We start from the raw sequence: 56857 nt of genomic DNA, 5'->3' as shown, positions 1-56857 counted from the left end.
GAAATGAAAAAGCGGCAGGCAAAAAAAGGACTTGCAACTCTTTGTATCGGTGGCGGTCAAGGTGTTGCAACTGTTGTAGAGCTGGCGTAATTCAATATAGGAAGCAAGTATATAAAGTAAATAAAACGTTCTCAATTGAGAGGGGAGAATGGACATGAAAACGATTTGTACTTCCTTTAATGAAGCAGTGAAAGATATTCATGATGGCGCTGTTTTAATGGTAGGCGGATTCGGACTCTGTGGCATACCAGAAAATCTTATTTTAGCTTTAGTGGAAAAAGGCGTCAAAGATTTAACCGTCATTTCAAATAACTGTGGTGTAGATGATTGGGGCCTTGGCTTGCTTTTAAATAATAAACAGATTAAGAAAATGGTAGGCTCCTATGTTGGAGAAAATAAAGAGTTTGAAAGACAGGTTCTCTCAGGAGAAATTGAAGTCGAACTCCTCCCACAAGGAACGCTTGCAGAAAAAATCCGCGCTGGGGGTGCTGGTATTCCAGCTTTTTACACACCTGCAGGAGTAGGAACCCCCATTGCAGAAGGAAAAGAAACAAAATACTTTAATGGAAAAGAATATTTGCTTGAAGAGGCGTTAATAGCTGATTTCAGTTTAGTGAGGGCTTGGAAAGGCGATAAGATGGGGAATCTCGTCTATCATAAAACGGCTAGAAACTTTAACCCAATGATCGCAGCAGCTGGAAAAGTAACAATTGCTGAAGTCGAAACCCTTTATGAAATCGGAGAGCTTGATCCAAACTTTATTCATACGCCAAGCATTTATGTTCAATCATTAATTCAGGGAAATCAGGAAAAACGCATTGAAAGGCTAACATTAACAAAGTAATTTTAGGAAGGAGACGTTGCCATGAGTAACGATAAAGCAGCTGTTCGCGAAAAAATTGCAAGACGTGCTGAAAAGGAAATTGAAAGTGGCTTCTATGTTAATCTTGGGATTGGTATGCCAACACTTGTAGCTAATTATATTTCAGAAGATAAGCAAGTAGTGCTGCAATCAGAGAATGGCTTGCTTGGCATCGGGCCATATCCTTCAAAAGAAGAAGTGGATCCTGATTTAATCAATGCAGGAAAGGAAACTGTTACAACTATTCCTGGTTCTGCCTATTTTGATAGCGCTGAATCCTTTGCGATGATTCGTGGCGCGCATGTGAATATTGCCATTCTTGGAGGAATGGAAGTCTCTGAAAATGGTGATCTAGCTAACTGGATGATTCCAGGCAAGATGATTAAAGGAATGGGCGGCGCGATGGATCTTGTTCACGGTGCAGGGAAAATCATTGTCATTATGGACCATACGAACAAAAACGGTGACTCAAAAATTCTAAAAAAATGCACACTTCCATTAACAGGAAAATCAGTTGTTAATCGAATCATCACAGAACGAGCTGTTATTGATGTAACCGATTCCGGCCTTAAGCTAGTTGAGGTTGCAAAAGGCTATACCGTAGATGAGGTAGTACAATCAACAGAAGCTGAACTGCTGGTGGACGAGAATGTATTAACAGAAGCCTATTAATTCACTCGAAAAGTACAGTAATCAATACTGTGCTTTTTGCTATTTAAATGAATAAATATAAATTTTTTCGAGTTAGAGACTGTCTAGATCCAAGGAAGGCGCTTTCGCTTTTCTAAGCTAATAGGAAAGTTTAAGTTTGTTAACGTCCTAAAGTAAAGTGTATTATCAATTAAATATCTGCTAATAAGATCGCATAAGAAAAACTAAGGCATTCGCCAAGTTTTTCTAATAAGGGGGACTATATGATGAGTTTTGTTTTTAAAGGAATCGATCATATCCAATTAGCCGCACCAAAAGGCTGTGAGGAGCAGGCAAGAGGTTTTTTCGGTAACATACTCGGTCTTGAGGAAATTCCAAAGCCGGAAAATCTCTTAAAACGCGGGGGCTGTTGGTTTAAATGCGGAAATCAGGAAATACATATCGGAGTTCAAGAAGACTTTCTTCCTGCCAAAAAAGCACATCCTGGATTCGTGGTAGAAAATTTGGCGGTTTTGCGCAACAGCTTGACAGAAAAAGGAGTTCTGATAAAGGAAGAGCCGCCAATCGAAGGCAGAAACCGCTTTTTTGTTGATGATCCGTTTGGAAACCGCATTGAATTTCTCGAGTTTATGAATGAGAAGTGATATAATATTTCACAACATTATTTTATGAGGGGATTTCAATGAAAAAGAAAAAGCAGCTTTCCCAGCCTAAAAAAGAGGATAAACCAATAACACTTGGCGATATGCTAAATCAAGAATTAATGAAAAAGCTAAAAGATACGAAGCAGGAATTAAAAGCTGAAGAAGATAAAAAAAGGGAAGAGGAAGAACAGCGCAAGAAAGAGGAAAGAAGATTGCGTGAAAAGAACAAAAGCTTTGAAGAACTTCTTGGTGAAAGCAATTTGAATTGGAAAGAGTATAAATAGGACAAAAGGGGCTGTAACTAAGTCGATATTGACTTAGTTACAGCCCCTAATTTTTTTGCGACTTCTATATTCATTATCGGTGCTGATCGTACTGATTTGATTTAGAAATTACTTGAATGATAGCTTTCTCATCTTTTGTTAGCGGAGTGGCACGAACTGCCTTTGCGTTTTCTTTTAATTGTTCTACACTGCTGGCACCTGCAATCACGGAAGAAACAGCTGGATCAGCTAAATTATATTGAAGTGCAATTTCTGTTAAGGAGTGTAAATCTGTGAGTTTTTCCCTAAGTTTTGATATAGTATCTTGCAATTCTTCAAAGTTATAATCTTGGTAGCCACTTTTAGCTGATTTCTCAAGCGTTTTGCCGCTTAAAATCCCTTTAGCTAGCGGACCTCTAGTAACGGCACCGATCCCTTTTTCGTGAAGAAGCGGCAGTATTTCTTCCTCTGGTCGGCGGTCTAATAGGCTATATTGCATCATAACAGACACAATGTTCGATTTTTTTATATACTCACGAATAACATTTGGACGGATAGAAGAGATTCCATAATAACGAATCAATCCCTCAGCCTTTAGCTCTTCAAATGCTTCAATTGTATCCTCAATTGGATCCTCAATCGTTCCGCCATGAAGCTGATATAAATCGATATAGTCGGTTCCAAGCCTTTTTAAGCTACCCTTCACTGCTTCTTTTATATATTTTTTAGAGGGATCCCAGCTCCAGCCATTCTTCTGTTCGTTCCAGCGGTTTCCAGCCTTTGTTGCAATTATAACTTGATCTCTAACACCCTTTAAGGCCTGCCCGACAAGCTGCTCATTTTCTCCGAAGTCATATAAATCGGCAGTATCAAAGTAATTAATTCCTTCTTCTAACGCAGCTTCAATAATGGCTGTAGCATTTTTTGCATCTGTGCCAAGCGACATGCATCCAAGCCCAAGCTCACTTACAAATAAATCTGATTTGCCTAACTGTCTTTTTTTCATAAAACAACCTCAATTTCATCCTTTTGTTCTTATTTTAACGAAAGAATGGATCAGATAACAAATAAAGTGAAACTAACCATCAGTGGGGGTTTTTCTTCATCCCCCACTGATGGTTAGTTGAACCAATCACGCTCAAAACGCCACGTCCTGTGGCTTTCGCCTGACTAGGACATCGTGTCCGTCGTCGGGCCTTTACGGGCAGTTGATCCCCCACTTACTCTTCTTTGCATACGAGAATCCTTGAAGTGGGGGTCTTACTGCCCGTTAATCTGCGATAAATTGAATCTTCACGTGTTCAAAACGTGTATGAACAGCGTATATCGGTCACTATATATATATCAGCTACTTTTCATTCTTATATCGGTCACTTAATAAATATACGCTACTTTCACAATATATCCGCTTAATTTGATGAGGGGTATTTTTCAAATCAACCCAATCTTTAAGTAAACGGTAATCCTTCCTGTATTCCTTCAATTTCGCTTGTATCTCCCAAGCTTTTCCTATTAACGTAACACCCTTATCGTGAACATATACTTTCATCCCATACTCCCCCAAATAATGTATGATAATATGTATGAGTACACATAGTCGTAATAGAACAGGAGTGGCATAGGTTATGAGTCGTCTAGAAGAAAAAACGATCAACATAGAAAAAATATTCACGGGTAAAGTGATTAGTCTTCAATTAGAGGATGTAGAATTGCCGAATGGAAATACATCCAAGCGTGAAATTATTAAGCATCCTGGAGCGGTTGCTGTGCTTGCATTAACAGATGACGAAAAAATTGTCATGGTTGAGCAATATCGAAAAGCGCTTGAAAAAACAATTGTTGAAATTCCGGCGGGAAAACTGGAGCCAGGAGAAGATCCGCTTGAATGTGCCAAAAGAGAGTTGGAAGAAGAAACAGGTTATGATTGCAAGGAAATGGACTGGCTTATCTCCTTCTATACATCTCCGGGATTTGCTGATGAAATTGTACACTTATATATTGCGAAAGGGCTTGTACAAAAAGAAAATGCAGCTTCACTTGATGAAGACGAATTTGTCAATTTAATTGAGCTGACACTTGAAGAGGCGGAACAATTTTTAAAAGAAAAGAAAATTTACGATGCAAAAACGGCATATGCGGTACAATATTTGCAATTGCAAAAGGCGCTGAGAAAATAATGAAGGATTATTATTCTGACTTACATATTCATATCGGCCGCACAATGACAGGCAAACCTGTGAAAATAACGGGAGCTAAATCCCTTACATTTACAAATATTATCGAGCACGCAAGAAATGAAAAAGGCTTGAATATGATTGGAATTATCGACTGTCATTCGCCAGAGGTCATTTTGGAAATTGCTCAGCTAATGGAGACTGAGGATGTGACCGAGCACCCGGAAGGAGGATTACAGTTCGGGGACTTAACAATCATTCCAGGATCAGAGCTAGAAATCTATGATGAAAACTGCAATGGTCCAATTCATGTTCTTTGCTATTTTCCGAGCCTAGCAATAATGAGGGAATTTTCAATCTGGCTTTCCAACCATTTGAAAAATATTACACTCAGCTCGCAACGAATTTATGCCTCAGGACGTGAACTGCAAAAGAAAGTGAAGGAACTTGGCGGATTATTTATTCCTGCTCATGTATTTACTCCTTTTAAAAGCTTATTTGGAAAAGGCGTCCAGCAATCGTTGACAGAGGTATTTGATAAAGATATGATCGACGGTATCGAACTTGGTTTAAGTGCAGACACTGCCATGGCTGATCAAATTAAAGAGCTGCATGACTATTCATTTATTACAAATTCAGATGCCCATTCATTAAAGAAAATTGCAAGGGAATATCATGTTCTGCAAATGGCTGAACCAACGTTTAATGAACTGCAAAAGGCATTAAAAGGAATAGATGGACGAAGAATCAAAGGGAATTACGGACTTGATCCGAAGCTTGGGAAATATCATCAAACAGTGTGCTCACAGTGTTTTGCTCCATTTCATCCCGAGAAACAAGAATGCAGTCATTGTGGATGCACTAAATTTGTAAAAGGTGTCGCAGATAGAATATCCGAGTTAAAGACAGCGAGTAATTCTCCAGCAGATCGGCCGCCATATGTCCATCAGGTTCCGCTTGAATTCATTCCAGGCCTAGGACCTAAAATGCTTGAAAAGCTTCTCAATTATTTTGGTACGGAAATGGCGATTTTGCATGAAGTGCCACTAGAAAAATTAAGTGAAATCGTCCCAGCAAAAACGGCTGAACTCATCGTAAAAGCGAGAGAGGGGAAACTAAATCTCACAGCAGGGGGCGGTGGGAAATACGGGAAAATTACAGTTGAATAATTTAAATATATTAACAAATGTTGCGTGTCGGATACAAAATTTTCTACAATTAAAATATTTGGTAGAGCTAGAAACAAATCTTAAATACAATTCTATATTTTCAAGAACTGCCGGCCCCAAAACAGGAGCTGGCTTTTATTGTTCCGAAGGCGCTTACGCTTTTCTATCTGTCTAGCTTCAGCGCCTACCCCCTCGAGGTCACAAGCCAATCCTCCCAGAAAGGTAAAGAACACCTTTCCGAGAGGCTCGTCTTGTGCTTGTCGGGGGTGACCAAGGCGCTTACGCTTTTCTATCTACTTCCTTACTATCGCAAATATACAAGTATCCCGGAGTTCTTTTCCATCAGCGCTTAAATCATCATTGATTAAAATTCCTTCAAGCGTGAATCCTAATTTTTCTGGAATTTTTCTGCTGTTTGTATTTCTTGGATCACATCGGATTTCGATCCGATTGGCATCAAAATGGTTTAAAGCGAATTTCACTAAAGCATCCACTGCTTCTGTCATATATCCGTTTTTCTTATGCCGTGAATCACACCAATATCCAATTTCAAATTTTCGTACATTCCAATTAATTCGATGAAGCCCAGTCGAGCCAACAAAAACATCATCTTCTTTTCTAAAAATATGAATGCGGAAGTCCTCGCGCAGTAAAAACTTTGAATAAGACTCGCGAATATTAGCCTCTCTATCCTCTAAAGTTTGCTCCTTGTTAGCAAAAGGAAGCCAAGGTTTTAAATCATCCACAGATGCTTCAATGGCATCATGAGTGATGATTCCATCTCCAGGTAAACAGATTCGTAAATATAGTCGTTCGGTTTCAATCCTTTCTGGAAAATCTACTAAAATTGGATTCAACGAAAATCCTCCTCCTTAATAATAAAAGACTAATTTTGAATATTATAATGCAAAATTTAAAATATTCAACAATATATTTCCAATCTTTAATTTTCCTAAAAAAATGTCATACGTTAAAAGGACAGGCATACAATTTAATAACTGAATTTGTATCAGGAGGATAGCAAATGAGAAAAAAAATGTACCAGAACGTCGTCGCAAATCATTTTCGCGAGCATTCCTCAATATATTTGTTTGTGGTTGTATTATTTCTAATGGGTGTAATATTTGGTGCCTTTGTTGTCAATAGCTTAAGCTTTACACAGAAAGAGGACTTATTTTACTACCTGTCTCAATTCTTTGGCCAAGTATCAAGTGAAGAAGTAGCGGCATCTCAGGACTTATTTAAACAAAGCCTATTTCATAATTTGAAATTTATTGGTCTAATGTGGTTATTGGGAATATCTATCATTGGTCTTCCAGTCATTTTGATTCTATTATTCATGAAAGGAATGGTAATTGGTTTTACTGTAGGCTTTTTAGTCAATCAAATGGGATGGGATGGTTTTTGGCTCTCGTTTGTATCGGTTCTACCACAAAATATAATCATCATTCCGATTTATATTATATCGGCAACACTTTCGGTTTCCTTCTCATTAAAAATGATCAGCAGACAGTTTATGAAAAAAGTAGGTCCACCGATCATGCCTTTGTTAGGAAGATATATGATCGCGTTAGTATTTGCCATAATTTTCTTATGTGGAGCAGCAGTCATTGAGGCTTTTATCTCACCACTCTTAATGAAATCAGTTATTCATTCTTTTCAGTCATAGAAGATCAATGAGAAAAGGCGGATAAACCGATAAAGGTTTATTCGTCTTTTCTATTTTTAAGCAGGAATGGAAAATAGAAGATCCACAACTATATTTTTTATAATATATATTATATAATATTAATTATAATCATTTGATTGTAATAATTTTATTTTGAAACTATCCCAATATCTGTTATAATGAGAATGTGTTAGTGGGCGAGGAGGACTTCGGAATGGAAAGCAGAATTGATAGAATAAAGAAGCAGTTGCATTCATCCAGCTATAAATTGACGCCTCAGCGTGAAGCGACCGTTCGCGTTTTGTTAGAACATGAAGAGGATCATTTAAGTGCGGAAGATGTCTACCTCCTAGTTAAAGAAAAATCGCCTGAGATAGGCTTAGCAACTGTATATAGAACGCTTGAATTACTGACAGAATTAAAAATTGTAGATAAAATTAATTTTGGTGATGGTGTTTCCCGCTATGATCTCAGACAGGAAGGGGCTGCACATTTTCATCATCATTTAGTTTGTATTGAATGCGGAGCAGTGGATGAGATCCAGGAAGATTTATTAGAGGATGTTGAAGAAGTCGTTGAACGAAGATGGAACTTCAAGATTAAAGACCATCGTCTAACATTCCATGGTATTTGCTATCGCTGTCATGATAAAAACAAAGAAGAAGAAATTGAACAAAGTAACTAATCATAAGTTGGAACCTTTTATAATTCATTAATTTAGTTATAGATTAATGTTGAAGCTGCCTGTTGGGTGTGCGGACAAAAAAATGATCCGTCTTCTGGATCATTTTTTTAACGCATGGACTACAGGCTTTTCTAATTATATTGGAATATTTATTTTTACCTCTTGCACTATTAATTCTTGTTTTATAACAAAGCGAATAAAGTGAAACTTCCATCAGTGGGGTTTTTTCGACGCACAGGATGTGCTAGTGCAGACGTTGCGACAGGACGTCGCGTTCTAAGTCTGCTCATCCCCCACTGATGGTTAGTTGAACCAATCGGGCCTTTACGGGCAGTTGATCCCCCACTTAAGTTTCTTTGATTCTCTCGCAACCTTGAAGTGGGGGTCTTACTGCCCGTTAATCTGCGATAAATTTAGGTAAGGGTTTTCTGAAATTGTTTTTCAGGTGGATTTAGGTATATTTCTTGTCCAAGATGGCATACCTTTTACTATTATGATTTTGTGGGGGATAGTAAAAGATGCGAGCTTGGTTAATGATTGCATTTCAAACGATAAAGGTATTCGTGCTTTTTACTGGATGCACAATCCTTTTTTATTATGGTATTATGTGGTTAAATGAGGAATATCAAGATTATCATCGATACGATGAGCCAAAGGGAGCGGCTGTGAAGGTTTCAGCCAGTGCAAATAGCAGCGAGCCCTTTAACTGGCTAGATCGGTTAATTCTTTTCTATTTAAATGGGGAGTAGAGGAAACAATGGAGGACGAGCTTAAAGATTTCATACATTATTTAATCGTAGAAAAAGGTCTCGCTAAAAATACAATCATGTCATATGAACGAGATTTAAAAAGCTACACAAAATACTTAATAAACATCGAAAATCTGTTATCGCTTAATAGTGTTCAGCGTGCGCAGATTATTCATTTTCTGGGATTCTTAAAAGATCAGGGGAAATCTTCAAAAACATTAGCAAGGCATGTTGCCTCAATAAGGGCATTCCACCAATTTCTTCTCCGTGAGAAATCAGTTGATCATGACCCATCCGTTCATATTGAATCGCCTCAGCTAGAGCGTTCGCTTCCTAAGGTCTTAAATATGCAAGAAGTGGAGACCTTATTAGATTCTCCTAAAAATACGGATCACTACGGTATTCGTGATAAAGCAATGCTTGAGCTTTTATATGCAACCGGAATTCGGGTTAGCGAGTTAATTGGATTGAATATGGGAGATGTCCATTTAACGATGGGATTTGTCAGATGTGTTGGAAAAGGAAATAAAGAGCGCATTATCCCAATAGGAAAAGCAGCTGCACAAGCACTTGATTATTACTTAAAAGAAGGCAGAAGCCAGTTTCTTTCAAAAAAACATCAGGAGGAAGCATTTTTTCTAAACCATCATGGTAATAGACTAACAAGACAAGGCTTTTGGAAAATACTAAAACGGCTGACAAGGGAAGCAGGAATAGAAAAGGAATTGACTCCTCATACATTAAGGCATTCTTTTGCAACTCATTTGCTAGAAAACGGAGCTGACTTACGAGCAGTTCAAGAAATGCTAGGACATGCTGATATTTCTACAACACAAATTTATACACATGTAACAAAGACAAGATTAAAAGATGTGTATACTCAGTTTCACCCTCGCGCTTAAAAAGTCTCATTAGAAAAATAAATTTTTTCGAGTTAGAGAATTGTCTAGCTCCACAAGGAAGGCTGCGGCAGCGTAATCATCGCACGACTAAATGCGGCAGCTTTTAGGAAGAGCGCCTACTCCATCGAGGTCACAGGCCAATACTCCCAGAAAAGTAAAGAACACTTTTCCGTGAGACTTGTCTTGTGCTTGTCGGGGGTGATCAAGGCACTACCGCTTTTCTAACCATAATGCTGCCATGAAAAATGGGCAGCTTTTTCTTTCAATTTTACATAATCTTATGTAAAATAAAGATGTCAGACTTCTGACGTTTTTAGTAGTTTATTAGATTATTCACTGTTGTAACTGGGTAACTTATAATTAAATCTTTATAAGCAGCTGGCAGCTCTATCTTTACGTTGCTACCTGTGTACTTACGTAATTTACTGTAACCGTATTCATAAATTTGGGAGGGAATATCATGACATCATTTGCATATAAAAGGATTTTTGTCATCGTCATGGATTCAGTAGGAATTGGTGAAGCACCTGATGCAAAAAAGTTTGGTGATTTAGGTGCAGATACATTTGGACATATTGCAGAGAGAATGAATGGACTTAATATGCCGAATATGGCGAGTCTTGGACTAAGCAATATCCGTGAAATTAAAGGTGTCGAAAAAGCTGAAAAACCGCTTGCCTTCTACACAAAAATGCAGGAAGCTTCTAATGGCAAGGATACGATGACAGGTCATTGGGAAATCATGGGCCTAAATATTAAGACCCCATTTCAAGTATTTCCTGAAGGCTTTCCAGATGAACTAATTTCAGAGCTAGAAACACGCACTGGAAGAAAAGTGATTGGGAATAAGCCTGCGAGTGGAACGGAAATTATTGTTGAGCTTGGTGAAGAGCATATGAAAACAGGTGCTCTAATAGTTTACACTTCAGCAGATTCCGTTCTTCAAATTGCAGCACATGAGGATATTATTCCAATAGAAGAGCAATATCGAATTTGTAAAATAGCACGTGAGTTGACTTTAGATGAAAAATATATGGTCGGCCGGGTTATTGCAAGACCATTTATAGGAGAACCAGGCAATTTTCAAAGAACATCAAATCGTCATGATTATGCATTAAAGCCATTTGATCGTACAGTGATGTCTGAGTTAAAGGATTCAGGCCTTGATGTCATTGCAATTGGAAAAATCTCTGATATTTTTGATGGTGAAGGTGTGACCAAATCACTACGCACTGTCTCTAATATGGATGGAATGGATAAATTACTGCAATCCCTTGATATGGAATTTACAGGGCTTAGCTTCCTTAACTTGGTTGACTTTGATGCTCTATACGGACATAGAAGAGATCCTATAGGATACGGCAAGGCACTTGAAGAATATGATGCTAGACTTCCTGAAGTATTGGCAAAAATGAAAGAAGATGATTTGTTAATTATTACTGCTGATCATGGGAATGATCCGGTACATCATGGAACAGATCATACGAGAGAATTTGTCCCTCTTCTTGTTTATGCGAAAAATATGCCAGAAGGCAAAGAACTCTCAATTAGGAAAACCTTCGCTGATATTGGAGCAAGTGTGGCAGAAAACTTTAAAGTGAAAATGCCTGCTTACGGTGAGAGCTTCTTAACTGAATTGAAATAAAGGGGATATTTAGAATGGATTATGAAAAAATTCAAAATGCAGCTAATTTTTTAAAGAAAAGGTATCAAGAACAGCCGATTATTGGCTTAATTCTTGGTTCAGGCTTAGGTGTGCTTGGAGATGAAATAGAAGAAGCAGTTAAAATCCCATATAATGAAATCCCAGATTTCCCTGTTTCAACAGTAGAAGGACATGCGGGTCAGCTTGTTTTCGGATTGCTAAATGGGGTACAGGTTGTTGCCATGCAAGGGCGTTTTCATTATTACGAAGGGTATAGCTTTGATAAAGTAACCTTCCCGGTTCGTGTAATGAAAGAGCTAGGAATTCAACAATTAATCGTGACGAATGCAGCTGGTGGAGTGAATGAAAGTTTTTCTCCTGGCGATTTAATGCTAATTACAGATCACATTAATAATATGGGCAGCAATCCATTGATTGGTCCTAATGACTCCCGAATGGGGGTTCGTTTCCCTGATATGTCTGAGGCTTATTCGGCTGATTTAAGAAAGATGGCAAAAGAAATCGCATCTAATTTAAACATGAAGGTGCAAGAAGGTGTTTATGTTGGAAACACAGGGCCAACATATGAAACACCTGCAGAAGTACGCATGATACGTAATTTAGGTGGAGATGCTGTAGGTATGTCTACTGTTCCAGAAGTAATTGTAGCTAGACATACTGGAATGAGTGTATTAGGGATATCCTGTATATCCAATATGGCAGCCGGGATATTAGATCAGCCTCTCAATCACGAGGAAGTTATAGAAACAACAGAAAAAGTGAAAGCAAGTTTTCTTCAATATGTAAAAGCTATAGTAGCAGAACTCGGTTCAAGATAAAAAACTAGAGCGGAGAGGTGATCGATAATGAGAATGGTCGATATCATTGAAAATAAAAGAGACGGAAGAGAATTATCAACGGAAGAAATCCAATTTTTTATTAATGGCTATACAGATGGCTCTATTCCAGACTATCAAGCGAGCGCATTAATGATGGCTATCTTTTTCCAAGGGATGACAGAAAAAGAAAGAGCTGATTTAACCCTAGCAATGGTTCAATCGGGTGATCAGATTGATTTATCCAAAATTGAAGGAATTAAAGTAGATAAGCATTCAACTGGTGGTGTTGGTGATACAACAACTCTTGTATTAGGCCCATTAGTTGCAGCATTAGATGTACCTGTAGCCAAAATGTCCGGTCGAGGGCTAGGGCATACGGGCGGGACAATCGATAAGCTTGAATCAGTTAAAGGCTTCCATGTAGAAATAGAAAATCAAGAGTTTATTGATCTTGTAAATAAAAATAAAGTTGCGGTTATCGGGCAAAGTGGTAATCTTACACCTGCTGATAAAAAGCTTTATGCACTTCGTGATGTAACGGCAACTGTTGATAGTATTCCTCTTATTGCAGCTTCCATAATGAGTAAAAAGATAGCAGCTGGAGCCGATGCAATTGTTCTTGATGTCAAAACAGGTGCAGGTGCATTCATGAAGACGCTAGATGACTCTAGAGAACTTGCCAAAGCGATGGTTCGAATCGGCAATAATGTAGGAAGAAACACAATGGCTGTTATATCTGATATGAGCCAGCCACTTGGATATGCGATTGGAAATGCACTAGAAGTAAAAGAAGCGATTGATACATTAAAAGGGGAAGGCCCAGAGGATTTAACCGAATTATGTTTAACATTGGGAAGTCATATGGTTTATCTTGCTAAAAAAGCAAATACCCTAAAAGAAGCCCGTGAAAAGCTTCAAGGAGTAATAAATGACGGAACCGCTTTAAAAGCTTTTAAAACTTTCTTAAGCTCTCAAGGTGGGGATGCATCTATTGTTGATGATCCTTCAAGGCTGCCACAAGCAAAATATATAGTTGAGCTTGAGGCAAAAGAGGATGGTTATGTATCAGAATTGGTTGCTGATGAAATAGGAACAGCTGCGATGCTTCTCGGTGCTGGCCGGGCAACCAAAGAATCTGTTATTGACCTAGCTGTTGGCCTTGTTCTTCGTAAAAAAATCGGGGATCAAGTGAAAAAAGGTGAGTCACTTGTTACAATTTATAGTAATTTTGAAGATGTTGAAGAAGTAAAAACAAAGCTTTATGAGAATATTACAATATCAAACGAAAAAGTAGCTGCACCAGTTCTAATACATGAGGAAATTACTGAATAAAATAGATAAGATGAAAATATGAAAAAACGCCAGTGGAAATTTTCCCTGGCGTTTTTATTTTTTCTGATATTATCCATTTTTATTTCGATTGTTCAAGTTCACAAATATGCATTTTATTAAGGATTGAATGGTATAAATTATTTCTAATTGGAAAAGATGGAGGCTATAAAGAATGGAGGGTTATGTGATGAAACGTATTGTCTCTTTTATAGTTATCTCCTTTTTAATATCTTCAATGTCAGCTCCTGCTAGTTTAGCAAGAGAAAATGAAGTAGATTTGGCTCAAAATGTAAGATCTGCCATATTAATTGAGCGTGACACAGGAACTGTACTTTATGAAAAAAATAGTAATGAAAAACTTCCGCCTGCTAGCATGACAAAGGTCATGACGATGCTCCTAATAATGGAAGCAATTGATCAAGGCAAGCTTTCAATGGACGAAAAAATTCGTACTAGTGAGTATGCGGCATCAATGGGCGGATCTCAAATATTTCTTGAGCCCGGAGAAGAAATGACAACAAAGCAGATGCTACAAGGAATCGCCATTGCTTCAGGTAATGATGCATCAGTTGCTATGGCAGAAAGGTTAGCAGGTTCGGAAGAGGAATTTGTAAAAATGATGAACAAAAAAGCAAAACAACTTGGATTAATAAATACAGAATTTAAATCTGCTACTGGACTACCAGGCAAGGATGACTTTAGCTCTGCGAATGATATGGCGAAGATGGCAAAAGAACTTCTTAAATATGAAGATATAACAAAATTTACAAGTACATACGAGTCATATCTTCGTGAAGGAACGGATAAAAAGTTTTGGTTAGTCAATACAAATCGTCTTGTCCGCTTTTACCCAGGGGTTGATGGTTTAAAAACTGGATTTACAAACGAGGCAAAATACTGTTTAACAGCAACAGCTGAAAAAGAAGGAATGCGAGTGATTGCTGTTGTTTTTGGAGCACCTACCTCTAAGGAACGGAATGCACAAGTATCAAAAATGCTAGACTATGCATTTAGTCAATATAAAACACACCCAATGTTTAAAAGAAATGTAACCCTGGGAAAAGTAGCGGTTAGCAAAGGTGAAAAGAAAAAAATCGAAGCTCTAACAAGTGAACCAATTTCCTTATTAACAAAAAAAGGAGAAAGTGTTGAAAATATTAAGCAATCTATTGTTTTAGACAAAAATGTAAAGGCGCCAGTGAAAAAAGGTGACAAGATTGGCACCTTGAAACTGATCCAAGATGGAAAAACAATAGTAAAAAGTCCACTTGTTGCAAAAGAATCGAGCAAGGAAGCAAGCTGGTGGACATTGTATAAGCGCGCTTTTGGAATGTTCACAAAAACAGGTGAATAATTTACATTCATTTTTGTCGAATCAACTGACATGTATTCTACTTTTAGCGAATTAGCACTAGTTTTGTAATAACAGAAGGAAATGCGTTATTGAATATCGAATTTGACTCACTATAAAAGGCCAAAAGTGTATTGCTTAATTTAATAGCAAAGGACTTTTATAAGCTTTGTCCTTATGCAAACAATTATTTTAAGTGATATCGGTAGAGCCGATCCTAAAAAACAGTTAAAGTAAATTTGAAATGAAATATGGCTTTAACTGTTGATACTAGATAAGGAGGCTATAGTAGTGAGTCTTACCATTCATTTAGAAGTGAAAAAAGATGTTTTATGTATTCGTCTTAGTGGAGAATTAGATCATCATTCTGCAGATGAGCTTCGTGAAAAAGCTACGAAAGCAATTGAAGATTATGAAATCCATCATATTGTATTAAATCTTGAGAAGCTAACCTTTATGGACAGCTCTGGACTAGGCGTCATTCTTGGCAGATATAAACAAATAAAACAGATCCACGGTGAAATGGTCGTCTGTGCAATTTCTCCAGCCGTTCAAAGATTATTTGAAATGTCGGGTTTATTTAAAATCATTCGTTTAGAGCCGACTGAAGAATTTGCTTTGCAAAAACTGGGGGTTGCGTAATGATGAAAAACGAAATGCATATCCAATTCAGTGCGTTGAGTCAAAATGAATCATTTGCTCGAGTAACAGTTGCCGCTTTTATAACTCAGCTTGATCCAACAATGGATGAATTAACTGAAATTAAAACAGTTGTATCTGAAGCCGTAACAAACGCAATTATTCACGGCTATGAACAGAATCCTAATGGTATGGTTTATATTTCTGTCAAAATGGATGACGGCTTTATTGATATGTCTATTAGAGATGAAGGCTTAGGTATTCTAGATGTTGAAGAAGCTCGTCAGCCGCTATTTACAACAAAGCCTGAACTAGAGAGATCTGGAATGGGTTTTACGATTATGGAAAATTTCATGGATGAAATCGAAATACAATCGCAACCGGGGAAAGGCACAGAGATCCGATTAAGAAAGCATTTATCAAAAAGTAAAATGCTATGTAATTAAGGAGTCTTGCTATGGATGTGGAGGTAAAAACGGAGAAAAACCAGGCGTTTTTGAAGGATCATGAAGTCAAAGAATTAATTAAAAAGAGCCAGGAAGGTGATCAAAGTGCCCGGGATACAATCGTACAAAAAAACATGCGCCTCGTATGGTCTGTAGTCCAGCGCTTTTTAAACAGGGGATATGAACCAGATGATCTCTTCCAGATCGGTTGTATTGGATTATTAAAGTCCGTTGATAAGTTTGATCTTAGTTATGATGTAAAGTTTTCAACATATGCTGTCCCGATGATTATTGGGGAAATTCAGCGCTTTATTCGTGATGATGGCACGGTAAAGGTTAGTCGTTCACTAAAGGAAATGGGAAATAAAATTCGAAAGGCAAAAGATGAATTATCCAAATCACTCGGAAGAATTCCTACTGTCACTGAGCTTTCGGAATTTCTAGACATTTCTCCAGAGGATATCATTCTTGCCCAAGAAGCAGGTCGCACACCTTCGTCGATACATGAAACCGTGTATGAAAATGATGGAGATCCCATTACACTTCTTGATCAAATCGATGATGGCAATGAGGGGAAATGGTTTGATAAAATTGCATTAAAGGAAGCAATTAATGAATTGGATGAGAGAGAAAGATTAATTGTTTATTTGCGATATTACAAAGATCAAACACAATCTGAGGTAGCCTTAAGACTAGGTATTTCCCAAGTTCAAGTTTCAAGGTTGGAAAAAAAGATTCTTCAGCAAATGAAAGACCGTATGGATATATAAATCCGTACGGTCTTTTTTTGCTTCCGCTTTTCTGATTATCCAATTATTGGTCATCATGAAGTAAATATATGTAACTCATACTACTTATACAAGTAAATCAATGTGTGGGAAGTGAACGAAATGGAACAAACGGTATATATTCGGTTGCGACATCGTTTGCAAGTTCGTCCGTACGAATCCATTTTACTAAAGGATATTGCGCAAATAATTGCCGGTGAAAATATTTATGAGCAAATTAGAAATTTAAAGATTTATGAGGTAAGTGAAAAGGATCAAAATATGATTGTTATCGATGTAATGAAGGTGATCAAATCAATAAATAGTATTATTCCAGATGTTGATATTCAAACGATTGGTCCTGCACAGGTTATTGTCGAGGTCGTATTCAAAAAACGGAAGGTATCGTTGCCCCTATTTATTTTAGTTTGGCTATTATTATTTTTTGGTGCGGCGCTTACGATTATGAATTTTCATGAAGATGTAAGCATGCGGGAAGTTCAACAGCGAATTTATACAATTATGACAGGTGAGGTTGATTCAAAACCATTAATTTTCCAAATACCATACTCTATTGGTTTAGGATTGGGAATGATCCTTTTTTTTAATCATCTATTTAAAAAGCGTATTAATGAGGAACCGAGCCCGTTAGAAGTAGAAATTTTTAATTATCAAATGGATCTTGATAACTATATTGCTTTTAATGAAAACAAAGAAAGTATGAAGAATTTTGACGACCATTAATATTGTCTTAGTCACATTTATCGGCCTAGCTGGTGGACTGGCTGTCGGATCGGGTTTCGTTGCATTTTTATCCGTGTTAGGCATTATCCCCAGGCTCATGCAATTGACCAAAACAATGAAAATGATCCGTTTTTATGAATGGGCAGTTATTATGGGTGCGGTCCTTGGTGGGATGTGTACTTTATGGAATCCAATCTTCGTATTCACACCTTCTTTATTAATTCCTATTGGCTTAGCGGCAGGGGTGTTTGTTGGAATGCTTGCTGCAGCATTAACTGAAGTACTAAATGTACTACCGATACTAGCGAAAAGGATAGGGATTGATGGACAGATTGTAATTTTATTAATGGCAATTGTATTTGGGAAAATTTTTGGCTCTCTATATCAATGGATGTATTTTGTTAATAAATAACAAATCAACCTTATAGGAAAGGGATAGTAAAACATGGATGATAGGAGGAGAGTTATTTTAATAACCGATGGCGATGATTATGCAAGAAGATCCGTGGAATTTGTAGCAAAAGAGGTAGGAGGCAGGTGCATCACATTATCGCATGGGAATCCGTCAGTTTTAGATGGTCCAGTGCTTGTTAAACTAATTAAAAAAGCTCCTCATGATCCTGTTTTTGTTATGTTTGATGATAGTGGATTTGTTGGAGAAGGTGCAGGAGAAAAGGCTTTAAAATATGTTGCAAATCATAAAGATATTGAGGTTTTAGGAATTATTGCTGTCGCAGCAAAAACAAGGCAGGCAGAATGGACAAAGGTAAATATTTCTATCGATCGTGATGGTGAATTAACTCCGTACGGGGTAGATAAATATGGTTTGCCTGAACTGGAGATGGGAAGGGTTTATGGAGATACTGTTTATTGTTTAGATGAGCTCAATGTTCCGATCATAGTTGGAATTGGAGATATTGGAAAAATGGCTAAGAAAGATCATTATGAAAATGGTTCGCCAATTACAAGGAAAGCAGTAGATCTTATTTTGGAAAGGAGCGGATATCGTGACAGAGAACAAAACGAAAAATAAAATGCCTATTCCAGAATCGGTAGATAAAATAGAAAAATATATGAAAGAGAAAATTGGGCTCGGAAAGAGCTTCGATTTAGGTGTAAGGAAGTTAAAAATTCTTCGTAAAAATGTTCAAATTTATTATGTTAACGGGTTAACAGATTCTCGAATAATCGTTGAACTCATTGAAGAGCTTGTTGCTATTAACGATCACGAGAAGGTATCAAGCAATCTCTTTGAGATCATTGAAAATAGACTTGTTCATCAATCCATTGTACAAATAAAAACAATGGATGAACTCGTAGATCAAGTATTGTCAGGACTTATCGTTGTTGTAATGGATGGAGAATGCATCGGCTTTGTTGTTGATGTCCGAAGCTACCCGGGAAGAACACCTTCGGAACCAGATACGGAAAGGGTTGTTCGCGGATCACGTGATGGGTTCGTTGAGAATATCATTGTTAATACTGCTTTAACGAGAAGGCGAATTCGCGATGAACGACTCCGTTTTGAAATCACCCGTATCGGTGAAAGGTCTAAAACAGATATTGCCATTGGCTATATTGAGGATATTGCAAATCCTGATTTACTTGATATTGTCAGAAAAGAAATTAAGTCAATTGAAATTGATGGAATTACAATGGCGGACAAAACGGTTGAAGAATTTATTTTTAAACAAGGATTTAATCCTTTTCCACAAGTGCGATACACAGAGCGTGCTGACGTGGCATCAGCACATTTACTAGATGGGCATGTTCTCATTTATGTGGATACATCGCCAAGTGTAATGATTACACCAACTTCATATTTCTACCATTTACAGCATGCAGAGGAATTTAGACAATCTCCAGCAGTAGGGACTTTTGTACGATGGATTCGTTTTCTTGGCGTCATTGCATCACTTTTCCTACTGCCGCTATGGTTTCTATTTGTAATGGAGCCATCCCTATTACCAGAAAAGCTTTCATTTATTGGCCCTAATGAAGAAAATAATATTCCAATAATCCTTCAAATATTTCTTGCGGATTTAGGTGTCGAATTTTTCCGAATGGCAGCTATTCACACTCCTACACCTTTATCAACTGCCATGGGTTTAATTGCGGCAGTATTAATTGGACAAATTGCAATTGATGTTGGCTTATTCACACCCGAAGTAATCCTATATGTTGCTTTATCAGCTATCGGAAATTATACGACCCCAAGCTATGAATTAAGCATCGCAAATAAAATTGTGCGTCTCATCTTTTTGGCAGTTGTTGCTATATTTCATGCACCGGGATTTATAATCGGGGGGACATTATTTATTATCTGGCTTGCAAATAATAAACCACTCAATATTCCTTATTTATGGCCATTCATCCCATTTCATCCTATAGCATTATGGAATGTATTGGTAAGGACGTCTATACCAGGATCAGTAATTCGTCCAAGTATTGTTCATACACTCAACCGGTATAAGCAACCAATAAAATAAATTGGTATTACTCAGATTTCACAATGTAATTGCGATTCAATTCATTTTATGTTAAAGTGTTTTTAATATTTTTAAATTAATTTAATAATTGTAAAATTAAATAATTGAAGATGCGAAATAATAGAATAGACAGATTCCTTATGAAATCTGTCTATTCTTGGCTAGGAAGGTTTGAGTTTATTAACGTGCTAAAGGAAAAATGTTTAAGTCTTTGCTAAAGAGATCACATAAAAAAATCTAAGATTTGCTAGAGGGACTTGGCGAAAGATTCTAAATAAGATTAGTTAGGGAAGAGGGGAAACTATGTATTTACACGGAACTTCTAAAGTGAATGAGAAAGGACATCTTGAGATTGGTGGTATTGATACAGTTGATCTGGCCAATGAATTCGGCACACCCTTATATGTATATGATGTTTCTTTGATACGGGAAAGAGCTAGAGGATTTAAACAAACATTTGAAAACTTAAACATACCTGCACAAGTGGCATATGCAAGCAAAGCATTTTCAACGATTGCAATGGTTCAACTAGCAGATGAGGAAGGACTTTCTCTTGATGTCGTATCAGGTGGTGAATTATACACAGCTTTAGCAGCTGGATTCCCACGAGAACGAATCCATTTTCATGGAAACAATAAAAGTAAAGAAGAGCTTGAAATGGCATTAAAGAACGATATAGGCTGCATTGTAGTTGATAATTTTTATGAACTGGAATTGCTTAGTTCAATTTGTGAATCTATGAGAGTGAATACGAAAATCCTATTAAGAGTTACACCTGGAATTGAAGCTCATACCCATGACTATATTTTAACTGGACAAGCAGATTCAAAATTTGGTTTTGATTTGCAGAATGGGCAGGCAGAAGAAGCATTGGTAAAGGCTCTTAAATTAGAAAGAATTGAAGTACTTGGGCTTCATTGCCATATTGGATCACAAATATTTGAAACGACTGGATTTATTTTAGCTGCCAAGAAATTATTCGAAAAACTTCATGAATGGAAAGATGCATTTGCTTTTGAATCGAAGGTACTAAATTTAGGTGGCGGTTTTGGTATTAGATATACAGCCGAAGATCAGCCCCTCCCAGCTGCTCAATATGTTGCAGAAATTATTGAAGAAGTTAAGAAGCAAGCATCACATTATTCAATGAAAATGCCCGAGATTTGGATTGAGCCAGGACGTTCACTAGTAGGAGATGCTGGAACAACTCTTTACAAAATTGGTTCAAGAAAAGAAGTCCCGAATATAAGAAAATATGTGGCAGTCGACGGAGGAATGACTGATAATATAAGACCTGCACTTTATCAAGCGAAATATGAAGCTGTTCTTGCAAATGCTCCTCTTGAGAAAGCTTGTGAAACAGTTTCTATTGCAGGAAAATGCTGTGAATCTGGCGATATGCTCATTTGGGATCTCCCGCTTCCAAAGTCAGATAGCAATGATCTTTTGGCCGTTTTCTGTACAGGTGCATACGGCTATTCAATGGCAAATAATTATAATCGTTTGCCAAGACCTGCTGTTGTTTTTGTTGAAAATGGAGTAGCAAAGCTTGTTGTTAAACGAGAAACTTATGAGGATTTAATTCGTATGGACATGTCGATTAAAGAAAAGATAAATAATTAAGCTGCCTATTTTAAGGCAGTTTTTTTGAATTTGTTTTTTTAGCTAGGACCATAGAAATAAAAATGGGTTTCGTGTAAAATGAAATTGTCCAAGCTATTTAGATTTGTTAACAGGAGGGCAACTTAGAATTTATGAAGAAAAATAATTGGCTTCTTTTTGTTCTATTTTTAGTGTTTAGCATTTTGTGGGGGCTTTATTATTGGTTTGTGATTATGCCATCATAGTAAAAGACAATGTTAGTTTTAAGGAACAATGAGAGTCTGGATACATATAATATAATCAAGTTTGAAATGAAGAGTTTTTGGGAAAAATAGTAATATTATGGTTGGACCGCAAATAGAAATTATGATAAGTATTTGCGTATTTACGAATCAGAAATGTTAAATTGGACTTTACAAATATACCACATTAGTAAAACGAAGCCATTCAACGAATATCTTGGCAAACGCAAGTTTTTCTAAGCTAATAAGAATGATTATATTAATAAGCTTAATAAATAAAATGTGTGAAATTGATTAAGTTTTTGCTAATACGATCGCATAAGAAAAACTAAGCATTCGCCGAAAAACTTGGCGAACGCAAGTTGAGGGATAATATGTTAATACGATATAAGAAAGCATTTGAAAAGATTGCAATGGGCCTGTTGTCATTTATGCCAAATGAAAAAGATTTAAAAATATTGCAGCAGACAATGAAGCAATATGAAAATGATGATACAAAGCAATTATTTTTATGGAAAGATGGGGACGATATAATTGGTTTAATGGGGGTTTCATTTCAAGATAATACCGCCAAGATTGAACATATTTCTGTCAACCCTTCACATAGGCATCAAGGGATTGGAAAGTCAATGGTGAAAGCGTTCAAAGAAATGTATCCAGCGAAAGAGCTTATAGCAAACGAAAATACTAATTCATTTCTTCAAAAATGCGATTTAGAGGATTTTGGATAGGGGAGCGAATAAATTCTGTTTTTATTGTTGCTTCCTGTATAAAATGTCTAATATAAAAATAGCAATCATGATTTATCGATTGCTATTTTTATTTTTTAATGCAAATAATCGTTCTTTTATGACTTGACTGCGATCTCGAAGTAAATGTCGGTGAATAATCTGTTCATTTTCTAAATTACTAGCAGAACACCATTTTTGGCCGTCATTTTGACATTTATTTTTGCATTGAGAGAGTAATGATTGATCAATAATTGGCAAGTTATAGCTAAAATAGTTACTACCTTTTGAAATATTATTATGAATTAATCCTAAATCTTCCAGAAATTTTTCTTTGTCTAATCCTAACATGGATAGTTGATTCATATTTGCATTAAAAATGCTGATAGACTTGCTCAATGTTCTTTTTGCTCCACTGTAATTTCCTCGCCGATGATGATAATTAGAAACGGCAAATAAAATAAAACCTACCCAGATGGAACTTTTATTACTTGGGTCTACACTTTTCCAATAATCCTCAAGCACCTCGTGACACTCAAAATAATCTCGATCACTATGAAAATGAACTAAAAATTCAATATATTCTTTTGGATACATCATTACACCTCCTTAATAAATTTTACCATAGAAAGCGTGCTTCATACGATGAAGAAATGTTTGGAACGAGGACTTAAAAATAAGATAGGCATAATAAAAACCCGGTATAAACCGGGCAATATTAACGCCTTTAAAAGAGTACTCTCAGACTTTACTTCTTTAGAAGCACCAAGAAGCACCTACAATAATCAATAGAATAAACAATACGACAATTAATGCAAATCCTGTGCCCCCACAACAAAAGCCACCAGACATATTTAATACCTCCTGTTTCTTCTTAATTTATTGTTCAAAATCATCTTATGTAGGCATTTGTGAAATGGTATGGGCGGATTCATTATTTTCACCAATCTTAGTAAGAGTTATTTTTCTATTGGATAACGTGTATGAATAATTTATACTTAATATAGTCTTTATGTGGGAACTAATATTTAGAAATTTTGGTGAGAAAGTATGCATGAAATAAAGCATTATAATGTAAAGATTGATGCTTTTGAAGGGCCGCTCGATCTTCTCCTTCATTTGATTAATCGTCTTGAGATCGATATTTATGATATTCCCGTAGCGGAAATTACGGAGCAATATTTATTATATATCCACACAATGCAAGAGCTTCAGCTTGATATTGCGAGCGAGTATTTAGTGATGGCTGCAACTCTTCTAGCAATCAAAAGTAAAATGCTGCTACCAAAGCATGAAGAGGAATTACTTGAAAATGAATATTCCATTGAAGAAGAAGAGAATCCAATGGAGGAGCTAGTTGAAAGATTAATTGAATACCGAAAATATAAAGAAGCAGCTGTTGAGTTGAAAGAATTAGAGCAGGAGAGGGGCTTAATCTTTACTAAGCCACCGAGTGACCTTACAGATTTTGCAAAAGAAATAAAGCCTGAGAAAACAGATATAAATGTAACTCTTTATGACATGTTAGGCGCGTTTCAGAAGCTTTTACGCAGGCAAAAATTGCAAAAACCTCTTACAACAAAAATTGCCCGTCAGGAAATTCCGATTGAGAAAAGAATGGATGAAATTTTAAACGATTTAAAGGAATTTAAAGGAAGGAAAAGCTTTAACGACCTGTTTCCTATTCCTGATCGAGAGCAAATTGTTGTTACTTTTCTTGCTGTTTTAGAGCTAATAAAACGGAAAGAAATTCATATTGAACAAGATAGAAATTTTTCGGAAATCTTTTTAAGTATTATTTAGCTTCAGCACCATTGATTCAATTTGACACTAGAAGCTAAAAGGCTTCTCACTTTTCGAACAACGAAAGGGGTAGAATTACTTGGAAATCATTAATTGGAAGGGAATAGTAGAAAGTCTTTTATTCGCTGCGGGGGATGAAGGGCTTTCTCTAAAACAAATTACGCTTGTATTAGAAATAAACGAGTTGCAGTCTGAAAATGTGCTTAGAGAGTTGAAGGAAGATTATAAGAAAACCGAACGAGGCATAACAATTGTCGAGATAGCCGGAACCTTTCAGCTAGCTACAAAAAAGGAAAATTCCGATTATCTAAAGAAACTTGTTGTTTCTCCTTCCAACGCCACACTATCTCAGGCAGCACTTGAAACCTTAGCTATTATTGCCTATAAGCAGCCAATTACAAGAGCGGAAATAGAAGAAATTAGAGGTGTAAAAACAGAAAGACCTTTACATACTTTAGCAGCAAAAGCATTAATTAAAGAAGTGGGCAGAGCAGAAGGGACTGGTAGGGCTTATTTATATGGGACAACCAAAGAATTTCTCGATTATTTTGGTTTGAAAAGAATCGAAGAGCTGCCACCGCTTCCCGAAAAAGTTGAAGATGAATTCATTCAGGACGAAGCAGATTTATTCTTTGATAGGTTTCGGGAAACCTTTGATTCTTAAGTGAAGTCATATCATGATAAGTTCAACTAACAATCAGGGGTCACAATAGCAACACTGATTGTTAGTTGAATTTTATCGCAGATTAACGGGCAGTAAGACCCCCACTTCTAGGATTCGCATATGCAAAGAAGAGTAAGTGGTGGATCAACTGCCCGTAAATGCCCGAAGACGGACAGGATGTCCTAGTCAGGCGAAAGCCACAGGACGTGGCGTTTTGAGCGTGATTGGTTTAACTAACCATCAGTGGGGGATGAAGAAAAACCCCCACTGATGGAAGTTTCACTTTATGTTAATATAGATTTGTGCACTAAAACATGTAATTTTTACATATGAGGAATATGTTCTGGGAGGGGTTTTACATGCTTATTAAACAGTGTAAAGGCTATGAACTCGAAAAGGAAAAGTCTAATACATCTGAGGATTTCTTTAACAGAAGTGAAATAACCTTTGAAGAAGATGGACACGAAAAAACATTACATGTATTGTATGTCCGTTATTTTGAAGAATTAGTTAATGAGTATACACCATTCGAATCGAATCCAATTTTTAAAGCGGGTTCAGTTGATGTAGAACTAAAAGATATTGTTGCACTTGTTTGTTTATTGAAAAATCCAGGGTTTCGCCATCGGAAAAGAGTCTATATCAATTCGAAAATCGAATTTGCATCATATTTTCAAGATATAGATTTTTCGAAACTACCGGCTATCTTTGAATCATTAAATAGCCAAAGTAGCTTTAATCTTCGTTCACCATTAGAATATATTGTTCATCCACAAAAATAACTGTCTAAAAGAGCAGCATTCAAGCTGCTCTTTTTTGGCAATATTGTACCGTTTAATCATTAAGCCATTTTGATTATTTAAGTGAAGAGCAACGCAGCAAAATATTGTTTGCTAATTGTTCTGGATCTTCGCTTTCAATTACTACTTTGTCAAATTCATTTTCTTTCAAACTTAAAATTATTACTTTATTGTCTTCATGATAGGTTAAGAAATGTTTTTTTCCATCAATAAGGAAAATCCCAGCTTTATAATCCAATGTTGTAATGCCCGTTCTTTTTATTGATGTCAAGGGAAACTTGAAACTACCCGTCTGTACTTCAACGACTGAATTATAAGGAATCTTTATCTTCCGTTTTAAAGTAGTTATCGATGTCCAGCCTGAAATATCCAATATTAATTCGGTATCTTCCAATACAACTTGAACACTCACTTTTTATCTCCTCCTAGTTATAAATGCATGATCGGTTTATATTAAAACTCACTTTATACAAATGCTTCATCATGGTTGTGGGTATACATTCTAAGTCACATAGAGGGCAACTCTTTTTGGTTTAAATAATACTTTGATAAAAACATGAAAAGTACAATGAGGAATAAAGTTATAGTCACTGTTGTTAAAAGATGAGGTAAAGTATTGCCGGATATCATGATGTTGACTGCATGATTCGTCAAATAAGCGGGATTTAAGATTTGAAATCCAGCACCAAATGCAGTTATGGCTTTCAAAAGTATTAGAACGAAAATGGATAATACAGCGACTGCCGAGGATCTAGATAGTACAGCACCCAACATAAGTGCAAATGTTAATATGAACAGACACCAAATATAATAAACACCAAGCCCTACGAAGACTCTAGCAAAAGACACAGTGTTAAACAAATAGGAGGTATAAAATATTGCCATCAGAATTCCAATTGCTACTGACCCTGCTACAATAACAGCCTGCCCAATCCACTTGCTAAGCAAATACTCGCTTAATCTTGTGTTGCGTGTCAAAATAAACGCAAGCATTCCATTGTTTTTTTCCGATACAATGATCCCCATCATACCAATTACAATAATTATCAAGCCCAATTGGTCAAATTGATTAGTCAAGGTCGAAGCCAGAACATCTTCTGCAGTAAACTTAGGCAATGTAATCTCTATACCTTCAGGCAATCCGCCGGCAATTTGCAATATTTGAGGCAAATAATAGGATGAAAGAGGCTGAATGATTCCCAAAAACATAAATACCACAGGAAACCACAATATTTTGTAACTTCTTCTAGCTTCAAGCCACTCTTTCTTTAATAGAACAAATAGGTGGTTCATGTTTACTTCACCATCCTTAAAAAGATCTCTTCAAGGCTTTCCTGTACTAGTTCGAATTTTTGGACAGGCAGTTTCAAACGGTTAATATTGTCTAATAGCCAAATTCTCCCTTGATCAATATTTTTAACATGGACTTTTGCGGTACTTCCTGTTTGTACAATAGATTCAACGATATCTTCGTTTACAAGTTGTGGAGCCCACTCGTTAACTCTAGGTGCCTGAATAATAAATACTGGTTGTTGATTTTGATTAATTACCTGATTAATGTAGCCATTGACAAGTAATTTACCTTGATTAAGGATAAGTATCTTATCACAAAGCTCTTCCGCATCGTGCAGAAAATGAGTGGAAAATAGGATGGTTGATTTCTGTTTGATGAATTTTAACAATTCCAACATGTCTCTTCGCCCTATTGGATCCAGTGCGGAAACTGGTTCATCCATAATAAGCAACTTGGGTTGATGGATAAGCGCCTGGGCGATGCCTAATCTTTGCTTCATCCCTCCTGAATAGGTTCCGATTTGCTTATTTTCCGCATTACTCAGTCCCACTAAGTCTAGTAATTCATTTATTCGTTGTTCTAAGCTTTCCTTATCTATATTTGAAAGCCCCCCCATAAATACAAGCAATTCCTTTCCGGTCATCCACGAATAGAAAGTGGGATGTTGCGGCAAATATCCTATAAACTGACGCTTTTGGTCATGACACCCTCCTTCGAATAGAATTTGACCGCCTGTAGGTTTTGTTATGTCTAAAAGCATTTTAATAATAGTAGTTTTACCTGCTCCATTTGGACCAAGAAGAGCGACACATTCGCCGTAATCGATTTGAAAGTCAATGTTTTTAATGACCTCATAATCTCCGTAATTCTTTTGAAGATGGCTTACGTGGAGAATGTTCATATTACCTTCTTCTCCTTCCTAAGGTAAAATACAAAATCGGACCAAATATACTAACAAAAACAATAATCGCGATCCAAAGCCATTTATATTCATTGCTAAGATCCCTTTTTAACAAATCCCATAATGCCACAGAAATTAAAATTAATTGTAAAATGAGGATGGGAAGAAGAAGAGGCAGCCAATCCCCGAGTTTTTCTATTCCAATTTCATAGCCATAATGCATTTGCGGTTCCTCCTTATTCTCGTGATTTTTGTGGAATGAACATGCCTGCAAAAATTCGAGTGGTTCGTTCAGGTGTCAGCTTGTTATTTATCGCTTTTTCAATAGATTTATTAATTGACTGGACAAGCTCCTGAAATTCCCCGTCTGTTAGATGAATAGGTGTATACCAATAAGCAAATCCTTCTTGTTCATACTGTTTTGGAGAAGTCTCCGTCAGATAAGTTGTCGCTAACTGAAGCAAATTACCGTGAAATACTGAAAAATGACGTATATGATCTTCCTGTGAAGTAGCTTCTATTTCACTTTCAGGTACCTGTAAGTTCTCTTTCTTGACTGAAAACACTCGTTCTTCCGTTCCTTTTACTTTCTTCGTATCGATTATCTCAATAAGATCTGCATTAATTAAAAGATTAATATGTCGATACAAAGTAGCTTGAGGAACATCACCAAGAACATCTAAAAGTTGCGCAATTGTCAGCGGTTTCCCTAGTAGCAATTGTTGTACAATTCTCATTCGAATTGGATGAAGGAGCAGATCAGCTTTCCTTGTCATTTATTTCCCTCCAAAACCATTATCATTATATAAAATGATAATAGCATTATTTTTATAAAATGTATACAATTTATAGAAAATTTTCCAGAAGGATTGTAGTTAGTTATGTTTCCATTGGTGACTGAGATGATTGTTCCGTATGCGCTTGTGCATTTCTTTGTTTATCGCAGATTAACGGGCAGTAAGACCCCCACTTCAAGGATTCGCGTATACAAAGAAGAGTAAGTGGGGGATCAACTGCCCGTAAATGCCCGACGACGGACACGATGTCCTAGTCAGGCGAAAGCCACAGGACGTGGCGTTTTGAGCGTGATTGGTTCAACTAACCATCAGTGGGGGATGAAGAAAAACCCCCACTGATGGAAGTTTCACTTTATGCAATATTTCCTCCAATCAGTCATACGATAGAAAGGGAATCAGAAAGTTGAAAGGAAAGAGGGGTCAGAATGAGTCGTTTTGAGGGGTATATACAAGATGTAATTATGTGGAATAAAGAGATGCGAGCATTTCTTGAATCAGAGGATGTCAATAAAAATACTGAACTTTGGCATAGAATGGATGTTTTTACCGATATAATGGAAGGAATTAAAGGTCCTTTGAATATTGAAGATTTAACAGAAGTACAAGAACAGGTTGAAGAGCTACATGCTGGGATAGAGAAATATTTTGCCGAAAGACAGGAGGTTGGTGGCGTTTATATGCATGAACGAAGTATAGCTGCTGGTCAGCATACTCTCCCGCCACTTCCATACGCATATAATGCTCTGGAACCGTATATTTCAGAGGAAATTATGAGGCTACATCATGATAAGCACCATAAATCTTATGTTGATGGGTTAAATAAAGCAGAGATAAAGCTTGAGGAAGCAAGGAAAACGGGAGATTATGCACTTGTGAAGCATTGGTCACGTGAGCTAGCTTTCCACGGCTCTGGTCATTACTTGCACACAATATTCTGGAGTAATATGAAGCCAAAGGGTGGCGGAAAACCTGCTGGGAGACTACTCAAGGAAATAGAAACATATTTTGGGAGTTTTGAAGCCTTTAAGAAGCATTTTAATGAAGCTGCCAAGCAAGTTGAAGGTGTAGGATGGGCTATACTTGTTTGGTCACCTAGGTCAAGCCATCTTGAAATTTTACAATCAGAAAAGCATATGAATTTAACACAATGGGATACAATCCCTTTACTTGTATTAGATGTCTGGGAGCATGCTTATTATCTTCAGTACAAAAATAATCGTGGAGACTACGTCAATAATTGGTGGAATCTTGTTAATTGGAAAAATGTTGAGGAGCGCTTTCAAAAAGCTTCTGAGCTTAAATGGAAACCATATTAATTGATTAATAGAGGCTAACTGAAAGTAAGGTGATTTATTCCTTTAATGTCAGTCTCTTTTTATGTTGCTATAATTGAATTTTTTCTTTAAAGACCCATTCAAAATAGCTTTTTTGTCATAACCATACTTGTCCTGCATAAAATTGTACAAACCAAACAGAAAAGCGGAGGCGGCTTGCTCAGGGGCGACAAGCTTAAGACGGGCCGGCAGAAAGGTTGCTCTTTAACCTTTTTGTCGGAACGGCTTAAGACCTCGAGCCCCTAGCCGCTGAAGCTAGACAATAGGAGACGGGGTCTTTATGGAATGATAAATTTAAAAAAGCTTTTCATTTTTCCTTTGATTGCTGCATTGGTCATAGTTCTTATTCCACAGAAAGCAAAGGCTTCTGTAAATGTAAGTGCGCACAGTGCTATTTTAATGGAGCAGGGATCAGGAAGAGTTTTATTTGAAAAGGATGCGTACAAGCCAAGGAGAATTGCAAGTATTACAAAAATAATGACTGCCATTTTGGCTATAGAGTCTGGGAAAATGGATGAAATGGTGAAGGTTAGCGAGAATGCGGTAAGGGCAGAGGGGTCCTCCATTTATTTGAAGCCAGGAGAAAAGATCAAATTAGAAGACTTAGTTTTTGGATTAATGCTCCGTTCTGGGAATGATGCTGCTGTAGCCATTGCAGAGTATGTAGGAGGAAGTCTTGACGGTTTTGTTTATTTAATGAACCAAAAAGCTGAAGAAATTGGCATGGAAAACACATATTTTGCAAATCCACACGGACTAGATGATCATGAAAATCATTACTCAACTGCTTATGATATGGCGCTATTAACACGTTATGCTATGAATAATGAAGAGTATGTGAAAATCTCAGGAACAAAGGTTCATACAGCACCAAATCCAACTGAAAATTGGGATCGGAAATGGACTAATAAAAATCGATTATTAACAGGATTATATGAGTATTGTACGGGGGGGAAAACAGGTTTTACGAAGCGTGCTAAGAGGACACTGGTAACAACCGCAACAAAAAATGAGTTGGATTTAATTGCAGTGACATTGAATGGACCAGATGACTGGAATGATCATATCCAAATGTATGAAAATGGTTTCAACTCATATAAAATAGCTGAGGTTTTGCCAAAAGGCGAGTTAAATGCTATTAAAGATCAATTTTATAAGAAGAAAGTATTTATAAAAAATGGTTTTGAATATCCTATTTCTTCAGATGAGGAAGATCTCTTCCGTATTGAATTTAAAATGAAGAAACCAAATAAAGAGTGGCGAAAGAAAGAGGATGTACCAAAAATTGTTGGAAAAGCGATAGTATATTTTGATAATCGCCCGCTAAAAACGATTCCGATTTATTATAAGCATGATGAAGCTAAAGATAAAGAGACCTTTTTTGGGAATTTCAGGAGCCTATTTACTGCGATAGTTGGAGTAAAAACAGATGATTAACATAATTTGGGTATTGATGACAGTTATCGGAATTGTTTTTGCTATGATCAACGGAACAATGGATCAAGTAAATGAGGCGGTTTTCAAAGGAGCATCTGAAGCAGTTACGTTATGTATCGGATTGATAAGTATTCTCGTATTCTGGTTAGGAATGATGAAAATTGCAGAGGATGCAGGTCTATTAAAAAGATTAGCACTTTTATTTAAACCGATTGTCAAAAGGCTTTTTCCAGAAGTGCCGAGTGAACACCCTGCAATGGGTTATATATTATCAAATATGATGGCGAATATGTTCGGGTTAGGAAATGCTGCCACTCCACTTGGAATTAAAGCAATGGAAGAATTAAAAAATTTAAATGGCGGGAGTAATGAAGCAAGTCGGTCGATGATCACTTTTCTAGCAATAAATACATCAAGTATTACACTTATCCCAACAATGGTTATTGCAATAAGGATGAAATATGAATCTGTCTCTCCAACAGAAATCGTTGGCCCAACATTAATAGCTTCAATCAGTTCTGCATTAGGTGCCATAATAATTGATCGATATTTTTACTATCGAAGAACAAGAAAAGGATGAATTCGCATGCAAATTGTGTCGATGATCTCTTTATGGTTTATTCCAGTTCTGATTGGATTTATTTTAATATATGGTACATTCAAACGGATCCCCACTTATGAGAGCTTTGTAGAAGGTGGTAAGGAGGGGATCAAAATCGCTGTTTCAATCATCCCTTTTCTAGTCGGAATGCTTGTTGCGATCTCGGTTTTTCGAGCTTCTGGAGCACTCGAGTATCTCAACGAGCTGATAAGACCTGCACTTGAAGCAATAGGGGTCCCACCAGAAATTTTTCCGTTATCCATTATACGGCCGATTTCAGGCTCAGCTGCACTTGGTATGACGAGCGACCTCATTGCTACATATGGACCTGATTCCTTTATTGGCCGTCTTGCTTCCGTTCTTCAAGGGAGCACGGATACTACGTTTTATGTGTTAACAGTGTATTTTGGAGCGGTAGGAATTCGTAAAATGGGAGATGCACTAAAAGTTGGTCTCTTAGCCGATTTAGTTGGGATTATTGCTGCCATTGTCGTTGTAACACTTATATTTGGTATATAATATTTCATTTGCCATGAATATCTTGAAAGATATCTTCAAACGAAGGTATCTTTTCTTTTTTTTCTCAAAAGTTACCCAAGCTTTGAAAAATGCTCGATCTATGTCATAATTCATAAGGATAGAAATTGGTATTATCCTTATATTAAAGCAATTATTTGGGGTGACTTAATTGGAAAGATTACAAAAGGTAATTGCACATGCTGGATTTGCTTCACGCAGAAAGGCTGAGCAACTTATTATCGAAGGTCAAGTTAAGGTAAATGGAAAAGTAGTAAAAGAGCTAGGTGTTAAAGTATCATCTACAGATCGGGTCGAAGTGAATGGCATTCCTGTAGAAAGAGAGGAGCCAGTCTATTTTCTTCTTTATAAACCACGAGGGGTTATTTCCAGTGTTCAGGATGACAAAGGTCGGAAGGTAGTCACTGATTTTCTTCTAAATATAGAACAAAGAATTTATCCAATTGGGCGTTTAGATTTTGATACATCAGGGCTTCTCTTATTAACAAATGATGGTGAATTTGCGAATCTTCTCATGCATCCAAAAAGTGAAATTGAAAAGATTTACGTCGCGAAGGTGAAGGGGATACCATCACGTGAAAAAACGAAAAGTCTTGAGAAGGGTGTTAAATTAGAGGATGGAATGACTGCACCGGCAAAAGCAAAGATGCTTTCTATGGATAAGAAGAAGCAAACGGCCATTATTGAACTTTCGATACATGAGGGTCGAAATCGACAGGTAAGAAGAATGTTTGAGGCAATTGGCCATCCTGTCATGAAACTTAAACGGGAAAGATACGGTTTTTTAACTCTTCATGGTCTGAAACCAGGGGATGCTAGGGAATTAACAGCTCATGAAGTAAAGCAATTACGGACACTTGCCCAAGCAAAGTAATTTGTGGCGAAATTTCATAGAAAAGTCACATTTCCTTCATATCGTTAACATTATCATAGTGATAATAAATGATATAATTAAAATCAGACTGTATGGAAAATTAGGTATTCTAGAATGGAAAACAATAATACACGTGTGATATTTTATTGTTGAACTGACTTATACAAAGGAGATAGTTTAATGAAAAAAAAGCGACTAATGATAAGGGCAGTCATCTTACTCTTATTAGGAGCTGCAGTTGCTTACACTTTATACGCTAATTTTACAAAAGATGATGTTCAAAAAGCAGTGGTTGGTGAAAAAGCACCAGACTTTGTATTAGAAGATATGAATGGAGAGAAACATCGTCTTTCAGATTATGAGGGACAAGGAGTCTTTTTAAATTTTTGGGGCACATGGTGTAAACCGTGTGAAAGAGAAATGCCATACATGAATAACCAATATAAACAATTTAAAGACAAAGGTGTTACAATCCTAGCTGTAAATGTAGGGGAATCTGAATTGGCAATACAAAAATTTGCGGATCGGCACGGCTTAGAATTTCCTATTTTAAAGGATCCGGATGGACAGGTAATGACAGCTTATAAGATTGGCCCTCTCCCTGCAACGTATATGATTGACAAGGAAGGGAAAATAGTGAAATACCATACAGGTCAATTGACAGAAGATATGATTAAAGACTTAATGGAACAGGTTAAACCATAAGGTATAGGGAGTTTTTATAATGAAGGATGTAAAATGTGAGTGCGGACATGTGAATCCTCATGGCACAATTCTTTGTGAAGCTTGCGGAAGAATTCTCGAGGAGCATGAGAAGGAAAAGAAGCTTGTCGATATGCGCTATGAAGGAAGTGCACGCCGCTCGCAAACTTACAATAAAACAATAGTGGATAAAATTTGGAATTTTTTCTCATCTGTAAAGGTTGGTGTATGGCTAATCGTCATTACACTAATCGCATCAGCTTTGGGAACTATTTTTCCACAGGAAATGTATATTCCTCCTACGATGCCTGCTGAAGTGTTTTATGAAGATCAGTACGGCTGGCTAGGAAAACTATATTATGAACTTGGCTTCCACAATCTTTATAGTTCTTGGTGGTATTTAGTGTTAGTAGCGTCAATTGGCATTTCGCTTGTCATTTGTAGTTTGGATAGGGTAATTCCTCTTTATCGAGCTTTGAAGGCTCAGCGTGTGACAAGACATGAAGGTTTCCTAAAACGCCAGCGGCTATTTGGAATTTCAGAAGCTGAAAACTTGGAAGAATCATATGAAAAGGTAAAAGAAAAATTAAGAGAAAAAAGGTACCATATTCGTGAAGAGGATGGCAATATTCTTGCTGAAAAAGGCAGATTTTCAAGATGGGGTCCTTATGTAAATCATATTGGATTAATTATTTTCTTGATTGGTGGAATGCTCCGCTTTGTCCCTGGTATGTATGTAGACGAGGTTATGTGGATCCGTGAAGGGGAAACTAAGGTGATTCCAGAAACAGACGGAGAATATTATTTGAACAGTGACCAGTTTATACTGGAAGTTTATGATAAAAATAAAGACAAGGAAGTTTTTAGTGAAGCAATTGAAAATGCTGGGATGGTAGCAAAAAATTATCAGTCCAATGTAACCCTATATAAAAAGAAAGGGGATTCGATTGCTGGAGAAAAACCTGAGCTTGAAAAAGTGAAGGATTATGAGATTCGTGTTAATGATCCTTTGAGATTTGAACGCTTTGCATTGTATCAATCCACATATAAATTAAATGAATTGAACAAAATGACCTTTGCTCTTACTAATAAACAAACAAATAAAGAGTTCGGCACGCTGACTGTGGATTTAAATGACCCTAAGGAAAAATATGATTTAGGGAACGGATATTCAGTTGAAGTAGTAAGCTATTTTCCAGATTTCGAATTTGATGAAAATGGAGAACCGGTTACAAAATCACGAATTCCAAACAATCCAGCTTTCGTCTTTAAAATGCTGACTCCTGATAAGCCTGAAGGGGAAGTAAGTTTTGTAGCTATTCGTCAAACGATTGAGCCTTTCGGAGATAATACATATAAAATGGCATTCAAAGGGATCGACACGAAAAATGTATCCGGTCTCACCGTTCGAAAAGATTTGACGCTTTGGATTATATCTTTAGGTGGATTAATCTTTATGATTGGTGTTGCTCAAGGTTCATATTGGAATCACCGCCGTATTTGGATTCGTCGTGTAAACAATGAAGTTTGGGTTGCAGGCCATACGAATAAAAACTGGCACGGCTTGAAAAGAGAAATTGGTATTATTCTAGAAAATACTGGAATTAACGAGCCGGAAGATCAAGTTCAAAACGAAAATAAGGATTCGGGGAGGGAGCTAAGTGGTAAGTCTTAGTGGAAATTTATTATATGCATCCTTCTTCCTATATTTAGTAGCCACTGTTTTATTTGCTGGCTCTATAAAGGATAAAAAAGGGAAAAGTGCAGAAAAGGGCCCAAATAAGTGGGCGAAATTAGCGATTATTGTTACTATTGTTGGTTTTGCTGCACAATTGGGGTATTTTATTACTCGTTGGATTGCTGCTGGTCATGCTCCAGTAAGTAATTTGTTTGAGTTTACAACTTTCTTTGGAATGTCTCTTGTAGGAGCATTCATTGTCATCTATTTTATATACAAAACTCCAATGCTCGGAGTATTTACACTTCCTGTAGCTATTTTGATGATTGCCTATGCAAGCATGTTCCCGCGTGAGATTTCTCCGCTTATTCCTGCTTTGCAGAGTGATTGGCTACATATCCATGTAACGACAGCTGCTGTTGGGCAAGCAATTTTGGCAATTAGTTTTGCAGCTGGGATTATTTATTTAATAAAAGCAATTGATCAATCCAAGGCAAGTAAAAGGACCTTTTGGTTAGAGGCAATTATGTTTGGTTTAGTTTGTACCCTTGGATTTATTATTGTATCCTCCACTTTTTCAGCAATGGATTATAAAGCTGAATTTAATTGGATCGACAAAACTGACACGGAAGCTAAATTGGAATATCATATGCCAGCATTGGTAGGACCTCATAAAGGTGAATTGCTCACGGCTGAGAAATTCGAACCAATTGTTGATGTACCTGCCATCATTAATGCAAAAAAATTGAATACAGTTATTTGGTCAATAGTATCAGGAATTATACTATATTTACTGATTCGATTAATATTACGTAAACGTATAGGTGCAGCTTTACAACCAATAGTTAAAAATATTAATCTGGATTTAGTAGATGAGATAGGCTATCGCTCTGTTTTAATAGGGTTTCCTATCTTTACACTTGGCGCGTTGATATTTGCTATGATTTGGGCACAAATTGCTTGGACACGTTTTTGGGGATGGGATCCAAAGGAAGTATGGGCGCTCATTACATTCCTTTTCTACGCAGCATTTCTCCATCTCCGACTATCTAAAGGATGGCATGGTGAAAAGTCTGCATGGCTTGCAGTTATAGGATTTGTTATCATTATGTTTAATCTAGTAGCTGTTAACCTTGTTCTAGCTGGTCTTCATTCTTACGCAGGATCTTAAGAGTTAATGAAATAATTAATAATTTTAAAAGCCTTCACCTTTGTGGGGGCTTATTTCAAAATATAAATCATTTTTGGGAACTAAATTGGGGGATAATGGATATGGAAAAGGATGTTAGAATTTTAGTTGTGGATGATGAGGAAAGAATTCGACGTTTATTAAGAATGTACTTAGAGCGTGAAAATTTCATCATTGAAGAAGCGGAGGACGGCAATGAGGCGTTAACAAAGGCTTTTGCTAATGATTTTGACATCATTCTTCTTGATTTAATGATGCCTGGTAAAGATGGAATTGAAGTATGCAGGGAGCTTAGGGAGAAAAAAGCAACTCCGGTTATCATGCTGACAGCTAAAGGCGAAGAAGTAAACAGAGTTCAAGGATTTGAGGCAGGAACGGACGATTATATTGTAAAGCCTTTTAGCCCGAGAGAAGTGGTTCTTCGTGTGAAAGCATTGTTGCGCCGTTCATCTAAAACATCTTTTATTCAAGCAGAAACAACAACAAAAGATGTGATTGTGTTTCCTCACTTAACAATTGATCATGATGCCCATCGTGTATTAGCAGATGGAAGGGAAGTTAGCTTGACTCCGAAAGAGTATGAATTGCTTTATTTTCTTGCGAAATCTCCAGATAAAGTATTTGATCGTGAACAATTACTTAAAGAAGTATGGCATTACGAATTTTTTGGGGATTTACGAACTGTAGACACACATGTAAAGCGCTTACGCGAGAAATTAAATAAAGTCTCTGAGCAAGCAGCAAAAATGATTGTTACAGTATGGGGTGTCGGTTATAAGTTCGAGGTTATAAATGAATGATGCTTTGGCGTAGCGTTGTAGGCAAACTTTGGTTTACAATTCTTTTACTTGTTTCTTTTGTATTATTTATTTTAACGATTATGTTATTAGAGTTTTTTGAAAGCTATCATATTAATGAATTGGAAAGAGGACTAACTAATACAGCGCAGAAAATTGCACGAATATTAGATGAGCATGATCGAGATATCGGGTTGGAGATTTCTTGGGAATTAGTCGATGATGTCACTGGGGTTGTCATAGTGGCAAACCCTGAGGAATATTATTACTCACCAAAAGGAAACAGATCATTCAATTTGCCAATTAATTATTTTACTGAGGATGCTGATCTACAAAAGGTTATCACTGAAGGTAAAACAGTAAAAAAAATGTCTTCATTTAATGAGAATAAAGATAATAGCAAAGATGAATCCAGAATATTAATCATCGGTGTACCTCTAAAAGATACTACAAGTAAAAATGGTGCGGTTTATATTTATCAATCACTAGAAGTTATGCAAGAAACAACTAGTTCGACTACAAAGTTTATTTTTCTTGCTGCAGGTGTTGCAATAATCTTAACTACCATATTTGCTTTTTTCTTATCAACAAGAATTACTGCTCCGTTAAGAAAAATGCGTGAGGCAGCATTTGAGGTTGCTAGAGGAAAATTTGATACGAAGGTACCTTTTCCATCTCAAGATGAAATTGGTGAATTAGCAATTGCGTTTAACCAAATGGGAAAACAGTTGAAGTTTAATATGAATGCACTAAGCCAAGAAAAAGAGCAGCTTGCCAGTATTTTAAGTGGAATGGCAGATGGTGTTATTACTTTTAATAATGATGGGACGATTTTGATTACGAATCCGCCAGCAGAACGTTTTTTGCATAACTGGTACTATGAGCAGGATGTAGGCAACAAGGATACTGCCGCTGTCCCATCTAAAGTTATGGAGCTTTTTCAGCAAGCTGTAAATACTGAAAAGGAGCAAGTGGGCGAGATATCTATACAAGGAAGATTTTGGGTTATGATAGTAAGTCCACTGTATAATAATAAGTACATTCGCGGAGCAGTTGCAGTTATTAGGGATATGACCGAAGAAAGACAGCTTGATAAGCTAAGACAGGATTTTATCGCTAATGTTTCACATGAGCTTAGAACACCTATCGCTATGATGCAAGGTTATAGTGAAGCAATTGTAGATGATATCGCTGGAACAGATGAAGAAAAGAAAGAAATGGCAAGAGTCATATATGATGAATCTTTAAGAATGGGCAGGCTAGTGAATGAACTTCTAGATCTTGCAAGAATGGAAGCAGGACATATACAATTAATAAAAGAAGAAGTTGAGGTTCATCCTTTTCTTCAAAAAATTAACCGGAAGTTTCAAGGACTAGCAAAAGAAAAAGACATTCAGCTTAGTCTTGAGCTTGGTAATAAAGAGGTTTGGTTTTGTTTCGATCCTGATGGAATGGAACAAGTGCTGACAAACTTAATTGATAATGCAATACGTCACACCCCAAATACGGGAGTAGTGACAGTATCTGAGCATACGGACGATCGAGGTTTATATATTGAGGTCATAGATTCGGGATCAGGTATTCCGGAAGAAGACCTTCCTTTTGTTTTCGAACGATTCTATAAAGCCGATAAAGCGAGAACTCGAGGTCGTTCAGGGACAGGACTTGGTCTTGCTATTGTGAAAAATATTGTTCATGCCCATAAGGGACAAATTTCGGTCCAAAGTAAGGTTGGCCATGGTACGACATTTTCTCTATTTATTCCTCGAAATATAGAATAATATAGAAAAAAGTGCCGATTGTTCTTGATTCACAAGAAACATTATAATTGAAAAGCTATCGTAAAAGGGAAGGATTTACAGAAAAATCCTTCCTTTTTTATTAGGAGAAAAAGTATAATAGTTCAAAGAGGAATCTATATTCAAATGTAACTTTTATTTAGTTATATACGACTATTTTATTGAACGGGGAGGGGAACTGATGGACTCCGTTTTTGATGAATTATATAGAAAATATCATCATGATGTTTTTCAATTTCTTTTTTATATGGTCAAAAACAAGGAACTTGCTGAGGATCTAGTTCAGGAGGTATATATTAGAGTTCTTAAATCCTATGAACGTTTTGAAGGAAAAAGCAGTGAGAAAACTTGGCTTTTTTCTATTGCTAGAAATGTTGCGATCGATTCTTTCAGAAAACAAAAAGGATGGAAACAAAGAATATTAGAGAAGTTTGACTGGACGACACAGCAGGTAATGGATGAATATCCAATACCTGAAGAAATTGCTATTCAAAAGGAAGAGATTCAGCTCATTTATCAATGTCTTGACCATTGTACGGTTGATCAAAGATTAGTTATTGTTATGAGATATATGCATGAGCTTACGATTACAGAAACAGCTGAAGCATTAAACTGGACTGAAAGCAAGGTAAAAACGACTCAGCATAGGGCCTTAAAGGTTCTTAAAGGACATATGGAAGATAAAAGAAGAAAGGAGGGGATGGATATTGAGGAAGTCAGAGTGGAGCGATGAGCAGATAGAGGAATTATTAGGCCAACTTCCTAAAATTATAGATGAACGGGATCCGCAGGAAATTTATCAAAACATTTCAATAAAATTAAGCAGGCGAAAGCATAAAGTTTGGATAATGCCAACTGCAGCGACTGCAGCAGCTTTACTCTTATTATTCATACTTGTTCCCAGCCTATTTAATTTTCAGAATACAGAAGAAAAATCAATGGAATCAGCAGATAAATCTTCATCAGGTGCCGAGATAGCAATGGAAAAAAAGAATATAACCCAAGACAAAGAGCAAAATTCTACCAATGATGAAAGTGCAGTACCTTTTGCAGCAAAAGAAAGCAATGATATGAATGAAAATATTGGTTTACGCTCAATAGAGGCCGAGGATCAAAGTACGGCTGTTTATGAAGAGGATATTGCTGGTCGCGAAGTTTTGACTTATGCTATACCCGATGATAATGTCGAATTTATTGTGCCTGTAAGTATTATTGTTTCAAATGAAGAGAATAAAACAAAATTTAAACTTTTTGAAGATAATATGAAAAGGCTTACTGAGAATGACTGGGGTTTGTACGATTATTACCCTTTAATGGCTGAATTAAAATATGAAGAAGATAAAAAAATATTAAATTTTGATGTTCCAGCAAATCAGTCATATAGTTTTTCAGGTTCTACTGAGAATATTTTATCTCAGGTTTTAACCAGTACGATGAAGTCTTTAAATATTAAAGAAACTAATTTTTCAACAGATGGAAATCCTGGAATTGATTTTGGGTATAATGGGACGATTGAGAAATTTGTGCCTGGTGATGATCAGTTTGGAAACCATGCTTATTATTTTTATTATCCTAGCAAGGCAGAATCAAAACCATTTATTGTTCCAAATAGTGAGGAAGTAAGTACAATTGAAGATGCGTTTTCATCAATGAGAAAGGGAACGGGAAATGAGAAATTAATTCCTTCTATTCCTGAAGATATTCAGTTTGAAACAGTAAAGGGTCCTGCAGAAAACAAATTGACGATTCGCTTTAAGAAAGGCTCTACTATTAATGACGACGCCAAAACATTGCATACAATTGAAGCCATTCTGCTAACAGCAAAAGAATTCAATTATGATGCAGTGAAATTGGAAAATGCACAAATAGATAAAATAGGAAAATTTAATTTAGATCATGAAATTAAGGTTCCAGTCGCAGCTAATAAACGAACGATAACCCATTAATTGTTAAGACGATCCATTTGGTTCGTCTTTTTCTATATAGTCAAAATGCATATTTTACTTTATGTGGTTCTAAATAGGATCAAGTCAGCATAGTGTGAATATTGTAATAGAGGTCTAGGATTATGTAATGATGTAGGAGGAAAAAATGCGGGATTATTTAAAACGATTTATTATTGCATGTTTAATGGGGCTTTGTATCAGCTTATTATTTATAGGAGGAAGTATGTACAAGCTCTAGGAATAATGATAATGAAATATCAATTTTAGAAAAATGTTAAATAAACCTAAAAAAGACATTAATAGACATCTGTAAAAATGTAGGATGTCGGTTAATGTCTTCTATTTTTTTATTAAAGGATAATCCGATTTATTGAGACGATAATTTTACAAAACAATAGTTATATGTCAATTCAATTGATTGTGCATATTTAACGTGTAATCGCTTTAATTTAATAAAGTCGTTAGATTGTCATATTTATCACTGATTAAAGTTGACGAGTAAACCTTTTCATTTTTTATGCTTTCAAGTATAATATTATTTGTAAAATACAATACGGTCTATCTTCGGGGCAGGGTGAAATTCCCGACCGGCGGTGATGAGAGGTTTCTCTAAGCCCGCGAGCCTTTTTAAGAGGAGACATTTATCCGATATCAATTTTGGATAATATCTTTGCTTGGGCAGGATTTGGTGTGATTCCAAAGCCGACAGTATAGTCTGGATGGGAGAAGATGGAGGTTCTGCAGACGTTCAAAAATTGCAGGTTATTTGAACGTTTATTTAGTGAGCCTTGGAAAATCTCCCTCAAGTGTCATACTTGGGGTTTTTATTTTGTCTGGGCTTAACTTTGACTGCTGAACCTTTCTTCTTTAGGAGAGATAGTCCTAATTAGGAGAGAGGAACATGAATAGATTTTCAGTTAAAGCTTTAGTTTCAATTGGGATGTTAAGCAGTATAGCTTATGTATTAATGCTGTTGAATTTTCCGATGCCGCCATTTCCGCAATTTCTTATGATTGACTTCAGCGATATCCCTGCATTAATCGCAGCGTTAATCTTTGGACCAGTGGCTGGAATTTTAGTTGAATTGTTTAAAAATATTTTAGATTATTTCATGACAGGTAGTGCTACTGGTGTACCTGTTGGCCATATTTCCAATTTTATTGCGGGTATTTTGTTTGTTCTACCAACTTACTATGTGTATAACAAGCTAAAAACAAAAAAAGGCATGACTTTTGGTTTAGTAGCTGGAACGTTTATAATGGCAATTATGATGAGTGTGTTAAATTATTTTCTCATTTTACCTGCCTATACATTCTTCTTAAATATGCCTGCCATGTCAGCGCCTGAAATGCGTACAATGATTATAAAAGGCATTTTGCCGTTTAATATTATAAAAGGTCTAATCATTACGACCGTATTTATGCTTATTTTTGCAAGGATGAACACTTGGATTAGCAAGCAAAAATCATTAAAAAGTGCAGCTTAATATTGAAATTAAAAAAGCAACGGCCTGCACCGTTGCTTTTTATTATTGATTCTATAAAAAACTCCCTTACATCTTAGAGTAAGGGAGCAATAAATAATTTATATCAAGAAATGACTATTCAAATTTAAGTGGGTTGCCATCAAATGATTCATCAGCAACTTTAATTGAATCTGTTGGGCAGCCTTCGAAAGCATCCATCATGTCATCAATTAATACATCAGGAATTTCAACAATTCCTTGGTTATCATCTAGAGTAACGAATGCAATGCCTTCATCATCGTAATCGTAAATATCAGGTGCAGCTGCTCCGCATGCTCCACATGCAATACATGTTTCTTTGTCAACAATAGTGTACTTTGCCATGAAAAATTACCTCCCAAAATAATAAGCGAATTATTCTTAATTTTGATCTTTTATAAAGATGGAAACGAATTCCTCATCCCTATTGTAAAACTGAATGCTTAACTTTTCAATAGGAAAAGTATTGAGAATGCTTATCACACAAGGTTCTTAGAAAAGTAAGAATTAAAGAGGTTCTCTATTTTCATTCGTGATAGAATAAAAATAGAAGTATTTTTAAACTATACTAAATTGTATTATTAATTCCTTAATAGTATACATATATGGTGATCGAATGAATGACTCTTTAATAAAGATGCTAATATTATTTTGTTTACATCGTATTGATGCTCAGCGAACCATCTATTCAATTTTTCACTTATTGAAGGGGAAAAAGTCTGCTCAAACTATACAAGATGCTCATTTCTTTCAATTAACAAACCTTTTCCATACTTTTACTGACTTAACACGTATTGAATTTGAGGAATTGGTTTTGGAAATGGAAAAACAAGGATTTCTAGAAGGCTTTCCTCAGCAACGCTTTCGATTAACTTCAGATGGATTAAACCAGATGAAATTGTTTTTTGAGAAACAGCCAATTCCTAAGTCGTTAAATGGTTGGAAATTCCATCAAGTAACAGAGCTATTTTGGGAAAGGCTGTCACTAGCGGTACAAGTCGTTTCGCATTTGAAAAGCTGGGATTCAAAGTTTATCCCGATTCAACGAAAAAAAGAAGTTCATTTTTGGCTTAAAGGTTTTATACAAGGTACTGGGTTGAACAGAGAAGAACTCGGCGTTAAACTTTACAAAGAATTAGTAGAGTGCCTTGAAGGATATAGAGAAATTGACCCTTCGTTACTTGTATTAAGATTAACAGGGTATCAGATTATTGGACTTACCTCGAGCCAAGCTGCTGAAAAAATGAACTTGGATAATGATACTTATCAATTCCGGTTTAAAGGACTAATTCATTATATGCTTGAAACTATCCAGGCGAATCCGACTGATTTTCCAATATTGAGATTGTTTGTAACGGAAGATAAAGAAAATGTATCACTAACTCACTCTGCAAAGAAGACTTATGATTTGATCAAAAAAGGCTTCTTTATAGAGGAGATTGCCCGAATTCGAAGACTTAAAAGAAATACAATAGAGGATCATATCGTTGAAATATCATTAAACTGCAGCGGTTTTGATATTTCCTCGTTTGTTTCCACAGAAAAACAAGAATTAATCTTAAATGCAATAATGGCGAGTAATTCAAAACAGTTAAAGCAAATACGACAATTCATACCAGATGCAGATTATTTTGAAATTCGCTTAGTATTGACTCGAGTTGGTGAAAAAGTATGAAGCTTGAAGATGTGCTCCAAAAGCATTTCAATTATTCTTCTTTTAGAATTGGTCAAAAAGAAATAATTTCCTCCATTCTAGATGGGAAACATACAATAGCCATGCTTCCAACTGGTACTGGTAAATCGTTGTGCTACCAATTGCCAGGATATTTATTAAAAGGGAAAATAGTTATTGTTTCTCCTCTTTTGTCCTTGATGCAGGATCAAGTGGAGCAGATGATGATGAATGGTGAAAAGAGAGTGATAGCTTTAAATTCCTTTTTATCACATGAGGAAAAATATCAAGCTCTGCATCAATTGAGTAAATATAAATTTATTTTTTTATCGCCAGAGATGCTTAGATCCGATCAAGTAATGAATAAGCTTAAAGAAATTGGTATTGACTTATTTGTAATTGATGAAGCCCATTGTATTTCACAATGGGGATATGATTTCAGACCAGATTATAATAAGCTTGGAGAGATTAGAGAGAGATTAGGGTCGCCATTAACACTTGCATTGACGGCAACAGCCACCCCTGAAGTTAAAGATGATATTATCACTTCTCTAAAAATAGGGGAATGGGAGGAATTTATTTATTCTGTTGACCGTCCGAATATATCGTTAATAGTGGAAAGCATTAGAACTTATAAAGAGAAAACGGAAAGATTGGTTGAGCTTATTACGAGTTTGGAAGGGCCAGGAATTATATATTTTTCAAGTAAGAAATTGTCTGAACAGATGGTGTCGTTATTTAAAGAAAGAGGATTCAGTAAGGTAGCTGCATACCATGGAGGATTGGAGCAAGAAACTAGAATATTAATTCAGCAACAATTTATCCAAGGTCAACTAGATGTGATTTGTGCGACAAGTGCTTTTGGAATGGGAATAAATAAAGATAATATTCGCTATGTCATTCATTTTCACATGCCACTTCAGCTTGAATCATATTTACAAGAAATTGGGCGTGCTGGAAGAGATGGAAAACAAAGTCTAGCTCTATTACTATATTCCCCTGGGGATGAGCAACTTCCTAATCAGCTCGTTGAAGGAGAGCTGCCAAGTGATGCACAATTAGATTGGTTATATAAATGGCTGATGGAACATCGTGAAGCACTGAATAATTTAAGCCTTTTTGAAAGTGAAATAAAAAGAGTTTCAGGGTTCACAGACAACCAATGGAGAATGGTCGAAGCCTTTTTACAGTGTAATAATGGAGCCCACATAGAAAAAACAATTGATCAATTAAAGAAGTTCATAAACGAGCGCATGCTGATAAAGTTGAACAAGATTCAAGAAATGTATAGATGGACACAATTAACGGAGTGCCGTAGAAAAAAGATCTTGAACTATTTTAATGAAGAAAAGACAATAGAGATGAAGAACTGTTGTGATTGCTGTGGAGTTGATTATAGTGAATTCTATTCCTTTATAACAAAAGAGCCTTCTATTAAAATTGAGTCTTCTTTTCATTGGAAAAATCATTTGGCAGAAATACTTTTAAGTGAGAGAAAAAATGAAGAATAAGTATTCAGAGTTAATTAAAGAGCTTTCAGACAGGGAGCTGCTATTTCATTTATATTTAACGCAAGTAATCCTATTAGCAATATCAGCCATATTAGGCTTAATATTATTTGATCATATCTCAGATTTTCTTAATCTCTTTTTACTACATGATCGGAATATGTGGCTTATAGGTGGAATAGCTGGATTGCTGGTAGTTATGCTTGATATTACTTTAATGAAGTTTTTACCTCATGCTTATTACGATGATGGCGGATTAAATGAAAGGATATTTCGAAATAGAAGTGTCATTCATATCGCATTCATTGCTGCAATTGTTGCTTTTTGTGAGGAGCTATTATTTCGTGGTGTTATTCAAACACATTTTGGACTAGTGGTATCAAGTATTGTATTTGCTGTTGTTCATTATCGTTATATTTTTAATTGGTTTTTGTTTTTAAATGTAATTGTATTAAGCTTTTTAATAGGATATATATTCTTGATAACAGACAATTTATTTGTGACTATATTTATGCATTTTATTATTGATTTTTTACTAGGAATAGTTATAAAATACCGTAAACATATAGGAAGGGATATACCATGAACAAAGAAGGCCCTTATAGAGATCAAGCAGAACGGCTTCGGAAGAAAGTGTATAGGAACATGGAGCCAGAAGACATGACAGCAGAAAAAGCTTCTTTACCACCAAGAAGCAGGCTTCATCGAGAAAAAAGGCAAAAAAGTAAATGGAAGGTTAAATATCCTATTATACGTCTTCTAGCTTTAATGTTTATTCTTCTGCCAATTGCGATATTCAGCATACATTATTCTTTAAATAAGGATAAGCCTGGTAATGCAGAAAAGGTTAGCACAGATCAGCAAGGGTATGAAGCAGTTGGATATGAAAGTGAAAATGAGGATAAAGAGACAAAGATAGAGGAAAGAGAAGAAGTTCCGGATAAAGATGATTCGTCAGTAGATGATTCAGAAAAGAAAGTAGAAGGATCCGTCCCTGTTCCTAAAACGCAAGAAGAGGAGAATTCGGATAATAAAGGGTCAGCAGTTCCTTCAGAAAGTGAACTAAATCAACAGGATAAGGAAGTTCAAGAGGCAGATGATAAAGGTGTAATTTATCATACTGTGAAGCCGAATGAAAACATTTTTCGGATTGCACTTAAATATCAATCAGGAGTCGATATAATAAAAAAAGAAAATAACCTGAAAAGTGATGAAATTCAAGTAGGGCAAGTTTTAGTCATTCCAAAAAAATAGATTCTTATTCTCCCTATCATATAGTGAGGTACAAGCTCATAAACTAGAAAAAAAGGGTATGTGAACAATTATTGTTCGTTTTCTTAATGGGCTATGTAGATGGAGGGGGAACAATGGAGTCATCAATAAAACTGTTAGATGATCGAACTGATCAGGCTACAAGACAAATGCTTCAAAAAGTTGTTGAAAGGAAAAGAAAGTTTGATAAATATAAATTGAGGCATTTAATTATTATGTGGGCAACTGTATTTTTGTCATTTTTCTACTTTTTCTATATTTATCAAACCATAATGAAGCCTTATTCCTATTCATTTGCTTCTATGTTCTCGACATATGTCAACCAGTCTGTTAATTTTTATTATCTAATATTTATTGTTGGTTTGTACGGGCTTATGAATTTATTGCGAGAGAAAAGGGAAAAAGCAGAGAAAGAATATCATGCTTTACGATGTGAAATCATTGACAAAAGTAAAGATCTTTGGAAAAAGGAAGATGAATGGAAAAACAGGCATACCGTTTTTGAAATGATGAAAGCAAATTATGATATTAATTTGTATCATGAAAATAAATAATTTAAGCAGAATCAAAAAAAAATTGCCTGCTTCTTTTCCGAAGGGTATGTCTACTAAAATACCCTCTTTTTCCCTTGTTCATCCTTTAGAATCTCAACAGCTTCTCTGAACCTTTGTGAATGTATGATTTCCCTTTCCCTTAAGAAACGTAAGCTATCATTTAAGTCGGTATCATCACTCATATTGATGATCCATTGATAAGTTGCGCGTGCTTTTTCTTCTGCAGCAATATCCTCGTATAAATCAGCAATTGGATCACCTTTAGCTTGTATATAGGTGGCAGTCCAAGGTGATCCAGCAGCATTCTCATAATAAAGTGCATTATCATGATTAGCATAATGAGCGCCTAGACCAGCTGCTTTCATTTGTTCTGGTGTTGCATCCTTCGTTAGCTTATACACCATTGTGGCAATCATTTCTAAATGAGCAAACTCTTCTGTTCCAATATCTGTGAGAAGTCCGATGACCTTATCTGGAATGGTGTAGCGCTGATTTAGATATCGTAAAGCAGCAGCAAGTTCTCCATCTGCTCCACCGTATTGTTCTATTAAGAATTTTGCGAGCTTTGGGTTACAAGTACCTACACGAACTGGGTATTGCAATTTTTTTTCATAGACCCACATATCTATTCAGCCCCTCCTTCATAAACAACTTCTAAAATTCGTTTTACACTTGCCATGGCCATGGAGTATCAACCCAATTCCATGGTTTTCCTGAATAGCTATGCCCAAATTGCATAAGTGGACCGAATTTGCTTTCAAATGCCCTGCTAATTTTTTTTCTTTCACTTACATAATGGTTAAATTGATTGATAGTATCCTCATCATCATTATGGGTATCTAAATATAAGGTGAGTTCCACTAATACAAAATCAACAGCTTGGAGTTGTTCTAATAATTGATAGTAATCGGCAGGCATTTGTTTCATTGAGACTGCCCCCTTTTGGCTTTTTCATATGGACTATACCAAGGATCATAAAAGGCCTTCCATAGTGTACCAGCTCTTAATGCCTCTGTTGGTGAAAATTGAGGGAGATTTGGAGGCTGAAAACCCATATAGAGATTGGGTGGGGTCGAATACGTTTTTACTGTAATAGGCTTACAAGGATCAAAGGGGCTAATATATGGATGCCAAGCTTTTTGAAGTGTAAACATGTTGTCCCTCCTCTTATGTGACTCATTCAATCTTATGACAAAAATTTATAATTCATGTTAGATATAAAAAGGGATTTTAAATATTATTGTAGAATTATTAAATACGCAACTGTAAATAATACTTTGAGGTGATTGAAATGTTTGTCAAAAGCGTTATGATTCCTAGACATTCTAGTTATACGATTGATCACGAATCATCAATTAAGGAAGCACTCGAAAAATTAGAAGAGCATCATATTGATGGATTACCAGTTTTAGATGGTGATACCTATCTTGGTGTCGTAACAAGGTACAGAATCTATGAAAACTATTTTAATGCTGGACAAACGAAGGAAGATTATTTGCAGAATACAAAAGTGAAGGATATTGCAACCCATAAGGATCAATATCTTAAGGGGAATGAAATTTTCGAGAAAACTTTCCTTAGTTTGAAGGATTTCCCACTTCTTGCAGTTCTTGATGAAAAACAGAAATTTGCAGGGATTGTTACACGATTTGATGTCCTAAATCAATTCCAATCTGCATTTGGAATGAATAAACCAGGTGTACGTATTGCCTTTACTGCATCTGAAACAGAAGGAAGATTGGCGAGGTTGTCAGAAATAGCCCATCAATTCCATGAGCATATTATTTCCATTGTAACCTTTGATGAGACTGATAAGCTAGTTCGCAGAATCGTGATGAAGATTGAAAAGAAGGACAATATACAAAAATTTATAGAAAAACTAGAAGCTTCAGGATTTAGAATTCTTGATGTTCACGAAGATTAAGAAAGGAAGAAGAATCCCTCTCATACAATTTGTATGGGGAGGGATTCTTTTTGAATCGTCATGCATTTTATTGTATCATTAGTTTTTTCTGTGGATTATTGTTTATAGAATGGTTTCCAATTCCAATAATTAATATTACGGAACTTGTGTTTTCATATATATTAAATCCCTTAAATTTTTTTGCAGCTAGCCTTGTTATTATCGTTGGTGTTCTAATCACTGCAGAAATGATCAGAGAAGAAATGATTTTAAAGGCAATTGATTCAATAAAAAATAGGGAATGTAATTTTAATGTTCTAATATGCATTATATTTGTTATTAATTTTATTACCTTAATAAATATTGGGTTTTGGCAAACAGTAGTATTTTTCTGTTTTTCAATTATATATGGTATTATTTCTATAGATTTTTAAGAAGCTATAATTTGTTGAAAACTAGTCGATTGAATACGTGGCAGGAGGCATTATGATTTTTATTATCACATTTGTATTAATTCTCGGAGTAGGACTTCTTATTTATATGTCCAAGGAAGCTTTTGCTGACCGAGTTATTCAAAATGTAGTTACTTTTTCAGACTTTCCAGAAAGCTTTGGGGAAGTCAAGATTTTTTTCATTTCTGATATACATAAGAGAGTTATCTCTGACAAAATTATAGAGGAAGTACTATCAAAAAAGGCCGATTTGGTTATTATAGGGGGAGATTTATTGGAAAAGGGGGTACCCTTTGAAAGAGTAAAACAAAATCTCCAAAATTTAAGAAAGCTGGGCCCAGTATATTTTGTTTGGGGAAATAATGACTACGAAGTGGATTTTCGTGCGTTAGATGCCCTTCTATTAGATTGTGGGATAAAGGTTCTCGCCAATACGGCTGTTTCCTTCGAATCGGTAAAAGGAGATAAGTTAATCCTTTTAGGAATTGATGATATAGGCAGAAAACGCGACAGATTAGATTTAGCATTAGAAGATGCAGATGACACTGGATTTAAAATTTTAGTTAGCCATAATCCACAAATTATCAGCAAAATAAAAAAGGAGCACCAAATACGTTTAGTGTTAAGTGGGCATACCCATGGTGGCCAAATTCATATTTTGGGCTATAGTCCGTATCAAAAAGGTGGTTTAAAGAAGCGAAAAGAAACAGTTTTATTAACTAGTAATGGCTACGGAACAACTGCTTTGCCGTTAAGATTGGGTGCAAAATCAGAAACACATCTTGTGACAATAAAAAAGGGTAACAAATATTAAGAGTGAAGCGGAAAAAAGCGCAAATTGGGTAAAATAACTTACATGACTCACCAATTTTTTTTACTTTCATACACTAAACAAAAGAGTTGGTTCACATCAGGGGGCATATACATGCGCTTAGAACGATTAAATTACAATAAAATTAAAATATTTCTTACCCTAGATGATTTATCGGAAAGAGGGCTTACAAAAGAAGATATTTGGAAGGATTCCATGAAATGGCATCAACTTTTTCATGATATGCTTGACGAAGCGAGTGCAGAATTCGGGGTTGAAATTCAAGGCTCAGTTGCTGTAGAGATTTTCTCTATGCAAGCACAAGGGATGATAATGATCGTTACAATGGAAGAACAGGACGATGAGGAGCTTCTTCAGGATGGCTTTATCGAAATGCAGTTAATAATGGGTGGGGACGAGGAAATCCTTTTTGAATTTAGGGAATTTGAAAATGTGATTCAGCTTGCAAAGCGTCTTAATAATATGAACATTACAAACGGCACCCTTTATGCTTTTAAAGACTCCTATTATTTTTATCTTTCCAATCAAAATGCGAATGATATAAATAGACTTGTCGCGGTTCTAACAGAATACGGAAATCCTTCAATGGTAAGCATTCATATGCTGGAAGAATACGGATCTGTAGTTATGAAGGACAGTGCTATAGAAAAGCTTGTATATTTTTTTAAGTAATGATAGCTAAATATATTTTTGAGGAGGATTTATTCCTCCTCTTTTCATACTTCTTCATTTTTTGTTCTTAACACTTTCTCTAAACGTAATGATTGAGTGGGGTATAGAAACTTCGTACATACTTTATATAAATGAATTGAGAGCGTTTACATAAAATTATCAAAAAATGCGGAAAAAAACTTTTTTCATCTTGCATAAAAAAATCAAAGGTGTATACTAATGTCTGGAAGCGGACAACAAATGAAAGTGATTCTAGGAGGTTTACACAAAATGGTAGCCAATAATGGTACTGAGACAAATAGAGAAGACAAGCTTGACGTGTTAAAGTCAACCCAAACTGTTATTCATAAGGCATTGGAAAAGCTAGGTTATTCTGATGAGGTATTCGAGCTTCTGAAAGAGCCTCTACGAATGATGACAGTTAAAATCCCTATCCGGATGGATGATGGAACAGTGAAAGTCTTCACTGGCTACCGTGCGCAGCATAATGATGCAGTTGGACCAACAAAAGGTGGAATCCGTTTTCATCCAGGAGTAACTGAAAAGGAAGTTAAAGCCCTTTCAATTTGGATGAGCTTAAAGTGTGGAATAGTTGATCTTCCATATGGTGGAGGAAAAGGTGGAATAATTTGTGATCCACGTAATATGTCTTTCCGAGAATTGGAAGCACTAAGCCGTGGATACGTACGTGCAATTAGTCAAATTGTTGGACCGACAAAAGATATTCCAGCACCAGACGTATTTACAAACTCACAAATTATGGCATGGATGATGGATGAGTACAGTAGAATAGATGAGTACAACTCACCAGGATTTATTACTGGAAAGCCATTAGTATTAGGCGGTTCACACGGTCGTGAAACAGCGACTGCTAAAGGTGTAACAATCTGCATTAGAGAAGCTGCTAAGAAGAAAGGCATTGAATTAGAAGGTGCACGAGTTGTAGTGCAGGGTTTTGGAAACGCTGGAAGCTTCTTGTCTAAGTTCCTTCATGATGCTGGGGCAAAAGTTATTGGTATATCCGATGCTTACGGTGCATTACATGATCCAAATGGATTAGATATAGATTATTTACTAGACCGTCGCGACAGCTTTGGAACAGTAACAAATCTATTTAACGATACAATTACAAATAAAGAACTTTTAGAGTTAGATTGCGATATTTTAGTTCCAGCTGCAATCGAAAATCAAATTACAGATGAAAACGCACACAATATTAAAGCGAAAATTGTTGTTGAAGCTGCAAATGGTCCAACAACATTGGAAGCTACTCAAATATTAACTGAACGTGGAATTTTACTTGTACCTGATGTTTTAGCATCAGCTGGTGGAGTAACAGTTTCCTACTTTGAATGGGTACAAAATAACCAAGGTTATTACTGGTCTGAGGATGAGATTGAAGAAAAACTTCAGAAAATCTTAGTGCAATCTTTCAATAATATTTATGAAACAGCGCAATCTCGCCGTGTGGACATGCGTCTTGCTGCTTATATGGTTGGAGTTCGCAAAATGGCTGAAGCTTCAAGATTCCGTGGTTGGGTATAAGAGGAACGACTTTTTTTACGAGCTTATAGTTATTAGTTATGATAAGTTGTTCATTTGATTCTTTATTGGAAATCTCCTATCATATTTGATGGGAGATTTTTATTTTAGCTAATAAGAAAGTTTAAGTTTATTAACGTACTAAAGTGAAGTGTTTTCAAATAATATCTGCTAATAAGATCGCATAAGAAAAACTAAGGCCTTAGTCAAAAAGGACTTGGCAAAGGTCAAGTTTTTCTAATACTGACTAGCGCATGCAGCATCACAGGAACAATCTTTTCTTTCCTTGTTCCGCAGGCGCTTGTGCTTTTCTAAGTTTCGCTTTTCTGAAAGGAGTACACTGAAAAATGAGAAGAGAAGATGCAATAATTATAGGTGGTGGCCCTTGTGGGTTAGCGTCGGCGATTTCGCTTCAAGAAATCGGGTTAAAACCACTTGTTATCGAAAAGGGGAACATAGTTAATGCCATTTATCATTATCCGACACACCAAACTTTTTTTAGTACAAGTGAAAAACTAGAAATTGGCAATATACCTTTTATTACTGTTGAATATAAGCCAAGACGAAATGAAGCGTTATCCTATTACCGTGAAGTGGTAAAAAGAAAAAACATAAATATTAATGCTTATGAAAAGGTCTTAAAGGTTACCAAGCAAGAAAATAAGGAATTTTTAGTTGTAACAAATAAGGGTCAGTATATTTCAAACTATGTCATCATTGCAACAGGTTATTACGATCATCCTAATTACATGAATATTCCTGGGGAAGATTCCCATAAGGTTTACCATTATTTTAAGGAAGCGCATCCATATTTTGATAAGGATGTAGTTGTTGTTGGCGGTAAAAATTCAAGTGTTGATGCGGCGTTAGAATTGGTTAAGGCTGGTGCAAGAGTTACAGTTATTTATCGGGGAAACGAATATTCACCAAGTATAAAGCCTTGGATATTACCTGAATTTGATGCCTTAATTCGTAATGGTGTAATTAAAATGGAATTTAATGCACATTTAAAAGAAATTTTTGATGATAAAGTCATCTATATGAAAAATAATGAGGTTTTTGAGTTGAAAAATGATTTTGTCTTTGCCATGACAGGCTATCATCCAGATCATACATTTTTGAAATCGATAGGTGTCAAGATTGATTCTGAGACAGGAAGACCATTTTTTAATAATGAAACAATGGAAACAAATATTGAAGGCATATTCATTGCTGGTGTTATTGCTGCAGGGAATAATGCAAATGAGATATTCATAGAAAATGGCCGCTTTCATGGTGGGTTAATAGCTGAATTAATAAAAAACAAGAATTAACACGGGGGAGTCTCATAAGTCGAATTTTCGGCTTTGAGACTGCCCCTTAAGCTCAATTTAAGTCATTAAACGTTAAACATATCTTCAATCTCTTTATTATTAGTTGTACTCGCTAAGCCAATAAGTAACTTAATTCGTGCTTTTTGCCCATTTAAGCCATTTGAAAAAATGACTCCTAAATCCTTTAATTGTTTTCCTCCGCCTTCATAACTGTATACGTCTTGAGCAATTCCGTTGAAGCAGCGTGAAACGAGGACAACAGGAATATTTTTTTCGATTAATGCTTTGATTCCTTCAACTGTTGCAGGCGGTAAATTGCCCTGTCCTAACGCTTCTATAACAACTCCATGATAATCTAAATCACGTATAGCATAAAGTAGTGTTGAATCCATTCCGGCATGCGCTTTCATTAAAGCAACTCGCTTTGCAACATTATCAATTTTGTAATATTCGTCATTTGTTGGAAGGTGGTGGAAGAATACACCCCTTTTTGTTACAATACCAATCGGTCCATATTGAGGACTTTGAAAAGTTGATACATTGCTAGTGTGTGTTTTTGTTACATTTTCTGCTGTATGAATCTCATCATTTAATACGACAAGAACTCCTTTGCTCTTGGCTTCTTCGCACGAAGCAACTCTAATTGAAGAAATTAAATTATAAAGACCATCGGCACCAATTTCGTTGCTAGATCGCATTGCTCCTGTTACGACAATTGGTAATGCTGCTTGGATAGTCAAATGAAGGAAATAAGCTGTTTCTTCCAAAGTATCTGTCCCGTGTGTTATGACAACACCCTCAATTTCTTCTTTTCCACAGTGATAATCAATTATTTCCTTAAGTTTAAACATTTCAATAGGTGTAATATGAGGTGAAGGAAGATGAAATGGTTCTTCAATAATAATTTCAGCAAGTGACAGCAATTCTTTAGTTTTTTCGGTTAATGGGTTGATTTCAGTTGGCTTCACAGCACCTGTAGATGCATCCTCACTCATCGAAATTGTTCCACCAGTGTGAATGACGAGAATTTTTTTCTTTTGCATTATGATTCCCTCTACTTTCTAAAAATTCCAAAGTGTAAAAAGTGTGTTTTTGAATAAAACAGCACCAATGGAGTGATGGTACTCTTTTTTATACTATTTATAGAAATTTGATTTTCTTTCTACTCGTATCATGTTACGATTAAGAAGGTAATAATTATTATTGTTTCCTTATATGAAATATTGCTGCAAAATAGAAAAGAGGCTAGTACATGCTTGGTATATTATCTGCGGGTATTGCCCCTGGATTAGCGTTGTTAAGCTATTTTTATTTAAAAGATCAATATGATTCAGAGCCGGTCTATACAGTGTTTAAGACTTTTTTATTTGGTGCGCTCCTTGTATTCCCAATAGCGTTTATTCAGCATGTCCTCGAAACTGAAAATATGATCGAGTCCAGTTTTATTAATGCGTTTCTCTCATCAGCAACGCTAGAGGAATTTTTTAAATGGTTTATTTTATTCTATACGATCTATCAGCATGTTGATTTTGATGAACCATATGATGGAATTGTTTATGGAGCAGCTGTATCATTAGGCTTTGCTACCTTAGAAAATATTTTTTATCTTATTACGTATGGTTTAGAACATGCTATTGGTCGAGCTCTTCTCCCTGTATCAAGTCATGCATTATTTGGAGTTATCATGGGCTATTATATAGGAAAAGGGAAATTTTCAGCAACCTCTAAATATAAATGGATTATTCTTTCATTACTTTTTCCTATCATTCTTCACGGTACTTACGATTTCATTTTAATTACTCAAAAAAATTGGCAATTTGTCATGTTTCCATTTATGACTTTCCTATGGTGGTTAGGATTAAGAAAAGTAAAGAAAGGTAGAGAATTA

At 36.0% G+C, this 56857-nt stretch carries 66 protein-coding genes, 1 pseudogene and 1 riboswitch (2 of these 68 only partly in view); of the genes and pseudogenes, 52 read left to right on the top strand and 15 right to left on the bottom strand.

Annotated elements, in window-relative coordinates; genetic code table 11:
* The 5 genes from FSZ17_RS15405 to FSZ17_RS15385 all read left to right on the top strand — a co-directional run.
* A protein-coding gene (locus FSZ17_RS15405; protein ID WP_057771443.1) for an acetyl-CoA C-acetyltransferase crosses the window boundary here: on the top strand, window positions 1-90 show its final stretch. It extends 1098 nt beyond the left edge of the window; only the last 90 of its 1188 coding nucleotides appear in the window; its start codon lies beyond the left edge, outside the window; the stop codon is at window positions 88-90.
* A 64-nt stretch (window positions 91-154) separates the two neighbouring features.
* Window positions 155-844 (top strand): CoA transferase subunit A, encoded by a 690-nt coding sequence (locus tag FSZ17_RS15400; RefSeq protein ID WP_057771442.1) that lies wholly within the window; start codon window positions 155-157, stop codon window positions 842-844.
* 21 nt (window positions 845-865) lie between these two features.
* A complete protein-coding gene (locus FSZ17_RS15395) occupies window positions 866-1534 on the top strand; it encodes a CoA transferase subunit B (protein WP_057771441.1) in 669 nt (222 codons plus the stop codon).
* A gap of 245 nt (window positions 1535-1779) precedes the next feature.
* Window positions 1780-2157 carry a VOC family protein gene (locus tag FSZ17_RS15390; protein WP_057771440.1) on the top strand — a complete coding sequence of 126 codons (378 nt, stop codon included), beginning with the start codon at window positions 1780-1782 and terminating at the stop codon, window positions 2155-2157.
* 38 nt (window positions 2158-2195) lie between these two features.
* Window positions 2196-2441, top strand: a complete 246-nt coding sequence (locus FSZ17_RS15385; protein WP_057771439.1) for a YqkE family protein — start codon at window positions 2196-2198, stop codon at window positions 2439-2441.
* Window positions 2442-2514: 73 nt separating this feature from the next.
* Here FSZ17_RS15385 and FSZ17_RS15380 read toward each other — a convergent pair whose 3' ends face one another.
* Both FSZ17_RS15380 and mciZ read right to left on the bottom strand, forming a co-directional pair.
* Window positions 2515-3426 carry an aldo/keto reductase gene (locus tag FSZ17_RS15380; protein ID WP_057771438.1) on the bottom strand — a complete coding sequence of 304 codons (912 nt, stop codon included), beginning with the start codon at window positions 3424-3426 and terminating at the stop codon, window positions 2515-2517.
* A 432-nt stretch (window positions 3427-3858) separates the two neighbouring features.
* A pseudogene (gene mciZ / locus FSZ17_RS23780) lies at window positions 3859-3969 on the bottom strand (Z-ring formation inhibitor MciZ); the annotation flags it as partial.
* A gap of 76 nt (window positions 3970-4045) precedes the next feature.
* Between mciZ and FSZ17_RS15370 the strand changes: the two are divergent.
* Together FSZ17_RS15370 and FSZ17_RS15365 are read left to right on the top strand one after the other, a co-directional pair.
* Window positions 4046-4597, top strand: a complete 552-nt coding sequence (locus tag FSZ17_RS15370; protein ID WP_057771436.1) for an NUDIX hydrolase — start codon at window positions 4046-4048, stop codon at window positions 4595-4597.
* Window positions 4597-5763: a TIGR00375 family protein gene (locus tag FSZ17_RS15365; protein WP_057771435.1), complete on the top strand. Its 1167-nt coding sequence runs from the start codon at window positions 4597-4599 to the stop codon at window positions 5761-5763. The genes FSZ17_RS15370 and FSZ17_RS15365 overlap by 1 nt, the downstream gene beginning before the upstream one ends.
* Window positions 5764-6056: 293 nt before the next feature.
* On the opposite strand, the gene FSZ17_RS15360 is transcribed toward FSZ17_RS15365, so the two are convergent.
* Window positions 6057-6620 carry a GNAT family N-acetyltransferase gene (locus tag FSZ17_RS15360; RefSeq protein ID WP_057771433.1) on the bottom strand — a complete coding sequence of 188 codons (564 nt, stop codon included), beginning with the start codon at window positions 6618-6620 and terminating at the stop codon, window positions 6057-6059.
* A 167-nt stretch (window positions 6621-6787) separates the two neighbouring features.
* Here FSZ17_RS15360 and spoIIM point away from each other — a divergent pair, with 167 nt between their 5' ends.
* From spoIIM to FSZ17_RS15270, 17 genes are all read left to right on the top strand, one after another.
* The gene (gene spoIIM / locus FSZ17_RS15355) at window positions 6788-7432 is read left to right on the top strand and encodes a stage II sporulation protein M (RefSeq protein WP_057771432.1); all 645 of its coding nucleotides are present in this window, start codon (window positions 6788-6790) and stop codon (window positions 7430-7432) included.
* Window positions 7433-7646: 214 nt separating this feature from the next.
* Window positions 7647-8117: a ferric iron uptake transcriptional regulator gene (gene fur / locus FSZ17_RS15350; RefSeq protein WP_057771431.1), complete on the top strand. Its 471-nt coding sequence runs from the start codon at window positions 7647-7649 to the stop codon at window positions 8115-8117.
* Window positions 8118-8635: 518 nt separating this feature from the next.
* Window positions 8636-8866, top strand: a complete 231-nt coding sequence (locus FSZ17_RS15340) for a YqzK family protein (protein ID WP_057771430.1) — start codon at window positions 8636-8638, stop codon at window positions 8864-8866.
* Window positions 8867-8874: 8 nt separating this feature from the next.
* Window positions 8875-9768, top strand: a complete 894-nt coding sequence (xerD, locus tag FSZ17_RS15335) for a site-specific tyrosine recombinase XerD (protein ID WP_057771429.1) — start codon at window positions 8875-8877, stop codon at window positions 9766-9768.
* A 460-nt stretch (window positions 9769-10228) separates the two neighbouring features.
* A complete protein-coding gene (gene deoB, locus FSZ17_RS15330; protein WP_057771428.1) occupies window positions 10229-11413 on the top strand; it encodes a phosphopentomutase in 1185 nt (394 codons plus the stop codon).
* Between the two features lie 14 nt (window positions 11414-11427).
* Window positions 11428-12252, top strand: a complete 825-nt coding sequence (locus tag FSZ17_RS15325; protein WP_057771427.1) for a purine-nucleoside phosphorylase — start codon at window positions 11428-11430, stop codon at window positions 12250-12252.
* Between the two features lie 27 nt (window positions 12253-12279).
* Complete coding sequence (locus FSZ17_RS15320) at window positions 12280-13584, top strand: pyrimidine-nucleoside phosphorylase (protein ID WP_057771426.1); 1305 nt, start codon at window positions 12280-12282, stop codon at window positions 13582-13584.
* 187 nt (window positions 13585-13771) lie between these two features.
* Entirely contained in the window at window positions 13772-14938 is a 1167-nt protein-coding gene (locus tag FSZ17_RS15315; protein WP_185150633.1) for a D-alanyl-D-alanine carboxypeptidase family protein, read from the top strand.
* A gap of 288 nt (window positions 14939-15226) precedes the next feature.
* Window positions 15227-15577 carry an anti-sigma F factor antagonist gene (spoIIAA, locus tag FSZ17_RS15310; RefSeq protein WP_057771424.1) on the top strand — a complete coding sequence of 117 codons (351 nt, stop codon included), beginning with the start codon at window positions 15227-15229 and terminating at the stop codon, window positions 15575-15577.
* Between the two features lie 2 nt (window positions 15578-15579).
* Window positions 15580-16020 carry an anti-sigma F factor gene (gene spoIIAB, locus FSZ17_RS15305; RefSeq protein WP_057771536.1) on the top strand — a complete coding sequence of 147 codons (441 nt, stop codon included), beginning with the start codon at window positions 15580-15582 and terminating at the stop codon, window positions 16018-16020.
* 11 nt (window positions 16021-16031) lie between these two features.
* On the top strand, window positions 16032-16790 hold the full coding sequence (gene sigF, locus FSZ17_RS15300) for an RNA polymerase sporulation sigma factor SigF (protein ID WP_057771423.1): 759 nt from the start codon (window positions 16032-16034) through the stop codon (window positions 16788-16790).
* 120 nt (window positions 16791-16910) lie between these two features.
* Window positions 16911-17531 carry a stage V sporulation protein AA gene (locus FSZ17_RS15295; RefSeq protein ID WP_057771422.1) on the top strand — a complete coding sequence of 207 codons (621 nt, stop codon included), beginning with the start codon at window positions 16911-16913 and terminating at the stop codon, window positions 17529-17531.
* Complete coding sequence (locus FSZ17_RS15290) at window positions 17518-17943, top strand: stage V sporulation protein AB (protein ID WP_057771421.1); 426 nt, start codon at window positions 17518-17520, stop codon at window positions 17941-17943. The genes FSZ17_RS15295 and FSZ17_RS15290 overlap by 14 nt, the downstream gene beginning before the upstream one ends.
* A 33-nt stretch (window positions 17944-17976) precedes the next feature.
* Window positions 17977-18564: a stage V sporulation protein SpoVABEA gene (locus FSZ17_RS15285; RefSeq protein ID WP_057771420.1), complete on the top strand. Its 588-nt coding sequence runs from the start codon at window positions 17977-17979 to the stop codon at window positions 18562-18564.
* Between the two features lies 1 nt (window position 18565).
* Entirely contained in the window at window positions 18566-20020 is a 1455-nt protein-coding gene (locus FSZ17_RS15280; RefSeq protein WP_185150730.1) for a spore germination protein, read from the top strand.
* 303 nt (window positions 20021-20323) lie between these two features.
* The gene (gene lysA / locus FSZ17_RS15275) at window positions 20324-21643 is read left to right on the top strand and encodes a diaminopimelate decarboxylase (protein WP_057771418.1); all 1320 of its coding nucleotides are present in this window, start codon (window positions 20324-20326) and stop codon (window positions 21641-21643) included.
* A gap of 595 nt (window positions 21644-22238) precedes the next feature.
* Window positions 22239-22595: a GNAT family N-acetyltransferase gene (locus FSZ17_RS15270; RefSeq protein ID WP_057771417.1), complete on the top strand. Its 357-nt coding sequence runs from the start codon at window positions 22239-22241 to the stop codon at window positions 22593-22595.
* A gap of 72 nt (window positions 22596-22667) precedes the next feature.
* Here FSZ17_RS15270 and FSZ17_RS15265 read toward each other — a convergent pair whose 3' ends face one another.
* Window positions 22668-23192, bottom strand: coding sequence for a DUF309 domain-containing protein (locus FSZ17_RS15265; protein ID WP_322107586.1), 525 nt, complete (start codon window positions 23190-23192; stop codon window positions 22668-22670).
* 156 nt (window positions 23193-23348) lie between these two features.
* Complete coding sequence (locus FSZ17_RS15260) at window positions 23349-23444, bottom strand: YjcZ family sporulation protein (RefSeq protein WP_057771415.1); 96 nt, start codon at window positions 23442-23444, stop codon at window positions 23349-23351.
* 198 nt (window positions 23445-23642) lie between these two features.
* Between FSZ17_RS15260 and FSZ17_RS15255 the strand changes: the two genes are divergently transcribed.
* From FSZ17_RS15255 to FSZ17_RS15245, 3 genes are all read left to right on the top strand, one after another.
* Window positions 23643-24395 (top strand): segregation/condensation protein A, encoded by a 753-nt coding sequence (locus tag FSZ17_RS15255; RefSeq protein WP_057771414.1) that lies wholly within the window; start codon window positions 23643-23645, stop codon window positions 24393-24395.
* Between the two features lie 79 nt (window positions 24396-24474).
* Window positions 24475-25059, top strand: a complete 585-nt coding sequence (scpB, locus tag FSZ17_RS15250; RefSeq protein ID WP_057771413.1) for an SMC-Scp complex subunit ScpB — start codon at window positions 24475-24477, stop codon at window positions 25057-25059.
* 359 nt (window positions 25060-25418) lie between these two features.
* Window positions 25419-25841 (top strand): hypothetical protein, encoded by a 423-nt coding sequence (locus tag FSZ17_RS15245; RefSeq protein ID WP_057771412.1) that lies wholly within the window; start codon window positions 25419-25421, stop codon window positions 25839-25841.
* Window positions 25842-25914: 73 nt separating this feature from the next.
* On the opposite strand, the gene FSZ17_RS15240 is transcribed toward FSZ17_RS15245, so the two are convergent.
* From FSZ17_RS15240 to FSZ17_RS15220, 5 genes are all read right to left on the bottom strand, one after another.
* Window positions 25915-26271: a PH domain-containing protein gene (locus tag FSZ17_RS15240; protein ID WP_057771411.1), complete on the bottom strand. Its 357-nt coding sequence runs from the start codon at window positions 26269-26271 to the stop codon at window positions 25915-25917.
* 95 nt (window positions 26272-26366) lie between these two features.
* Entirely contained in the window at window positions 26367-27152 is a 786-nt protein-coding gene (locus FSZ17_RS15235) for a DUF2705 family protein (protein ID WP_057771410.1), read from the bottom strand.
* A gap of 2 nt (window positions 27153-27154) precedes the next feature.
* Window positions 27155-28054: an ABC transporter ATP-binding protein gene (locus FSZ17_RS15230; RefSeq protein WP_057771409.1), complete on the bottom strand. Its 900-nt coding sequence runs from the start codon at window positions 28052-28054 to the stop codon at window positions 27155-27157.
* Window position 28055: 1 nt separating this feature from the next.
* Window positions 28056-28277, bottom strand: coding sequence for a PLD nuclease N-terminal domain-containing protein (locus tag FSZ17_RS15225; protein ID WP_057771408.1), 222 nt, complete (start codon window positions 28275-28277; stop codon window positions 28056-28058).
* Window positions 28278-28290: 13 nt separating this feature from the next.
* Window positions 28291-28830: a helix-turn-helix domain-containing protein gene (locus FSZ17_RS15220; RefSeq protein ID WP_057771407.1), complete on the bottom strand. Its 540-nt coding sequence runs from the start codon at window positions 28828-28830 to the stop codon at window positions 28291-28293.
* Between the two features lie 446 nt (window positions 28831-29276).
* On the opposite strand from FSZ17_RS15220, the gene FSZ17_RS15215 reads away from it, so the two are divergent.
* The 13 genes from FSZ17_RS15215 to FSZ17_RS15155 all read left to right on the top strand — a co-directional run bounded on the left by FSZ17_RS15215 (window position 29277) and on the right by FSZ17_RS15155 (window position 43231).
* On the top strand, window positions 29277-30167 hold the full coding sequence (locus FSZ17_RS15215) for a superoxide dismutase (protein ID WP_057771406.1): 891 nt from the start codon (window positions 29277-29279) through the stop codon (window positions 30165-30167).
* Window positions 30168-30470: 303 nt separating this feature from the next.
* A complete protein-coding gene (locus FSZ17_RS15210) occupies window positions 30471-31622 on the top strand; it encodes a D-alanyl-D-alanine carboxypeptidase family protein (protein ID WP_057771405.1) in 1152 nt (383 codons plus the stop codon).
* Window positions 31615-32202, top strand: coding sequence for a nucleoside recognition domain-containing protein (locus FSZ17_RS15205; protein ID WP_057771404.1), 588 nt, complete (start codon window positions 31615-31617; stop codon window positions 32200-32202). Before FSZ17_RS15210 ends, FSZ17_RS15205 begins: the two co-directional genes overlap by 8 nt.
* A 6-nt stretch (window positions 32203-32208) precedes the next feature.
* The gene (locus tag FSZ17_RS15200) at window positions 32209-32742 is read left to right on the top strand and encodes a spore maturation protein (RefSeq protein WP_057771403.1); all 534 of its coding nucleotides are present in this window, start codon (window positions 32209-32211) and stop codon (window positions 32740-32742) included.
* A gap of 169 nt (window positions 32743-32911) precedes the next feature.
* Complete coding sequence (gene rluB, locus FSZ17_RS15195; protein WP_057771402.1) at window positions 32912-33634, top strand: 23S rRNA pseudouridine(2605) synthase RluB; 723 nt, start codon at window positions 32912-32914, stop codon at window positions 33632-33634.
* 180 nt (window positions 33635-33814) lie between these two features.
* Window positions 33815-34339, top strand: coding sequence for a thiol-disulfide oxidoreductase ResA (resA, locus tag FSZ17_RS15190; RefSeq protein ID WP_057771401.1), 525 nt, complete (start codon window positions 33815-33817; stop codon window positions 34337-34339).
* Between the two features lie 19 nt (window positions 34340-34358).
* Window positions 34359-36011: a cytochrome c biogenesis protein ResB gene (resB, locus tag FSZ17_RS15185; protein ID WP_057771400.1), complete on the top strand. Its 1653-nt coding sequence runs from the start codon at window positions 34359-34361 to the stop codon at window positions 36009-36011.
* Window positions 35998-37185, top strand: coding sequence for a c-type cytochrome biogenesis protein CcsB (gene ccsB, locus FSZ17_RS15180; RefSeq protein ID WP_057771399.1), 1188 nt, complete (start codon window positions 35998-36000; stop codon window positions 37183-37185). The genes resB and ccsB overlap by 14 nt, the downstream gene beginning before the upstream one ends.
* A gap of 101 nt (window positions 37186-37286) precedes the next feature.
* Window positions 37287-38003: a response regulator gene (locus FSZ17_RS15175; RefSeq protein ID WP_057771398.1), complete on the top strand. Its 717-nt coding sequence runs from the start codon at window positions 37287-37289 to the stop codon at window positions 38001-38003.
* On the top strand, window positions 38000-39781 hold the full coding sequence (locus FSZ17_RS15170) for an ATP-binding protein (protein WP_057771397.1): 1782 nt from the start codon (window positions 38000-38002) through the stop codon (window positions 39779-39781). Before FSZ17_RS15175 ends, FSZ17_RS15170 begins: the two co-directional genes overlap by 4 nt.
* Before the next feature lie 199 nt (window positions 39782-39980).
* Complete coding sequence (gene sigX, locus FSZ17_RS15165; RefSeq protein ID WP_057771396.1) at window positions 39981-40532, top strand: RNA polymerase sigma factor SigX; 552 nt, start codon at window positions 39981-39983, stop codon at window positions 40530-40532.
* Window positions 40507-41745, top strand: coding sequence for a GerMN domain-containing protein (locus FSZ17_RS15160; protein ID WP_057771395.1), 1239 nt, complete (start codon window positions 40507-40509; stop codon window positions 41743-41745). Before sigX ends, FSZ17_RS15160 begins: the two co-directional genes overlap by 26 nt.
* Window positions 41746-42301: 556 nt before the next feature.
* Window positions 42302-42480, top strand: a riboswitch (FMN riboswitch).
* Between the two features lie 166 nt (window positions 42481-42646).
* The gene (locus FSZ17_RS15155; RefSeq protein WP_057771394.1) at window positions 42647-43231 is read left to right on the top strand and encodes an ECF transporter S component; all 585 of its coding nucleotides are present in this window, start codon (window positions 42647-42649) and stop codon (window positions 43229-43231) included.
* Window positions 43232-43345: 114 nt separating this feature from the next.
* Here the strand turns inward: FSZ17_RS15155 and FSZ17_RS15150 are convergent, their stop codons facing one another.
* Window positions 43346-43594, bottom strand: coding sequence for a ferredoxin (locus tag FSZ17_RS15150; RefSeq protein WP_057771393.1), 249 nt, complete (start codon window positions 43592-43594; stop codon window positions 43346-43348).
* A 271-nt stretch (window positions 43595-43865) separates the two neighbouring features.
* Between FSZ17_RS15150 and FSZ17_RS15145 the strand changes: the two genes are divergently transcribed.
* The 5 genes from FSZ17_RS15145 (at window position 43866) to FSZ17_RS15125 (ending at window position 48255) form a co-directional block, all read left to right on the top strand.
* On the top strand, window positions 43866-44924 hold the full coding sequence (locus tag FSZ17_RS15145; protein ID WP_057771392.1) for a YpbB family protein: 1059 nt from the start codon (window positions 43866-43868) through the stop codon (window positions 44922-44924).
* Window positions 44921-46432, top strand: a complete 1512-nt coding sequence (locus FSZ17_RS15140; RefSeq protein WP_057771391.1) for a RecQ family ATP-dependent DNA helicase — start codon at window positions 44921-44923, stop codon at window positions 46430-46432. Before FSZ17_RS15145 ends, FSZ17_RS15140 begins: the two co-directional genes overlap by 4 nt.
* Window positions 46422-47015, top strand: a complete 594-nt coding sequence (locus FSZ17_RS15135; protein ID WP_057771390.1) for a CPBP family intramembrane glutamic endopeptidase — start codon at window positions 46422-46424, stop codon at window positions 47013-47015. Before FSZ17_RS15140 ends, FSZ17_RS15135 begins: the two co-directional genes overlap by 11 nt.
* Entirely contained in the window at window positions 47012-47683 is a 672-nt protein-coding gene (locus tag FSZ17_RS15130) for a LysM peptidoglycan-binding domain-containing protein (RefSeq protein ID WP_057771389.1), read from the top strand. Before FSZ17_RS15135 ends, FSZ17_RS15130 begins: the two co-directional genes overlap by 4 nt.
* A gap of 113 nt (window positions 47684-47796) precedes the next feature.
* Complete coding sequence (locus tag FSZ17_RS15125) at window positions 47797-48255, top strand: YpbF family protein (protein ID WP_057771388.1); 459 nt, start codon at window positions 47797-47799, stop codon at window positions 48253-48255.
* A gap of 53 nt (window positions 48256-48308) precedes the next feature.
* On the opposite strand, the gene FSZ17_RS15120 is transcribed toward FSZ17_RS15125, so the two are convergent.
* From FSZ17_RS15120 to FSZ17_RS15110, 3 genes are read right to left on the bottom strand one after another with little or no spacing between them, the layout of a single operon-like run.
* Window positions 48309-48878, bottom strand: coding sequence for a manganese catalase family protein (locus FSZ17_RS15120; protein ID WP_057771387.1), 570 nt, complete (start codon window positions 48876-48878; stop codon window positions 48309-48311).
* Window positions 48879-48921: 43 nt separating this feature from the next.
* Window positions 48922-49182, bottom strand: coding sequence for a spore coat protein CotJB (locus FSZ17_RS15115; protein ID WP_057771386.1), 261 nt, complete (start codon window positions 49180-49182; stop codon window positions 48922-48924).
* Window positions 49179-49409: a spore coat associated protein CotJA gene (locus FSZ17_RS15110; RefSeq protein ID WP_057771385.1), complete on the bottom strand. Its 231-nt coding sequence runs from the start codon at window positions 49407-49409 to the stop codon at window positions 49179-49181. The genes FSZ17_RS15115 and FSZ17_RS15110 overlap by 4 nt, the downstream gene beginning before the upstream one ends.
* Window positions 49410-49546: 137 nt before the next feature.
* Here FSZ17_RS15110 and FSZ17_RS15105 point away from each other — a divergent pair, with 137 nt between their 5' ends.
* The 6 genes from FSZ17_RS15105 (at window position 49547) to FSZ17_RS15080 (ending at window position 54969) form a co-directional block, all read left to right on the top strand.
* Window positions 49547-50179, top strand: coding sequence for a CBS domain-containing protein (locus tag FSZ17_RS15105; RefSeq protein WP_057771384.1), 633 nt, complete (start codon window positions 49547-49549; stop codon window positions 50177-50179).
* A gap of 50 nt (window positions 50180-50229) precedes the next feature.
* Window positions 50230-50592: a hypothetical protein gene (locus tag FSZ17_RS15100; protein WP_057771383.1), complete on the top strand. Its 363-nt coding sequence runs from the start codon at window positions 50230-50232 to the stop codon at window positions 50590-50592.
* Between the two features lie 52 nt (window positions 50593-50644).
* On the top strand, window positions 50645-51424 hold the full coding sequence (locus FSZ17_RS15095; RefSeq protein ID WP_057771382.1) for a metallophosphoesterase: 780 nt from the start codon (window positions 50645-50647) through the stop codon (window positions 51422-51424).
* Window positions 51425-51535: 111 nt separating this feature from the next.
* Entirely contained in the window at window positions 51536-52114 is a 579-nt protein-coding gene (locus FSZ17_RS15090) for a genetic competence negative regulator (protein ID WP_057771381.1), read from the top strand.
* A gap of 270 nt (window positions 52115-52384) precedes the next feature.
* Window positions 52385-53659, top strand: coding sequence for a Glu/Leu/Phe/Val family dehydrogenase (locus FSZ17_RS15085; RefSeq protein WP_057771535.1), 1275 nt, complete (start codon window positions 52385-52387; stop codon window positions 53657-53659).
* A gap of 344 nt (window positions 53660-54003) precedes the next feature.
* Entirely contained in the window at window positions 54004-54969 is a 966-nt protein-coding gene (locus tag FSZ17_RS15080; RefSeq protein WP_057771380.1) for a YpdA family putative bacillithiol disulfide reductase, read from the top strand.
* A 65-nt stretch (window positions 54970-55034) separates the two neighbouring features.
* On the opposite strand, the gene FSZ17_RS15075 is transcribed toward FSZ17_RS15080, so the two are convergent.
* Window positions 55035-56012: an asparaginase gene (locus FSZ17_RS15075; RefSeq protein ID WP_057771379.1), complete on the bottom strand. Its 978-nt coding sequence runs from the start codon at window positions 56010-56012 to the stop codon at window positions 55035-55037.
* A gap of 209 nt (window positions 56013-56221) precedes the next feature.
* Here FSZ17_RS15075 and prsW point away from each other — a divergent pair, with 209 nt between their 5' ends.
* Window positions 56222-56857: the 5' portion of a glutamic-type intramembrane protease PrsW gene (gene prsW / locus FSZ17_RS15070; protein ID WP_057771378.1), read on the top strand. Its footprint extends 36 nt past the window's final position; the window shows 636 of its 672 coding nt (coding positions 1-636); it begins with the start codon at window positions 56222-56224; its stop codon lies beyond the right edge, outside the window.

The organism is Cytobacillus dafuensis (genome assembly GCF_007995155.1).
GTDB classification, from domain to species: Bacteria; Bacillota; Bacilli; order Bacillales; family Cytobacillaceae; genus Cytobacillus; species Cytobacillus dafuensis.
The sequence above is the reverse complement of the archived record's forward strand: the minus strand, read 5'-3'. Positions and strand labels throughout refer to the sequence as shown.

Excerpts from the sequence above, each read along its gene's own strand:
- FSZ17_RS15400 (WP_057771442.1), top strand. The coding sequence starts at position 155 with ATGAAAACGATTTGTACTTCCTTTAATGAAGCAGTGAAAGATATTCAT.
- FSZ17_RS15395 (WP_057771441.1), top strand. The coding sequence starts at position 866 with ATGAGTAACGATAAAGCAGCTGTTCGCGAAAAAATTGCAAGACGTGCT.
- FSZ17_RS15390 (WP_057771440.1), top strand. The coding sequence starts at position 1,780 with ATGAGTTTTGTTTTTAAAGGAATCGATCATATCCAATTAGCCGCACCA.
- FSZ17_RS15385 (WP_057771439.1), top strand. The coding sequence starts at position 2,196 with ATGAAAAAGAAAAAGCAGCTTTCCCAGCCTAAAAAAGAGGATAAACCA.
- FSZ17_RS15380 (WP_057771438.1), bottom strand. The coding sequence starts at position 3,426 with ATGAAAAAAAGACAGTTAGGCAAATCAGATTTATTTGTAAGTGAGCTT.
- FSZ17_RS15370 (WP_057771436.1), top strand. The coding sequence starts at position 4,046 with ATGAGTCGTCTAGAAGAAAAAACGATCAACATAGAAAAAATATTCACG.
- FSZ17_RS15365 (WP_057771435.1), top strand. The coding sequence starts at position 4,597 with ATGAAGGATTATTATTCTGACTTACATATTCATATCGGCCGCACAATG.
- spoIIM (WP_057771432.1), top strand. The coding sequence starts at position 6,788 with ATGAGAAAAAAAATGTACCAGAACGTCGTCGCAAATCATTTTCGCGAG.
- fur (WP_057771431.1), top strand. The coding sequence starts at position 7,647 with ATGGAAAGCAGAATTGATAGAATAAAGAAGCAGTTGCATTCATCCAGC.
- FSZ17_RS15340 (WP_057771430.1), top strand. The coding sequence starts at position 8,636 with ATGCGAGCTTGGTTAATGATTGCATTTCAAACGATAAAGGTATTCGTG.
- xerD (WP_057771429.1), top strand. The coding sequence starts at position 8,875 with ATGGAGGACGAGCTTAAAGATTTCATACATTATTTAATCGTAGAAAAA.
- deoB (WP_057771428.1), top strand. The coding sequence starts at position 10,229 with ATGACATCATTTGCATATAAAAGGATTTTTGTCATCGTCATGGATTCA.
- FSZ17_RS15325 (WP_057771427.1), top strand. The coding sequence starts at position 11,428 with ATGGATTATGAAAAAATTCAAAATGCAGCTAATTTTTTAAAGAAAAGG.
- FSZ17_RS15320 (WP_057771426.1), top strand. The coding sequence starts at position 12,280 with ATGAGAATGGTCGATATCATTGAAAATAAAAGAGACGGAAGAGAATTA.
- FSZ17_RS15315 (WP_185150633.1), top strand. The coding sequence starts at position 13,772 with ATGAAACGTATTGTCTCTTTTATAGTTATCTCCTTTTTAATATCTTCA.
- spoIIAB (WP_057771536.1), top strand. The coding sequence starts at position 15,580 with ATGAAAAACGAAATGCATATCCAATTCAGTGCGTTGAGTCAAAATGAA.
- sigF (WP_057771423.1), top strand. The coding sequence starts at position 16,032 with ATGGATGTGGAGGTAAAAACGGAGAAAAACCAGGCGTTTTTGAAGGAT.
- FSZ17_RS15295 (WP_057771422.1), top strand. The coding sequence starts at position 16,911 with ATGGAACAAACGGTATATATTCGGTTGCGACATCGTTTGCAAGTTCGT.
- FSZ17_RS15285 (WP_057771420.1), top strand. The coding sequence starts at position 17,977 with ATGGATGATAGGAGGAGAGTTATTTTAATAACCGATGGCGATGATTAT.
- FSZ17_RS15280 (WP_185150730.1), top strand. The coding sequence starts at position 18,566 with ATGCCTATTCCAGAATCGGTAGATAAAATAGAAAAATATATGAAAGAG.
- lysA (WP_057771418.1), top strand. The coding sequence starts at position 20,324 with ATGTATTTACACGGAACTTCTAAAGTGAATGAGAAAGGACATCTTGAG.
- FSZ17_RS15270 (WP_057771417.1), top strand. The coding sequence starts at position 22,239 with ATGTTAATACGATATAAGAAAGCATTTGAAAAGATTGCAATGGGCCTG.
- FSZ17_RS15265 (WP_322107586.1), bottom strand. The coding sequence starts at position 23,192 with ATGATGTATCCAAAAGAATATATTGAATTTTTAGTTCATTTTCATAGT.
- FSZ17_RS15260 (WP_057771415.1), bottom strand. The coding sequence starts at position 23,444 with ATGTCTGGTGGCTTTTGTTGTGGGGGCACAGGATTTGCATTAATTGTC.
- FSZ17_RS15255 (WP_057771414.1), top strand. The coding sequence starts at position 23,643 with ATGCATGAAATAAAGCATTATAATGTAAAGATTGATGCTTTTGAAGGG.
- FSZ17_RS15245 (WP_057771412.1), top strand. The coding sequence starts at position 25,419 with ATGCTTATTAAACAGTGTAAAGGCTATGAACTCGAAAAGGAAAAGTCT.
- FSZ17_RS15235 (WP_057771410.1), bottom strand. The coding sequence starts at position 27,152 with ATGAACCACCTATTTGTTCTATTAAAGAAAGAGTGGCTTGAAGCTAGA.
- FSZ17_RS15230 (WP_057771409.1), bottom strand. The coding sequence starts at position 28,054 with ATGAACATTCTCCACGTAAGCCATCTTCAAAAGAATTACGGAGATTAT.
- FSZ17_RS15225 (WP_057771408.1), bottom strand. The coding sequence starts at position 28,277 with ATGCATTATGGCTATGAAATTGGAATAGAAAAACTCGGGGATTGGCTG.
- FSZ17_RS15220 (WP_057771407.1), bottom strand. The coding sequence starts at position 28,830 with ATGACAAGGAAAGCTGATCTGCTCCTTCATCCAATTCGAATGAGAATT.
- FSZ17_RS15215 (WP_057771406.1), top strand. The coding sequence starts at position 29,277 with ATGAGTCGTTTTGAGGGGTATATACAAGATGTAATTATGTGGAATAAA.
- FSZ17_RS15210 (WP_057771405.1), top strand. The coding sequence starts at position 30,471 with ATGATAAATTTAAAAAAGCTTTTCATTTTTCCTTTGATTGCTGCATTG.
- FSZ17_RS15205 (WP_057771404.1), top strand. The coding sequence starts at position 31,615 with ATGATTAACATAATTTGGGTATTGATGACAGTTATCGGAATTGTTTTT.
- FSZ17_RS15200 (WP_057771403.1), top strand. The coding sequence starts at position 32,209 with ATGCAAATTGTGTCGATGATCTCTTTATGGTTTATTCCAGTTCTGATT.
- resA (WP_057771401.1), top strand. The coding sequence starts at position 33,815 with ATGAAAAAAAAGCGACTAATGATAAGGGCAGTCATCTTACTCTTATTA.
- resB (WP_057771400.1), top strand. The coding sequence starts at position 34,359 with ATGAAGGATGTAAAATGTGAGTGCGGACATGTGAATCCTCATGGCACA.
- FSZ17_RS15175 (WP_057771398.1), top strand. The coding sequence starts at position 37,287 with ATGGAAAAGGATGTTAGAATTTTAGTTGTGGATGATGAGGAAAGAATT.
- FSZ17_RS15170 (WP_057771397.1), top strand. The coding sequence starts at position 38,000 with ATGATGCTTTGGCGTAGCGTTGTAGGCAAACTTTGGTTTACAATTCTT.
- sigX (WP_057771396.1), top strand. The coding sequence starts at position 39,981 with ATGGACTCCGTTTTTGATGAATTATATAGAAAATATCATCATGATGTT.
- FSZ17_RS15155 (WP_057771394.1), top strand. The coding sequence starts at position 42,647 with ATGAATAGATTTTCAGTTAAAGCTTTAGTTTCAATTGGGATGTTAAGC.
- FSZ17_RS15150 (WP_057771393.1), bottom strand. The coding sequence starts at position 43,594 with ATGGCAAAGTACACTATTGTTGACAAAGAAACATGTATTGCATGTGGA.
- FSZ17_RS15145 (WP_057771392.1), top strand. The coding sequence starts at position 43,866 with ATGAATGACTCTTTAATAAAGATGCTAATATTATTTTGTTTACATCGT.
- FSZ17_RS15140 (WP_057771391.1), top strand. The coding sequence starts at position 44,921 with ATGAAGCTTGAAGATGTGCTCCAAAAGCATTTCAATTATTCTTCTTTT.
- FSZ17_RS15135 (WP_057771390.1), top strand. The coding sequence starts at position 46,422 with ATGAAGAATAAGTATTCAGAGTTAATTAAAGAGCTTTCAGACAGGGAG.
- FSZ17_RS15130 (WP_057771389.1), top strand. The coding sequence starts at position 47,012 with ATGAACAAAGAAGGCCCTTATAGAGATCAAGCAGAACGGCTTCGGAAG.
- FSZ17_RS15125 (WP_057771388.1), top strand. The coding sequence starts at position 47,797 with ATGGAGTCATCAATAAAACTGTTAGATGATCGAACTGATCAGGCTACA.
- FSZ17_RS15120 (WP_057771387.1), bottom strand. The coding sequence starts at position 48,878 with ATGTGGGTCTATGAAAAAAAATTGCAATACCCAGTTCGTGTAGGTACT.
- FSZ17_RS15115 (WP_057771386.1), bottom strand. The coding sequence starts at position 49,182 with ATGAAACAAATGCCTGCCGATTACTATCAATTATTAGAACAACTCCAA.
- FSZ17_RS15110 (WP_057771385.1), bottom strand. The coding sequence starts at position 49,409 with ATGTTTACACTTCAAAAAGCTTGGCATCCATATATTAGCCCCTTTGAT.
- FSZ17_RS15105 (WP_057771384.1), top strand. The coding sequence starts at position 49,547 with ATGTTTGTCAAAAGCGTTATGATTCCTAGACATTCTAGTTATACGATT.
- FSZ17_RS15095 (WP_057771382.1), top strand. The coding sequence starts at position 50,645 with ATGATTTTTATTATCACATTTGTATTAATTCTCGGAGTAGGACTTCTT.
- FSZ17_RS15090 (WP_057771381.1), top strand. The coding sequence starts at position 51,536 with ATGCGCTTAGAACGATTAAATTACAATAAAATTAAAATATTTCTTACC.
- FSZ17_RS15085 (WP_057771535.1), top strand. The coding sequence starts at position 52,385 with ATGGTAGCCAATAATGGTACTGAGACAAATAGAGAAGACAAGCTTGAC.
- FSZ17_RS15080 (WP_057771380.1), top strand. The coding sequence starts at position 54,004 with ATGAGAAGAGAAGATGCAATAATTATAGGTGGTGGCCCTTGTGGGTTA.
- FSZ17_RS15075 (WP_057771379.1), bottom strand. The coding sequence starts at position 56,012 with ATGCAAAAGAAAAAAATTCTCGTCATTCACACTGGTGGAACAATTTCG.